The following is a 57,671-nucleotide window of genomic DNA, read 5'->3' as shown; positions in this document are numbered from 1 at the left end:
ATCTGCAACATAGTAAAAGTGCCATCGAAGCCCTGCTTGCCCAGAAAGAAAGCCGTTTTTACGAGGCTCTTTTACCACTCGGAGTGTATACGGCAGCCTATTTGAATGCAATAGAGGGGGCTAACTATGATGTAGCCAAACTTCTTGATTGGGTATTTGACGGATGTAAAAGCCCTGCAGGAAGAACCGGTTGGGGAATTATTGTAGGAAAATGGGGTGATTATGATGTAAGTGGTCTGCAAGGAAGTATCACAGACGGCGGAGGATATGCATTCCTTATGAACAGTATCAAACCCGCCTGGCCTTTCATTCCGATGGTGAAATATCAGCCTCAATATGCAAAGGCTATCGGCAAGTGGATGTTGAACAATGCAAGTGCATGTCGTTTGTTCTATCCGGGGGAAATAGATGAAGCACATCAATGGGCTCCGGAATTGAAGGACATTACTTATGATAATGTTTCTTATGAAGGTTTACGAAAAACGGATGACTATGGAAAAGCATCATTAAAAGGGGTTAGTCCGGTTGCAATCGGCGATGGTCCCAAATGGATAAAAGGTAATCCGACGGAGAGCATGTTCAGCGTTTACAGTTCTTCTCCTGTTGGTATTTTAGGGGCCATTGTTTGTCAAACGAATGTGGAGGGTATCCTCCGGCTGGATTGTAATGTCACAGACTTCTATACAGAGAAACCTTATCCGGTCTATCTCTATTATAACCCTCATAAAGAGACCAAAACCATTACTTATCAAGCTACCCAACCATGCGATTTGTTTGATATTGTTGCCAAAGAATATATAGCAAAAAATATAAAGACAAATGGCTCCGTTGAGATCCCGGCCAATGACGCAAGAGTAATTGTGGAACTTCCCGCCGGAACAGAATTAGAACTGAAAGATGGTAAGATTATTGCGAATAAACAAAATATCATTTCATATAATTAAATCTAAGTGTATAAACTATGAGTAAGCATTTATTATTCATTCTTATTCTTGCTGTTTGCACAAATGTCTTTGCACAGCAAACCAAGAGTATTTCGGGTGTGGTATACGACAGTAATACCGGAGAGGCTTTAATTGGAGTTTCTGTTCTTGAAGTGGGAACGACCAATGGTACTATCACTGATTTTGACGGTAAATATACATTAAAAGTATCGTCAAATAAAGTTTCATTCTCGTATGTCGGTTTTAAAACTGAAATTGTAAACGTAACAAATAGCGGAACGTACAATGTAAATCTAGTGTCCGATAATGAATTGGATGAGGTTGTGGTTATTGGTTACGGTACTCAAAGAAAGAGTGACCTTACCGGTGCTTTGGCTTCTATAAGTAGTAAGGATATTAAGAACTATGCAGTATCTAATGCATCCGAACTACTAACAGGTAAGGCAGCCGGCGTATTTGTTGCCGCCAGTTCCGGCCAGCCGGGATCGGATGCAGTGATCCGCGTGAGAGGTTTAGGGACCGTCAATGACAACAATCCATTGTATGTAGTTGATGGACAGTTCATGGATAACATCAGCAGCCTGAATCCATCTGATATTGAACGTATGGAAGTATTAAAAGATGCTTCAGCCTGCGCTATCTATGGTTCGAGAGGTTCTAATGGAGTAATCCTCATTACTACCAAGGGAGGGGTGAAAGGTGAAACGACTGTAACATTAGATGCTTATGTAGGTGTAAAAAACAGTTATAAAGCATTGAACATGATGAACAGCGACCAATACTACAACTTCATCATGAAAGCGTATGAAAATGATGCAAGCTTTCAAAACTCAATGAAGGATAAGTTTACCAATCAGTATCAGAAAGGTTATAATACCAACTGGTGGAATGAAGTAACCCGTACAGCTTTCAACCAGAACTATAATCTAAGCATCCGTAAGGGGACAGATAATTCGAGATCTTCTTTAAGTTTAGGATATGTAGACGATCAGGGTGCAATCATCACTACTGAATTCAAGAGACTTTCACTTAAAGCGAATCTTGAATATGATATTAACAAATTTATCACTGTTGGCGCCAATGTCAATCTGGCAAAGATAAGAAAACGTGACGCAGGAGCAATTCCTTCATTCGATTTCATTCAAAAAGCTGATCCTTTTACCCCTGTTATCAGCCCGTTGGTAGATCCGTCTTCTGAAAATTACGAATATAACAAATATGCGCCTACCGAGTGGTCTTACGACCCTAATCCGGTAGCCATGCTCGAACTTCCTAATAGATACAATGACATATTCAATGTATTTGGTAATGTGTTTGCCCAAATCAAATTGTATAAAGGATTGAGCTATCGGGTACAGTATAGTTTCGAAAGATACCATGATACTTTCAAAGACTTCCGTCCTGTCTATTCGTCTACTTTTTCGGAAGATAACTTAGCGAATCAGGAAAGTAAATATAATAAAGAAACTCAATTGAATAATAATAGCGCTGTTACTTCTAATTATCAAGTGGAACAACGCCTTAATTACAACACGACAATAGGCAGGCATAAACTGGATGCAATGGTTGCCATGACTTATGAGAAGAACAGTAGCGAAGGCATTAATGCATTTAAGAGAAAGGCTTTAGGTAACGATGAAATCTATCAGATACTTGATGCACAAACAGCTGGAGATAACACCTCGGGAGGTAAAGAAACATCTTCTATGTTGTCGTACCTGGGACGTATCAACTATGTATATGATGACAGATACCTTGCTACAGTCAATTTCCGTGCCGACGGTTCTTCAAGATTTGCCAAACGTAACCGTTGGGGCTATTTCCCATCAGTTTCATTAGGTTGGAGAGTGAGCAATGAAGAATTCTTCAAGAACCTGAACATTGAAAATACAATTTCCAATTTAAAACTGCGTGTAGGCTGGGGACAGAATGGTAACCAACGAATTGATAGAGACGCGCCTCTTACGTTGATTGGCACCAATAATGAGAATCAGTGGTACTTTGGAAACGGGTACTCACAAGGTTACGTCCCGACTTATGTGGGAAATGCAGATATTAAATGGGAAACCAGCCAGCAAACCAATGTCGGTTTAGATATGTCTTTCTTTAAAAACAGCCTTGATGTAAGTATGGACTTTTATGTAAAGAAAACAAGTGACATGTTGCTCAATATGCCTATTCCTTCTTTTGGCGCCTTCCCTAACAGCCCCTTCTTTAATGCGGGAGACTTGAAGAATACCGGTTTCGAAATAGTAGTCAACTACCGTAACCAGATAGGAAAAGACTTTAATTACAATGTAGGGCTGAACATGTCTACTTATAAGACAGAGGTAACCAAACTTACATCGGAATATTTGAGTGGAAACACTAGCCGTACGTATGTAGGAGGTCCTATCGGACGTTTCTGGGGGTACAAACAAATAGGAATATTCCAGAATCAGGAAGAGATAGACAATTATGTGGATAAGAATGGTACCAAGATTCAACCTAATGCACAACCGGGTGATTTCAAGTTTGCCAAATTAGGAGAATCAGGCGAATTGAACGATGATGATGACCGTACTTTTATCGGTGATCCTAATCCGGACCTCATTTATGGTTTCAACTTAGGATTTAGTTATAAGAACTTTGATGTAAGCATGGCATTCCAAGGAACTATTGGAAATGACATCTGGAACGTTGCTAAAGGAAGCCTTGCTTCAGCAGGACGCCAGAATGCATTGGCGGATGCTTACACAAAAGCATGGACAAAAGACGGGGATTTGGATGCTGTATATCCACGCATAACCAACTCTGACTCTAACAACAATATGAGAGGTTCTTCTTTCTATGTGGAGAATGGTTCTTACCTGCGTTTACAGAATATGCAAATAGGTTATACATTGCCGAGTCACATTTGCCAGAAGAGCAAACTGTTTTCAAGTTGTAGATTCTATGTGAGCGGTCAGAATATATTTACTTTAACCGGTTATTCCGGACTTGATCCGGAACTGGGTATCAATAACCCATTGGATATGGGAGTGGATACTACACGTTATCCGTCTTCACGTACATTCACTTTTGGAGTTAATTTGCAATTTTAAATCTAGCTAAAAAGACATTACATTATGAGAAAAATATTATTTATAATATGCTGGGCTCTTGCCGGAGTGGGGTTGTATAGCTGCTCTCTCGACGAACCAAGTTATGGTAAAACCACAAGCGATAATTATTATCAGAAGGAAAGCGATATTGAACAAGCCTTGACTGGAGCTTATCTTCAATTACGTACAACTTGGAATGAATATGCATTAAATCATTATTTTGTAGGTGATTGCAGTACGGATGATGCTCTAAAAGGAGGAGGAAATGACGGTGACCGTGCCGAAGTACGCGACTTGTCCGACTTTACGATCTACACAACCAATGGTGAAGTAGGACGTCGTTGGGAGATTCTGTACAGATTAATCAATCGTTGTAACGATGTGATTTATTATGCTCCTGATGCAATAGGAAACGAAGAACTATTGAAACGTTATGCAAACGAGGCAAAAGCATTGAGAGCATTCGGGTATTATTGCCTGGTCACTACATTCGGAGAAGTGCCTTTAATCACTACGCCGATGCAACCCGCTGAAATACTGCAGATACCCCGCTCCCCATTGGAGAAGGTATATGAATGTATTGTGAATGATTTAACCGATGCCTCCGCACTTCCTGCAAAAGGAGATTACTCTGAAGATGATGCTTATCGTGCAACACGTGGCTTTGCTAAAACAATGCTTGCTAAAACGTACATGTTCAAAGGTGATTTTACCTCTGCCGAAACGGTACTTCATGATATTATTGAAGTAGACAAAGACTATACATTGTTGAGTGATTACGGCATGAACTGGCGCACTGAATATGAAAACAGTTCGGAATCAGTATTTGAGATTGCCAACAAAGTATATGACAAAAACATAGCCACAGGTACCAATGTCCCTCACTTCTTCACAAGCAGACGCATCTCCGGTTATCAGGGATATGGATTTCACGTACCAACCCAAGACCTCTATGATGCCTTTGATGCAGATGACCCGCGTATTACTTATGTATTCACACAGACTGGTGATAGATATAAAGGTGATACTGAAGCGCAGGACAATGCTGAATCTCCAAGCGGTTATCATGATTACAAGATGACTGTGCCAGCAGTAGAAAAAACTGGTTTCGACGTCTGGATGATTAGTTACAACATTCGCTTGATCCGTTATTCCGATGTTCTCTTGATGTATGCTGAAGTATTAAACGAAAATGGAAAACCAGGGCTTGCACTTCCTTACCTGAATGATGTAAGAGAAAGAGCCCGCAAAACTAATCCGATAGATCCGAGAAGAGATCAACAGGCGTATATTCCTGCTACAACAACTAATACACTGCCCGACATAACAGAAACCGATCAGAAGCGTCTGAAAGAAATCATCTGGAAGGAACGTCGTTGTGAATTGGCAATGGAAGGATGGAGACGGGATGACCTGATGAGACAAAAACGTTTCGGAACCGTTATGCGTGCTTATGCAACCAAATATAATACATCGAAAGGTGCCAATTTTAGGGACGACAGAGATTATCTGTTTCCGATACCGCAAGGTGAAAGGGATAAGAGCAACAATATTCTTTCCCAAAATCCGGGTTTTTAATATGAATAAAATGAGGGGGCGGATTATAAAATCCGCCCTTTTTTAACAACCAACTGACCATGAAAAAGACATTATTATTTCTCATGAATGAATACTGAATCTAGCAAACGCCTATTGATTATTGATTGGTTGTTGACGGTGAAATCATACACCCTTGTTACCGATGAAAATATGCGCGGAATAAAATAAATTCCTTATATTTGCTATTATCCTAACCGTATAAATAACATTCATTTACATGAGAAACATCTTATACGCACAATTATTTTTTATTCTGATTATTGCATTTGTCACTTCCACAAAGTCTTATGCTTTTAATGTGGCAAAACACATATCAAATGTTAACGGGCTGACGAATAATTCAGTAAACTGTATTTTGGAAGATGCAGAACATACGATCTGGATTGGGACATGGGATGGACTGAATGCATATAATGGAAGAGAAATTACGACATTCAGATATAGCAAAAACAATCCGAATTCTATAAGTAATAACGTTATCCGCCAGATTATCGAATGTAAGGGCAGTTTATGGATAGCAACAGATAATGGAATCAATCGGTTAGATAAACGAACCCGTCAGATAACAAGGTATTATTTAAGAACAGATAATAAAGTACCCAATCAGGAAAAGTCTTTTATTTTAGGAAAGAGTGCGGCAGGAGATATTATCTGCCTCATAAAGGGGCTGGGGTTCTTTGTCTACAATGATTCTGAAGATGAGTTTAATCCGATTAACACAGACTTTGCAAGTCATATAAAGGATTATTCCGTGAGTGATTCCGACCGTATGCTTTTCCTTTTAAATAATGGAAATACTGTGTATCTGACCTACAATCTACTCATTAACGGAGGAAAACAGAGTGATTTACGCACAGTCGACATACAGACTCCTGTAGATAAGATATTTCTGTCGAAAGGCAGATTTATCTTAAACAAAGACAACAAACTTTTCCTTTTAAATCCCGACTTTACAGTTTCCCAATGCATTGAGCTGGATAGTAGCAAACCTGTATCGCAGGTTATTTTAGCAGAGAACAAGATGTACGTCAGCTTTATAGAAGGGGGATGTATTCATTATGATTTAAAAAAGAATACTTTTACCTACCTGAACGAACTATCCAGTCAGTTATCAGTCTTCACTCTTTATTCCGGTAGTCAGAACATATTGTGGATAGGAACGGACGGACAAGGATTAATTCAACTTTATCATTACGACTCTTTATTTGAAACCGTTCACACCAGTCACCCTGTGAGATGTTTCTGTGAAGATGAAGATGGTAATATTCTGATAGGCACAAAAGGAAGCGGAATAAAACTGTTGAATCCTGCAACGAAAGAATTGACAGATTATCTGAATGAGAGTAAAGGATTGATTTCCAATTCTGTCTATGCCTTGAGAAGAAATAAAGCGAATGACATTTTTATCGGAACGGAAGGAAACGGAATCAATATATTGAATGTTGCTACAGGGCGACTGGAAAAGCTTGAGATACCTGATAAATATCCGCCTTTCAAGGCTGTGTATAACATTTATTTTACGAACAATGATTCTCTTTTATGGGTGGGGACATCAGGATATGGTTTGATCAAAATAAATATTTCCAGAGAGCAAGGTCGTTATCACGTTAAAGGATTCAGGCAATATAATTCGTCGGATAAGAATATCTCATTGAATAACGATGTTGTTTATGCCATTACATCCGATCCGGAAGACAATATGTTATGGTTTGGCACACGTGGCGGAGGCTTGAACTGTATCAATATGAAAGATAACAGCATAAAATCATTGGAGGATATGGATAGTCGGATTTTGCTGACTAATAATGATGTATTGTGTTTACTGCGTGATGATGCCAATATATGGATAGGAACAAGTTATGGACTGAACGAATTGAAAAAGGAGGAGAATGATTTTCGCCTGATACAATATGCCGACGAAAAATTGAATAATAAAACGATTCATGGAATATTAAAAGACCACGAAGGAAAGATATGGATCAGTACCAACCAGGGATTGTCTAGCCTGAATGTAAAAAACAATAAAATAGATAATTATACCTTGAATGACGGATTGCAGAATGATGAATTCTCTGATGGAGCTTTCTTCAAGGATCATCGTGACTTCTTGTACTTTGGAGGAGTAAGCGGGTTTAGTTATTTCAATCCTCGAAATATACATTTGCGCGAGTTTAATCCTCCACTTATATTAAGTAGTTTGAAGATATATAATACGGTACAGGACATTAATGAACGTATCAGAAAAGGAGTGTTGAAACTTAGCTATGAAGAAAGATTCATGACTTTCAATTTCATAGCCAAAGACTTTATTAACAATGAAAACTGTGAATATGCTTATCGCTTGAAGAACCATTCGGATGATTGGGTGGAGATAGGTAATAATCCGAATATTATCTTTACCCAACTTCCTCCGGGTGAGTACCAGCTTGAAGTGAAGAGCACGAATGGCGACAAAGTATGGGGAGACAACGTTTATCGCTTAACTATAAAGGTAGGTTATCCGTGGTGGCTTAGTGTTCCTGCATTGATTATCTATGCCATATTGTGCATTATTATCTTCTACATCACAAAGTCTGTTATCAAAAATCGCATACGGTTAAGCCGCCAAGTTCTTATAGCCCAGGTAGAGAAACGGCATGAACAGAAGATTTATGAATCCCGGCTCAATTTCTTCACCAATGTGGCACATGAATTCTTTACCCCCCTAACTTTGATTTATACACCTGCACAGCACTTGTTGGAACAGGACGGGTTAGATGGTAGTACAAAGAAATATCTCCAAATAATAAAGAATAATGCCGAAAGGATGCAGAAGCTGATTAGTGAGTTGATGGAGTTTCGTAAAACTAAATCGAGCAATATGGATTTGCATCCTGAAAATGTGGACGTAAAATCATTGATGGAATATGCTTCCAACAATTATGTGGATATCCTGAAAGAGAATAAAATAGACTTCAAGGTAGAGACCCATGATACGTCAGAGATCTATTCCGACCGCAATGCTTTGGAAAAAATTATATTCAATTTACTGTCGAATGCGTTCAAATATACTCCTCGTTATGGATATATTCATGTTGAGATATCACAAAATGAACCTGATAAAACCTTATACTTGCTCGTAAGAAATTCCGGCAAGGGGTTAACCGAGCAACAGATGGCAGAGATATTTGATAAGTATAAGATATTTGATACTCCGAAATTGGGTAACTCTGTAAGCAATGGCATAGGTTTAAATCTAACAAAGAGTCTGGTTGAATTATTAGGCGGGCAGATAAGTGTAAATAGTGAACTGGGAAAAAGTGTTGAATTTTCAGTCGTGATTCCTTCTCTGCCATCCGATCATTCACTTGTTGTAACGGATGAAAAAGATTCGTTGCAGAAAGAAAAGAACGGGCAGGATCACTTATCCCCTCGCAAAGATACTGTCATACTGATAGTGGAAGATGAAAAGAATATCAGAGACCTGCTGAAAGATGTCCTCTTTGATTATGTGATACACGAAGCAAAAGACGGCGTGGAGGCTTTGAAAGAGATAGAACATAATCATCCTGATATTATTATAAGTGATATTGTCATGCCCAATATGGACGGCTTGAGCTTGATTAATAAATTGAAATCCGATTTGAAAACAAGTTATATTCCGATCATAGGAATATCGGCAAAGGCTTCTGTAGAAGACCAGATCAATGCCTTTAACCATGGTGCGGATGCTTATATCGTCAAACCATTTCACCCGAGGCAGGTGATATCCACCATAGAGAATCTGCTGTCGAGACAAATGCTTTTAAAGGACTATTTCAATTCCAGCATGTCTTCTGTGAAAGTAAAAGACGGGATTGTTCTTCATCCGGAAGACGAAGAGTTAATACAGAATGTAACAGACTTCATAAAGAATAATATAGATGATGAGTTATTAAGCCCTTCTTCTATTGCCGAATTTGTAGGAGTGAGCAAAGCTACCTTGTATCGGAAGTTCAAAGAAATAATAGACAAGACTCCGAGTGAATTTGTACGAGGTATTAGACTGGAATATGCAGCCAAGTTGTTAAGGACAACCAAGTTGACCGTATCCGAGATTATGTTCAAATGTGGATTCTCTAATAAATCTTATTTCTATCGGGAATTTTTAAAGCAATACGGTGTATCTCCCAAAGATTACCGGAATCAATAGATAATACAAAAAAGGCTATCCGAAAAATAGGTAGGGATATTCCTAAAATAAGAAAATTTAAGGCAACTAACTCATTGCAAGTCAGTTGCCTTTTTTGTATCTTTAAGCAGGGATATTCAGTAAATGTACCTTTTCCATATAAGAACTATCCATCCTATTTATTTTTCTAATATTGTAAATTCAAGTATTTTACTTCAATTTTATTTATCTTCTAAAGAGATAGCATGAACATTAATGCTGTAAATCCTAGAAAGAAAATCTGCACGAACCTTAGGAAAATCCAAGTCTTTTCTCCGTAGAATACTAAGTTCAAGGTACTTTTGTTCAATATCAATACCAAGAAATCGACGTTTCAAAAGATTAGCCGTGACACCAGTAGTACTACTACCGGCAAAAGGATCTAATATCCATGCCCCAGGCCTAGTACTAGCTGCAATAACCCTAGCTAATAAATTTATCGGTTTTTGAGTAGGATGTTTACCGTGTATCTTTTCCCATCCCTCAATAGCAGACAAATTCCAAACATCTGTCATCTGATGATTAGCATTACTCATTTTCATAAAATCATAATTATAATAATGAGAAACATTATTATTTTTACGAGCCCAAATAATGTATTCTGCCGAGTATGTAAAATAACGACACGAAATATTAGGAGGAGGGTTAGTTTTCACCCACGTAATGCAGTTAAGAATTTTAAACCCAAGTTCAGTTAACTGATTAGCTACAGAAAAAATATTATGATAAGTCCCTGATATCCAAATTGTACCATTATCTTTAAGTTTGTCACGACAATCAGCAATCCATTTATAATTAAAATTATCAATGGATTCTTTGCCAAAACTACGATCCCAATCTCCTTTATCTACACAAACAATTTTACCAGATTGTACAGAAATCCCTCCATTCGAAAGAAAATAAGGAGGATCAGCAAAAATCATATCAAATTGAAAATCAAACTGTGACAAAAGTTGTCGACAATCGCCAAGTAAAAGAGTAAATGCTCCATCCGATGATTTATAATATGATTTTAAGGGCATTATACGAATTTATTCAGTACGTAAATTAAGTACCCAATTTATCCAACTAATCACTGTACTGGAACGGCGATAATATAAATTTTCAGACATGCGGTAAAGTTCGCAATGCCTCATGATATCTATTACCTCCTCTTTAGATGGGATATTAGCATTATCAATATAACTCTTCAATGTCTGTCTAAAAGGACTATGGCTAAGAATCAATTCTGCCACCCGAAGATGTCGGCTTCGCAATGGCAATTTAAAAATTTGTTTCCCTAAATTCGATAGTTTATAATTGTAGATACTCCCTTTTTTATACCGCTGAATTAAACCCAAATAAACACCTGCATTCGCATAATAATCTGACTGGCGCTCATCAAAACTATATATTTTTGCTATACCATATTTATTAAACGCTTTATTATCCGAATTCATAATTTCACAAAGGTTGATAATGCGTTCCAACGAATCTGCTTGTGGGAATTGAATTTGCGGTTCCTTGACAACTGGAATACGCTTTGGTATCTCAAGTATATCCTGTAAGGTTATCACATCGTTCTCAATACGATATTTTTTATATTGCACTCTCTTTAAGGAATTATAATTACCTATTTCTTCAAAAGCATATTCAAATAAATAATATGTACCATTACTATACAATAAAAATACAGGTCTGATAGGCTTAGTTATCTTATTAGTCCATAATCTAAAAGGATAGTAAAGTTGGCGTACCAAAAAATCTGTAGAAAGAGAACTTTTAGCTTCAATCAAACACAAAGAATTTGTTCCTTCATAACCTCCATCAATCTCTATCTGTGAGTTACTTACATCCACTAAAAGAGAAGTATCTTCACCTGACAAACAATTGACACTAAATGAGAAACTTCCAGCTCCCATTCGCCCATTTACCGTAGGCAACAAGGTCGGTTCATTCAAGAAATCCCTGAGAATATCCGAAACATATATGCTATTAATAGCCGTAGCCTCACTTGTGATATTATTAAAATCAATAGACTCAATAAATGCAGGTGAAGAAACAGGCATACTATCTGTACTATCAAAGACTTTCTCTCTATCAGATAATGCAAAATCATGATACAAGTCCATTGCACCAATAATATAGCTTCCTCGTGTAATTGGCAAAATAGACAAAGAATTATCTATAAATATCTGGGGTCTATTGACACTATGATCGTGTTTAGTCATCAAACGAGGCTCCCAAAATTCTTTAATTTGTTGTGCTGTTATAATATACTTTCCTTCATCTTTTATAGTTTGCAGAATAGGATATTTATTAAAAATTTTCGTCCAATTAGTGTCTATCTTACTTGCATTATTCATAATTTCTTATTAATACTTCAGAGACCTGTCCCCTCTTTTCAGCATCTGAATTGATGGATCGAATGGCCTTTATTTCAGTTATGTTATAGTTCTTATATAAATCAAGAATCAAATCAGTACATGAGTTTGATAAGAGAAACTTTGCCTTCTTTGCATGCAGCCAATCACAAACATTTCTCAACCGTTCTTGTTCTGTACGATCAAATCCTCCCTGAGTATATCCCGTAAATGAAGAACTGTTTGATAACGGATCATAAGGAGGATCGAGATAAACGAAATCACCTTTAGAAACGTTATGTAAAGCCTCCTCGAAATCACCATTCATTATTAAGACATTGGAATTATTCAAATATAAGGAGACAGCTTTTATAGTTATCTCATTGACTATATTAGGATTCTTATATCTACCAAAAGGAGTATTAAATTCCCCAGAGCTATTCACTCGAAATAAACCATTATAACAAGTTTTATTTAGAAATATAATTCGCGAAGCTCTTTCTATGTTTGTTAATGCCGAAAATTTCTCTCTATCTCTATCCAGACTCCGAATCTCATAAAAATAGTCTGCTTCATTTTTATGTTTTTTCAAATCCGCTATCAGTTCTAATGGATTTTCTTTTATTACAGTATAAAGGTTTATTAATTCAGCATTAAAATCATTGATAATGGCATTTTTTGGCTGTATATGAAAAAGTAACGCTCCTCCACCAATAAAAGGCTCGTAGTAAGTTGCAAATTTTGAAGGCAAATACTTTTCAATTTCTGAAAGTATCTGCCTCTTTCCTCCAACCCACTTTACAAAGGGAACTACAAGTTTATTAGTTCTTCTTGATGACATACAACTGCAATTTGTAGCAAAGATAGATAATCCATTTGAAACTTGGAGAGTTTTAATCTTTTTATTTCTGAATCGTATAATATGATTTCCATAGTAACATATAAAGAGGATATACCTAATGGATATATCCCCTCTATCTAATTCATCCGTAGATTAATAGTTTTCCTTCTTCACCTCGAAATAAGCCTGTGGATGCAGACATGCCGGGCAAACTTCAGGAGCTTCCTTACCGATTTCAATGTAACCGCAGTTACGGCATTGCCATACCACTTCGCCTTCTTTAGCGAATACAGTCATATTTTCGATGTTATTTACGAAGGCAAGATATCTTTCTTCGTGACCTTTTTCTGCGATGGAGATATTGCGGTACATAGCAGCAATCATCGGGAAACCTTCCTGTTCTGCCACGTCGGCAAAGTGAGGATAATCCAGTGACCATTCTTCATGTTCACCCGCTGCGGCAGCGCGAAGATTTTCAAGTGTATTACCAATTACACCGGCCGGATAGCTGGCAGTGATTTCTACCATACCGCCTTCGAGGAACTTAAACATACGTTTTGCATGTTCTTTTTCCTGATCGGCAGTTTCAGTGAAAATAGCCGCAATTTGTTCGTAGCCTTCTTTTTTAGCTGCACTTGCGAAATAAGTGTAACGCATTCTAGCCTGTGATTCTCCTGCGAATGAAGTCAACAGATTTTTCTCTGTTTGAGTTCCTTTAATACTCTTAGCCATAATTCTATATATATTTTAAATTGGTTGATTACCAAACGTAACTTGTCGTACTATTTATAACGCAAATATAAGCGATTTGTTCACAATAAACCACCTTTTCTTAATGAATAAAAACTATCACCTCATTGATGAAATCTATCAACAGACAAATAGTATGTTCAAAAACATACTTATTTCGATTATTTTATCTAATTTTGCAACCTCTACTTTGCAAAAAAGAACAGAGTACACGTATAACAACATCTAAAAATGAAGCTATTTGAATTTAAACCCAAACTGGTTTCTTGTCTAAAGAATTATTCGAAAGAAACGTTTATGGCGGACCTGATGGCCGGCATCATCGTAGGTATCGTGGCGCTTCCACTGGCTATCGCTTTCGGGATCGCTTCGGGAGTTTCGCCCGAAAAAGGTATTATCACTGCTATCATTGCGGGATTCATCATTTCCCTGTTGGGAGGCAGCAAAGTCCAGATCGGCGGTCCTACAGGAGCATTTATCGTCATTATCTATGGCATCATACAACAATACGGCGAGGCCGGACTGATTGTAGCCACGCTGATGGCGGGCGTACTCCTTGTATTATTAGGAGTGTTCAAGCTGGGAGCTGTCATCAAATTCATTCCTTATCCTATCATCGTCGGATTTACCAGCGGTATCGCCGTCACTATTTTCACAACCCAGATTGCCGATATTTTCGGTTTATCTTTCGGAGACGAGAAAGTGCCGGGAGACTTCGTCGGGAAGTGGCTGATTTATTTCCGACACTTCGACACGATCAACTGGTGGAATACCATCGTTAGCATTGTCAGCATTATTATTATCGCCATCACTCCGAAGTTCTCAAAGAAAATTCCCGGCTCGCTGATTGCCATCATCGTAGTCACGGTAGCCGTTTACCTGATGAAAACTTTCGGAGGGATCGACTGCATCCAGACAATCGGCGACCGCTTCACCATTAAATCGGAGTTGCCCGATGCCGTTGTGCCTGCGTTGGATTGGGAAGCTATCAGGGAACTGTTTCCGGTGGCTATCACCATTGCCGTATTGGGAGCTATCGAGTCGCTGCTGTCTGCCACGGTAGCCGACGGTGTGATAGGCGACCGCCACGATTCCAATACAGAACTGATTGCACAGGGAGCTGCCAATATCATAGCTCCTCTGTTCGGAGGTATTCCTGCCACCGGAGCCATCGCCCGTACCATGACGAATATCAACAACGGGGGTAAGACACCGATAGCCGGAATCATCCATGCAGTAGTATTGCTGTTGATTCTGCTCTTCCTGATGCCACTCGCACAATATATCCCGATGGCATGCCTTGCCGGAGTACTGGTCATCGTATCTTACAACATGAGCGGATGGCGTGTATTCAGAGCTTTACTGAAGAATCCGAAATCGGACGTTACCGTACTGCTTATCACGTTCTTCCTGACCGTTATCTTCGACCTGACTGTCGCTATCGAGGTAGGATTGGTGATTGCTTGCGTCCTCTTTATGAAACGTGTCATGGAGACTACCGAAATCTCGGTAATTACCGATGAGATTGACCCGAATAAAGAATCGGATATTACCGTACACGAAGAAAACCTGATGATTCCCAAAGGTATAGAGGTATACGAAATCAACGGCCCTTATTTCTTCGGCATCGCTACCAAGTTTGAAGAAACAATGACACAACTGGGAGACCGCCCGAAAGTACGTATCATCCGTATGCGCAAGGTTCCGTTTATCGACTCCACAGGTATTCATAACCTGACTGCTCTCTGCGAAATGTCACAGAAGGAAAAGACTACCATTATCCTTTCGGGAGTCAACAAGAACGTGCATGATGTACTGGAAAAAGCCGGATTCTACGAGTTGCTGGGAAAAGAGAATATCTGCCCGAATATCAATGTAGCATTGGAAAGAGCGAAAAGTCTGGTAGAATAACACTAATTATCAGTCACTTACAGGAGCTATATACCGTGCGTGTTGGACATATAGATCCAATGTGTACGGCATATATGACCTGCGTGTTGGATCTATATATCCAACACGCAAGCTATATATAGCCTATTTAATCAATCGTCACCTTACTAGACTTTAAAAAATAATCCGCGCTTATGCGCCGCCCTCCACACCTGCTTGGCTTGTCTTACTCCAGCATCACTTCATCAAAAAAGATTCTCGATGTCTGTCCCGGTCTCACATGAGATGCAGGACAAACTCCCGGACCTTTGGCGGTCACACGTACATAACGTGCCTGTGTGCCTCCCAGTTTCAATGACAGGTTTTCTATAAAATTCCCTTCACGGAAAATCTCTTCAGACGTGAAGCTCTGCACGACGGCTTCGCGGAACTTGGAGTTATCATCCGAAACTTCCACCCTCACGGATGCCGGTTTATGGATAGCCATTCCATTGTTCGTGATGCATCCCAATATCAACGTGTTCAGCATTTCCAGCTTCAGCAAGTCAATCGTAAAAGAGACAGAGTCATTGTCCGCCCATGAGCACCACTCGAAATCCGAATATTTCAGGCTTCCGCGTATTCCATTCGTCAGGAGCTTTTCAGTCGGATTGGTTCCCAGTACAGGTTTGGCGGTAGCCAGATTCCATCGGACAGGAAGTATCAATGTCTTTCCTATCTGTCTGCCGTGCGCAAAAATTGCACCTTTTAGGGTAAGCGCCTCTTTTACAGGCACTATTTTTTCGTAGAGCGGTGAAGTTGCCGTAGGTTCGCTGCCGTCCGTCGTATAATGTATCTCCATATCAGGACGGATACATTCCAGTTTCACCTCAAGCATTCCGTTGTTTGGAGTTACCGTATGCTGGATATTGTACATTGAACGGGCGTAAACGATGCCTTTAGCTGTCAGATGCTCATTATAGGCATCCAGTCCTTTCAAAAACGCAGTCCATTCCTTGCGTGCAGGCTGTGTCCATGCCACTTCCGCTAGGGCGGCAAGACGGGGGAACACTAAATAATCGACATCTTCCGGCTTATTGCAGAACTCCGTCCACATAGATGCCTGTACGCCCTTTAACAAAGAAGCATATTCCGGTTTCCAGTCCGCTTGCACAGGTTCGTAATCGTAGATGTCTTTCAGCGTGTTATTTCCGAAATAGGTCTGGGGTTCGAACCATTGCGGGCCTTGATAACGAATCAGATACAAGATGCGGGCAGGGGTCATAATGAACTGATGTCCTTTTTCCGCGGCTTTCAAAGCAGCCGTACCGAGTCCGCGCCAGCCTTGGATGATAACACCTTCCGGCAGGAAACTGCTATTTGTCAGTTCATCCCAACCTATCACTTCGCGTCCTTTGCTGCGTACATAGTCGCTCATCCGTTTCATAAAGTAACCTTGCAGGTCTTCTTCGTTGGCAAGGTGCTCTTTCTTTATCCGCTGCTGGCAAAGCGGGCATTTTTTCCAGTACCCTTTCTGCGCCTCATCTCCTCCCAGATGAATATATCGCGAAGGGAAGATTGCCATCACTTCATCTAAAACATCTTGCAAGAATGTAAAAGCACTATCGTTTCCGGCACAATAAATCACTCCTGAATTACTTCCGCCCAAACCTGGAATTACTCCGATGTAACTGTCTACTACGGGGCAGGCCAGTTGCGGATAGGCAGCCAGTGCAGCGTTGCTGTGAGCCGGCATATCTATTTCGGGGATAATTTCTATCTGGCGGTCGGCAGCATAGGAGACCATTTCTTTAATATCTTCCTGTGTATAAAATCCACCGATAGGAGTGGGTTCACCCGGTTCGGCGTTACGGCGGAAATAGAAGGGAACGTCCATGCGGTTCACTCTCCATGCTCCCACTTCCGTCAGGCGGGGATATTTCTTGATTTCCAATCGCCAGCCGTTATCGTCCGTGAGATGGAAATGAAGCGTATTAATTTTGAGCATGCCCATACAGTCGATGATACGCAACACGTTTTCCTTGGGGATGAAGAAACGGGCGGCATCCAGCATCAATGCCCGATAGCCGAAGCGTGGCTCATCCTGAATGGTTACTGCGGGGATACTCCATCGGATATTCTTAGCCTGTTGATTGCCTTCAACAGCCGACGGCAACAATAGGCGGATGGTCTGTAATGCATAGAAAAAGCCTTTTATATCCGATGCCTTTACCTGAATCTGTTCCGGAGTAACTGCCAACTGATAGGCTTCGCTTTTTAAAGAAGAGTCGGTTGTAAAGCAGACATGGCTCTTCTCACTGCCACCTATTGCCAACTGTGAGGTGATCCCCGAGCTTCTCTTCAATAAGTTTATAAAGTTGCGGACGATGACAGCCTGCTCATGGTTCTCTACCGAAAACAGCGTTTGAGAAGAGAAGGTAAAGTTGCCCTCTCCCGGCACGACCTGCGCCGGACGGGGAACTATTGAAATAGGGGGAGATGTCAAGTTGGCGGCATGCATACTAATCAAAGACGTCAATAGCACGAGAATAATTAAGATTTCTTTCTTCATGGTAATAAAACTTTTAAGAGTGAAAATGTCGAAAGAGATGCATAAACACCTGACTTCCGACATTTTATCAATTAATCTATTGAAAGCAGAACACTATATTAGTAGAATAATTGACCTGCATTTGCCCAGTATGTCACACCTTCGTCCGAATACGTGCTATTCGTATAAAAACGAATCCAATCAATTTCCATCATAGGTGTATTCGGATCGGTCTTAGGTTCGGAAATAGCCTTCAATACACTATCCCATCCGTCCGGACGATTGTCTGCCGGAGCAAAAAGGAAATCCAAAGCCAAGCCATCTGCAGGAGCAAAACCCCAAGAACTTGTCGAAGGGACATCTACATTCGTACTTCCATTGATTCCTACTTTTATTCCATCTGTAGTCAATTCTACCCAATAAATATTATAATCACCAATTTTGGGGAGTGGGCTTGTTTTAGTACCATCTTCCATTGTCGAGAAAACACCTTGTGTCACCAAGTTTCCTTTCGTATTTCTAAGAATATCGATTCTCTGTATTTGTTTATCAAATACGCCCCCAGGTGCATCTCTAAGCTCAATGACCGGAACAATACCCGTACGATCTCCCGTCACACGCACTCTCATTTCTATACGCATTCCCGGATTGATGTGTATAAAACGGGTAGAAGCACCTGAACCGCCTCTTCCAATATATACAGCAGCCGAACCGTAATCTCTACTCGCACCAAGTCCGTCTCCCGGTGTGGAACCAGCTTGTACCCACAATTGATAAGTACCGTCTTCTGTTACATTAGAACATTTATCGCGATTAGCAGCAAACACATCTTGTATTGATTTAGTTGGAATATAATTAAAAGACCAATGCCTATAGTTACCAAACGACGTATTCGGCTTCGTCGGCATACTCCACCCGAAAGAGCTTTGTATAAAATGGAACTCTACGCCACTCCAGAATTTCCATCCTTCCTCTGCTAATTTCTGGTTGGGATGCGAAGTTAACGAAGCATAATCAGTTCCAGGTTTAGCACCCGTTTTTCCGGTTATTTCTACAGACGAGCTTCTGTCACTCCCCCACCAAGCATCGAATTTGCTTTTATTGCCTTTAGATACAAATGGATATTCCGGATGTTCATACACCAAGGTCGGATCATACATATCCGGATTGGCAAGAGATTCGAGGTCAGTCATCATAATTACTAATTTATCAGACTTCATCGGATTAGCTTCAGAGTTTGAAGTGAAATTCAATGTCAACTCCTTGTCTCCTGTCTTCGCTCCATCCATAACTAAAGATATAGGGTCAGTTTTTGCGTTCAGCGCTCCTGCAGGAATAGTCAGTTCACTGGGCAAATTTTCAAAAGAGCTCTCATCCTCCGCTTTTGCGCTGATACTTACCACAATAGGTATTGCCCTCGGTTTATCCAGACTGGCTACCAACACAAATTTATCACCTTCCGTTACTATATTGTCCGCATTGCCTTGTATTGCCATATTTACCCGATAGTAATCGGACACTTTCATAGGAAAACTAGGGTTACCAATCTCGTATCCGCGGGAAAAAGCTACAAAATTAAAGTTTTTACTTCCTTCCAATCCAGTTTCTTTCAGAGGGAACTCAACACGAATACTCTTCTCACCTTTCGGAAAAGTAACGATGTTATGAAAATCTTTGAATACGCCGGACACATCCTCCGTACCAGTTTTAGCGGTAAAATAAATATCAAAATCTTCGTTAGCCAAAACCTCGCTTCCATCCTTATCCGGATTAATATCCAAATCGACAACTAACTTTTCGCCCATTACAAAAGTCGTATTATTGACAGTCATCGTAAAAGGAACAGCTTGTGGTAAAGGCAAATACTTAGTTTCATCTTCACATCCCATCAAGCATACACCCAATAGAGATATTGAAAATAGTTTGTAGAATATATTCTTCATGTTTTTTTCTTTATAATTATCAATGAACTTAAGTTGATGCTTCTCAATTTTTGCGCCACCCCGGATTCTGTGTCAGTTCTTTATTCAATGATATCTCGCTCGGTGGAATCGGAAGTAGATAATCACGTCCCGCATCAAACTGGAACCCACGTGGAAGAACATTTTTCAGTGGATCCAAGTAATCGTTATTGTCTACCAGAATTTGAGCCAATTCTTCATTCTTCGGATCAATTGATTTATATAAAACGCTGCCGGCTCCAAAGTAAGCGCCTCCGCCACGTTTCCCCTGGAATAACTTATGTGCTCTCCAACGCATCAAATCATCCAAACGCATTCCCTGCAATGGCAGTTCAGAGCGTCTTTCCCGACGGATTTCTTGCAGATTGGCAGAAATTGTATAACCAAAATCAGGGAAATTGGGATCAATAGCTGATGGAGCGAGATAAGTGACTCCGGCCCGTTCGCGTAATGGCTTTATAGTCTTCTCCAAAACAGCAGCGTCACATTTTCCCAATTCTTCCGCAGCTTCTGCATAAGCCAGCAAGGCTTCTGCATAACGAATCATTGGAGTGGCAGTTTCTCCCTGCCCACTTACGAATGTAGTATCAATTCCCATACGGATATGATAGCCGGTAGTATTACTCTGATTTCCGGTACTTACAATTTGAGGAGGATTGATTAAATCTTTATCTTCCTCTGAATAAGCCTTCACCAGCATTTTCTTAGCTCCTTTCACTGTCATCGATTTGTATTTACAGTCCGAATGCATTACAGTGGCCAGCAACCGACCATCCCTATCCTTAAAAGATTCATTGAAATCTTTAAATTTTGCGGCTGTGGGATCAATAAAGTTGCCATCCACACTTAAATAATTATCTACTAATGATTGAGAAAGTCCGGCTGGTCCTTCAGCATCACACATTCCACTGGATAAATTCGTATTTAAACTGTGAACCAAGTTGTCGGCAATTGAATATTTCTTCCAAAACAACACTTCCTGAGTAGCCGACAAATCTTTTGAATTGAACAGGTTTCCATACGCATCATCAATATTCTTCACTGATTTATCATTCTCTTTTGTGTTTAATGTAATACCCATTTGAAACAATTCATCCCCCAAAGTAAGTACTTGCTGCAAAAAATCATCTGATTTATACTCGGCAGCGGCAAAGTCAGTACCTTTATGATATTTCTCCCACGTACCTTCAAAGAGTGCCACTCTCATCGCCATAACCATAGCAGCTTCTTTACAAATACGCAATCCCTGATATTTGCTGCGGGAATATAGCAACTCTTTAGCTGCCTTCAAATCATCAAGAATGAATTGTGCCACTGCCGAACGATCACGTGCCGGAATCTGTAACCCGCCAACGGTAGCGTTTCCATCCCAAAACTTGTCCATCACAGGAATACTGCCGAATTTAGTCAACAAGTAATAGTGCCAATATGCACGAAAGAAATAGGCTTCTCCTTTCAGAGATAATACTTCCGCTGTTTCTTCAGCTGCCGGTACTTTATAATATTCTAAGAAGTAATTGACACTACGTAGATTCTGGTATCCTTTCTGCCATTCTGTTACGCCTCCGATAGATTCTTGCAACTCCCCGTTCATACGCCTGTCATACACCATGGCTACCATATTATCACTATTCTTTTCTTCTCCCATTATTCCCATGCCATAGGCACCTGCAGAAGGAAGAGCAATATACAAACCATTGACATAATTAGTCACGGCACTTTGATTCGTCAAGAATGTCTCGCTACTGGGCACCACCAAAGGCACTTTATCCAGAAAGTCAGAACAGGAAGTCAATAAAGTACCGGCTAAAGCTACTGCTAATAAATATATTTTTTTCATCATTATCCTCTATTTAAAAAGTAAAATCAAGTCCGAATACAAAATTCCGGTTTAGCGGATACACCATACCATTACCATTAGATACGACCGGTGAGGTTAGACCCGGAGCCTCTGTAGTAGTACCTCCAGCCATTCCGTTCACCTGATTAAGCGTTTCCGGATCAAACTGTTTTGGCAATTTTGTTACAGTAAACAGGTTATCGCATGCTACATACAATTTCAGTCGACTAATACCGATATGTTTTAGCAACTTCTTATCGAAATTATATGATACAGTCAGGTTCTTCATACGCATATAAGCTGCATTCAATAAATAGCGAGTTGAATTATACCCTGTATTTACATAAAAGTCCTGATTATTTTTCCAGCTAGTCAGACGAGGCAAAAAGCCATTCGGAGTCTCCGGGCTGAAATAATCCAGATGCTCCTTGAAGTTATAGCTACCTGCACTAAACATATAGCTACTTCCCGAAATCGGGAAATCCCTTTTTGCCACTCCTTGCAATAAAGTAGATACTTCAAAACCCTTATATCCCACATTCAAATTGATACCGAACGAATATTTGGGAGTTGTATTACCAATAATCTTCAAGTCACCATGATTGTATATCGTACCGTCACCACCATCTATTTTCCCATCATTATTGGAATCTATATATTTCAAATCTCCACGACGCCACATGTCATCCGGCTTGAGCGCACTCATATCCACCTTTCGCAAGTAATCATCAATCTCACGGTTTGTCATGAAAAGGTCGTCAGCCTGATACCCCCAAATCTCACCAAGATCCATCCCTTCATAATATCCTTTATTAGGACCATACCCGGTGTGATTATTGTAAATGGTTCCATCTGGATTATTATATTTGGTAACGACAGCCTTATAGCTAAACACATTGAATCCTACGCCATAACTAAATCCACATTTCAGCTGATCATGCCAGTTCACCGAAAGCTCCCATCCGCGGTTACGCAATGTAGCATTATTTATTTTAGAGCGGTTTTCGGAAGCTATACCACTAATATCGGGAATAGCTTCGGCCGGACCAATCATATCCCTTGTCATGCGCTGGTATATATTTGCTTCTAAAGAAAGCCGATTGTCGAACAGCATCAAATCAAGTCCCAAGTTTGCATTATCCACTTTTTCCCATGTAATAAACGGACTTACCATTTTAGGGGTCTTTGCTATCGTTCCCTTGATAGCACTGGCAGAAGAGGCAGTAGGCAATAACCAACCATTAGATCCCAAAGCATCCAATGACATAGTAGCCAGATAATCGTATAATCCGGCTCCATTCTGATTACCCAGACGACCATAAGACACACGGACTTTCAATTGAGACACCGGAAGTTTCAGCCTCTGGAAGTAATCTGTTCTGGCAATATCATAACCAGCAGAGAATGAAGGGAAAAATCCCCAACGGTTTCCTTTTGCAAAACGTGAAGAGCCATCATAACGCCCGCTGAACTCAAAGAAATATATATTGTCATAATTCCAGTTCAACTTAAGGTAAGCCCCCATTGTAGCCCAATGTGTACGATCTTCTCCGGCTATGACGTTCCCGCTGGCATTTGCAAAAGAAAAGATATCATTACTCATCATTCCATCTTTATACATATACTCATTGGAATCTTCTTTCATTTCCATTTGGAATCCCGCCATTGCCTTGAAAGAATGTTTTCCCCATTGCTGAATATACATACTGGACACATTAGGCGACAAATAATAATTGAACAGACTTCCACGGGCATAAGAACCGAACTTCATTAACTTCCAATCGATATTCGGATAAGAGAATCCTTGCCTGCGTCCAGTAGCATCACCCGGTTTTAGCGTCCCTAAAGGAGTTTCATATTGCGGATTCTCATATAGAATCATATTGTTATTTTCTACATCAAAACGTATCTTCATTTCAGCCGTAACATCCCATCCTTTCATTAGAGTAGCCGTAGCGGATACTGACAAGGCATCTGAAAGCCGATTATTTTCATAATTCGAATTTTGCATGAAAAGCGTTTCGTTCCAGCTGGGAATATTATATTTTGAATCAATCGGCAAATGTGTAACTTGTGACGGACGATGCGAACCTATCTTATTATAAATAATAGACTGGTTGGGCATCGGACGTTTTATCATTTGCAAAGTTATATTATTATTTAGGTTGAATCTCAACCAGTCAGTAGGCTTCGCCTGTAGCTTTGTATTCAGATTATACTTGCTCAAATCATCCTTAACATGATCCAGAAAGCCCTCCTGATAGACATATCCCATACCGATATAGTAGTTTATCTTCTGCGATCCACCCTGTACACTCAAATTATGTGAATGACGAATGGACTTATCCTTGTAATAGTATTTAAACCAATCCGTATTGCCATACTGGGCATAATATGCACTAGCCCAGTCTTCTCCGTTACTAGATACATCTATTCCCGGAAATTCCTCTGAATATGGATTCTGCATGAATCCCTTAATCTTTTCTATAACCGAGTCTGAGATTCTATTAATCCCCGAAGCAGATGCACCGGCATCATACAAAGCATTATTATAATAAGCAAACTCCAAAGAATTCATCATCTGTGGAGTACGGATAGGAGAACTAAAACCAACTGTTCCCGAATAACTTACTTTAGCTTTTTCCGAATTTCCACTTTTAGTTGTAACCAATACCACACCATAGGCGGCACGGGCACCATAAATCGCGGCTGCCGAGGCGTCTTTCAACACACTGATACTAGCAACATCGGCGGGATTCACATTCTGCATACTTTGTTCGATTCCGTCTACCAATACATACGGTTCGCCACCATTGATAGAGCCAACACCACGGATATTGAATTTTATATCCGTACCCAACTCACCTCCTTTAGCTCCTCCCATTGCATCCGATGCGAAATTTAATCCTGCTACATTACCTTGCAAAGCGCTGGTGAGGTCCGTTATGGGACGATTGACGATATCATCTCCTTTCACTACAGATACCGCCGCCGTAATTGTATTTCTCTTTTGCGTATCCATACCGACAACAACAACCTCGTCAAGCACTTCCGTGTTTTCCTTCAATACGAATCGATTGTTTTGTAATTTTGTAATTTTCACATCCAATGGAGTATAGCCAACATAACTTATAGAAAGCGTTTGCCCCGCTTTTCCCTGAACAGAAAAATTTCCGTCCAAATCCGTAATTGTTCCGGTTTTTGCACCTTTCACCATCACACTGGCGCCAATAACAGCTTCTCCCTGTTCGTCCACTACTTGCCCCGTAATCATCTTTTGTTGGGCAATGACCCCTATCGGCAATAAGAATAGGAAAATCAGAAGAAAAACAAGTCGTTCTTGTATCTTCATTAATTTTTCTTTTTTCATAATATTACATTTAATAATTAAGATTACATTTACTTGGGATTATTAATCTCATAAGCAACAAACTCCTCTTGTATCGCTTTCAACAATGATTTTTCATTATTTACCGACACATCGGACCCCCAACTCATTATTCCTCTATAGCCTTCCTCACAAGCATACTTCGCTTTTTTACGAATCGTATTCTGACCATTAAGAGTATACGTTTTGCCATTATACGTAAATTCATCCAAAGCAACATCCGAAAGTCCACCATTTATAAAATCAGAGTAAGAGACTTGTTCTCCATTTACACCGGTAGTCCCGATAAAAGGCACACCGAGAACCAGTTTATCTGCCGGAATCCCGTACTCAACAGCCATTTCTGCATCTTTTACAAATTGCTCGTAAGAATATCGCATCACTGCCGGTCCGTAGCATTGGTAAGACATAAAATCCAAAGCTTCAATCGCATTTTTCGAAATTTTATAAGCAACCGGATGAAGGGATACGGAGAAACATACGTCTTTGCCAAGTATCTGTCTGATTTTCACAATCGTCGCACTGTAGTTAGCATATTCTGTCTCCGTAGTAGGCCATTCAATATCAAGGTCTACTCCATCAAATTCATATTCCTTCAAAACACTCTTCAAATTATTAGCAAATGCGGTACGCGTATTATCAGCACTCATCATTTGCCTCCATTGCCCGCTGCCGAATCCTAATCGTAATTTTCGGCTGTCATTACCTACCTGAGCTGCCAAGGTTTCGCGTATTTTTTTCCAACGGTCCAACCAAGTGTGAGAGTCCTTCCCCGGATTGGTAGAATCATCATATTGCCAATAAGCCAACACTTTTGCTACCATATTCCAATTATCGAATTTTATACCATTCTTCCCACCAGTACCTGCTGCCATACTCCAAAAAGAAGTTTCATCCAAACGGCCTTTGAAGTTTTCACCTATATAAAAATCGGCACGGGCAGTAGGCAATACGATTTCTTTGTCAAGCGTAGAAGACCACGCATCTACAAAAATCCTGAATTGCTTTTTATTGCCATCATAATCTACCGCCAGATAATGCCAAGCTCCCGGAGCCAAACCCTTGGCATCCACATAGGTACCTGCTGTCACTGATGCATTTCCCAACGCCCAGCTCACAGTCTGCTCGTTAGTACCTAATTGTAAGGCAGCCAACACTTTATCTCCACTTGTTTTTTTAAAGATATATGCTCCGGGCACCCACTCATCTATAAATATATAGGTAGCAAAAGTGAAACTTTTATTAAATGTCTCTTCTGTAGAATGCAATAATCCATCTTTTCCATTCATTTTTCCGGTTCCGTCAAATTTTATCACACCGCTACGTCCCTCATAAGTAGCTTCATGCGAAACCCCGCCTGTAAAAGTTGCATCATTTATAGGCAAGTCAAAAGCTATATCTCCATTAGCATAAGGACGCGCAGCCAAATAAATAAGATCATTGCTGACAATCAGATTTTCTACCGGAATACGGTTTAATTCGAAAGGGTCACCACCAATGTATTGACAATTGATTAATGTTTTCTCAGCCGGATCATCCACTCCCGGCTGTCCGGTGATTGCTCCTTCAGGGGGCATTCCACCCGGAACTTCTACCCATTTAGTGTCTTTACAAGCTGTTAGCGATACTAACACGAAAAGACATAAAAAGAATTTGTTTCTCATAAATTTAAGTTATTAAGATTTTCTATTCGCTGACAATAAGAGTCTCCATTAATCAAACAATTGGTTTTTCTCCTAAAATCAACGTCACAAAAATAGGTACAACAACAAAAATCAATATTTAAAAAATAGCCATTAAATATTCACTTTTCACCAAATCAACCCGTTCCATCGGAGAAATGGTTCTTATCTCAAAAAGACAATGATTAAAACACCCAACTATCCGGTTCTGACCTTGCCAAAACCCTCTTATTGAATATTCATGTTATAATCCGGTTTCAGCCGTTTCAGTGTTGTCTGCAAACGCCTTGATAGGAGGAAATAGCGGCTGAAAGCGGAAAAAGACATCCCTCGCAGAAAGATACTGCAAACAAGGTAGAGTGCTTTCAGCGCATTCAGTTTTCTCAAATTAGCTGATGGATCTATATATTCAGCGTAGTAGGTATATATACTCACCACGCTGAATATATATGCCCAACAAGCGGGGTATATAGATTCATCACGTGGGCAAAAGTCGGTGGAATGTGGGCTTGGGTTCCTTTGAGTGGGGGATGGAGTACTACATACAATGAAATGATGTAAGAGACTTGAGCAAGTCAAGTACATGGCTCTGCTTACTTCAGTACTGGTTTGAACAAGTTCATCCACACATAGTTTTATTCCTTACCGCATCACCATCGAGCAAAATTAGTAAAGCTATTTCGTAATTAGTTTCAACCCTATTTGAAACTAAAAGTTTCACGCCGGGAAACAAAGTGTTTCACCGTATGAAACGAAGTGTTTCTCGGTGTGAAACGGATTGTTTCAAGCCTTGAAACAATTTTTGAAACTAATCGCCACAGGTGAAGAGATGGTGAAGTTATTGCACTTCACCCGCAAACTCCTTATTCATCGGAGAGACAGAGAAAAGGTGAAAGGGGAGATGGAAAGATGGAAAATAAATATCCAGTGGGGAAATTTATTCGATACTGTAATGATTCAGTACTATACCGAAATGAATATTACTTTATAAGCTCTCTACTTCTTTTCCTGATAATTAACAGCTATCGAATGCTGTATCTCAAGAATTTACCTCCTCGCAAACTCTCATTTCCATACCTTTATACACTACCACAATCTTGTGTAGTTGCGTAGTGCCAATAGCGTTCTTCACCCTGTCGGTGTCAGCATAGCGGTTGGTCTGGGCAATAGCTTCCGCCCGCAATTCCTCCACCCGGCTTTCGGGGTCTTTGTATCTGGCATACTTCAGCTCGATGATGTAGCTATGGCTCATGTCAGGGTAAATCTCCAGCATGGGAGACAGGAAAATGTCAACATATCCGGATTGCGTGTCTGCTTCGGAAATGGGACGGTAGAAACGGTTTTGCGCTGTCATGGCAAGCGTGAAGCCATGTACGAAGGACTCTCCTTTCTGCTTGTCGCGCTGAGAGGCGTAGCGTTTCAGGCAATCGGCGATGTAGTCGAAGTAAGATTGCCATGCGCCATCGTAAGCCAAAGCAGAGGATAACTCATCTTTTTCATGGTTGTTGAAACTGAGGTCGGCTTCATTGTATGTATTCAGCAGATAAGTATAGAGTTGTTCACGCACCACTTGGTTGGGAATGATAAGTTTAGTCTTACCTTTGTACGTTCCGCTCACGGTGAGCATGCCGAAGTAATAGAGCAGGCTCACGAAATTATCGGAATCTACAATGTTGGCAGCTGGGAAACCGTCTTTCAACTCGCCGGTGATGTATCCCTGGCTCACTAAAGTCTGGATAATGGAGGCATCGTGCGCAAACTCTTTATCCTTGCGGATAAGCATACGCAGTTTCTCGTAATCGATACGAATGTTACTTTCTATCATATTTCGCGGTGCCTTTCCGTTATTATCAATATAGTTCTTAACGAAATAGAGCACCATATTGGAGTTGTACAAGGTTGGCTGATCATAACACTCCTGCGCAAAGCAATAGTTGTCATACCACGGTTTCATAAGTTCTATCAACTCATCTACAGTGTGATGGAATGGAGCTTTAGTAGAATAATAAGTCAGCATTTCGCGGACTTCGTCCTCGGTGAAACCCATCATTGCGTTGAATTTCGGTGTGAGGGAATAGTTGGTGCCAATATTAAATCCACTGGTGAGGTCATCCATCGTGACGGGACTCACTCCGGTGATGAAGCAACGCTTGATGCTGGAATAGGTTCCGGCTTTCACCCTATTGAAGAAGGCGCGCAGGTAGCCTTCCTTGTGGGTCTCTTCCGTATATCGGTGAATGCTTTCGGCATCCGAGAGGATGGCATTGGTGAAGTGGTCATATTCGTCAATGAAAAGATATATTTGCTGCCCGGCAAGTTCACACTGATGATATAGATAATCCAACTGCTCAACAGCTCCTGCTTTTTCATTCAAGACTTCCTTAATGCCTTTCGGCAGGTATTCTGCATAAATATCACAGAAATAATCGAAGCTGGTATTGCAATGTGCATCCAACCCTTGACGGTAGTTGTGCAACTCTCCACTAATTCCTGAGAAATTGAGATACAGCACCAGATAACTGTTACGGTCTCGTGTGGGATGCTTTCCGATATAGAGGTCGCCAAACAGGGCATCGAACTTGTCACGTGTACGCACATCATAATAGTGTTGCAACATGTTCAGCGTAAGGCTCTTGCCGAACCGGCGCGGGCGGATGAAAAAGAAGAATCTGTCCGATTGTTCTATTACAGGGATGAACGAGGTTTTATCCACGTAATAATAATTATCAAGACGAATATCCGCAAAGTTCATCATGCCGTATGGCAGCAACTTTCTTTCTGATGATACATATTCCATAATCCGGTGTATTTATGAGTTCACTTTTTATCAGTGCAAACAAAGATACGCTCTTTCCGCTACTTTCACAAACAAATGATTTTAAAAATGTTCTCTGCCCTGATACTCTTCCATGAGTACTGCAAGAAACAATAGATCAAAATGGACTCATCATCGTTGCTTTCTTACACACCTTATCTATAAACATGTTCATTGGGGTCGATATTGCAATGAGGTCCTTATATGCTTCGGCATATAATTCTTCCCGGCTCATACCTGTCAGATACATACTTGTTTTTATATAGGAAACAAAGGTAGTATTTATCTCCAGACCGGACATCATCCGTCGGAGTGTTTTTCTTTGAAAATTGGATATACTGAATGTAAACCAGACCCGGTTCTTCATTAGAAACATCTTACCAAACCTACAAAGAAGCACTTTTAGCGATTTTTAAAAGCCTATTGGTAAAAATTGAAACCAACCCGCTAGACAGAATCTTAAAAAACAAGTACCTTTGTATCTCACATTCCTTTAAACAACACATATTATGAAAAAACTCTGCCCTCTTATTCTTTGCACACTTTTTTCTCTTTCCGCAGCGTCCATAGAGACGGTGGATTATACTCAAGGGCTTTCCGTATGGTTCGACACTCCCAACAATCTCGATGGACAAGCTATCTGGCTACGTGCCAACGGCACAGGGGCGAATCCGGACAAAGCATGGGAAAGCCGTTCGCTACCTATCGGGAATGGCAGCCTGGGAGCGAATATCATGGGCTCCATATCCGCAGAACGAATCACACTGAATGAAAAAAACTCTCTGGAAAGGGGGGCCGAATACCGCCAAAGGCGCCGAGTATTATTGGAACGTAAACAAACAGTCGTCAGGTGTACTGAAAGAAATCCGGCAGGCTTTCCTGGACGGGGATTCTAAAAAGGCGGGGTATCTCACGCAGGAAAACTTCAACGGGCTGGGAGCTTATGAAGAAAAAGACGAGACTCCGTTCCGCTTCGGTGCTTTTACCACGATGGGAGAGCTTTATGTGGAAACCGGACTCAGCGAAATCAATATGAGCAATTACCGCCGCATCCTGTCGTTGGATTCGGCGATGGCTGTGGTGCAATTTTACAAAGACGGGATACGGTATCAACGTAAATACTTCATATCCTATCCAGACAGCGTTATGGTCATGAAGTTTACTGCCGACAAAGGCGGAAAACAGAATCTTGTACTTAGCTATTGTCCCAACAACGAAGCAAAAAGCCATCTGGAAGCAGATGGAAACGACGGATTAGTATATACCGGCGTTCTCAATAACAACGGAATGAAATTCGCTTTCCGAATCAAAGCTATCCACAAAGGGGGAACACTGAAAGCAGAAAACGACCGGATTATTGTGAAGGATGCTGACGAAGTGGTATTCCTGCTTACGGCAGATACCGATTATAAGATGAACTTTGCCCCAGACTTCAAAGACCCGAAAGCCTACGTCGGCAACGACCCGTCACAAACGACTCTGGCTATGATGGACAATGCCCTGAAAAAAGGTTATGACGAGCTTTATCGTAATCACGAAGCCGATTATACCGCGCTGTTCAATCGGGTACGTTTTGAAATCAATCCGGAAATCGGCACTCCCAACCTGCCGACCTACAAACGACTGGCTAGCTATAAGAAAGGCGTGCCGGACTATCAGCTCGAACAATTGTACTATCAGTTCGGACGCTATCTGCTCATAGCCAGTTCGCGCCCCGGCAACATGCCAGCCAACCTGCAAGGATTGTGGCACAACAATACCGACGGCCCGTGGCGGGTAGATTACCACAATAACATCAACATTCAAATGAATTACTGGCCTGCGTGCCCCACCAATCTCTCTGAATGTACATGGCCTTTGATTGACTTTATACGCAGCTTGGTAAAACCCGGCGAGAAGACAGCACAAGCCTATTTCAACGCCCGCGGATGGACAGCATCCATCTCTGCCAATATCTTCGGATTCACAGCTCCCTTATCCAGCAAATCTATGGCATGGAACCTGAATCCTACCGTCGGTCCGTGGCTGGCAACGCATATATGGGAGTATTATGATTATACCCGTGACACGAAATTCTTAAAGGAAATCGGCTACGACCTTATCAAAAGCAGCGCACAGTTTGCGGTAGACCACTTGTGGCACAAGCCCGACGGGACTTACACCGCCGCTCCTTCCACTTCTCCCGAACACGGCCCGGTGGACGAGGGAGTCACTTTCGCGCATGCCGTAGTACGTGAAATATTACTGGACGCCATCCAGGCAAGCAAGGTGCTCGGAACGGACGCCAAAGAACGCAAACAATGGGAAAACGTACTGACCAAACTGGTTCCGTACCGTATAGGACGCTACGGTCAGTTGTTGGAATGGTCTACCGACATAGACGACCCGAAAGATGAACACCGCCACGTCAACCACCTGTTCGGATTGCATCCGGGGCATACCATCTCTCCCGTGACTACCCCCGAACTTGCACAGGCAGCCAGAGTGGTACTGGAACATCGCGGAGACGGCGCTACCGGTTGGAGCATGGGTTGGAAGCTCAACCAATGGGCACGACTGCAAGACGGAAACCATGCGTATAAACTATACGGCAACTTATTGAAAAACGGTACACTGGACAACCTCTGGGATACCCATGCGCCTTTCCAGATAGACGGAAACTTCGGCGGTACGGCAGGAATAACCGAGATGTTATTGCAAAGCCACATGGGATTCATCCAACTTCTTCCCGCTTTGCCGGATGCATGGGCAAACGGCTCAATAAGCGGAATCTGCGCCAAAGGAAATTTTGAGGTTTCCATCTCCTGGAAAGAGGGACAACTGGAGAAAGCTATCATCCATTCCAAATCCGGAATCCCCTGTAACGTAAGATACGGAGACAAGACGCTCAAGTTCAAGACCGTAAAAGGGAAAAAATACGAAATCACCTTAAAAGGGGACAAGTTAGCCGTATTATAAAGAAGGCATCTGTCCTCATAAACAAACCTGCTTTACATGAAAACCAAATACGCTGTTCTGTCAAGCCTTTTCTTTATCATACAGTTAGTCGGTGTTCTCCCTCTCCGGGCAGAACACTATTACTTTAAACAAATCTCTCTGAAAGAAGGGCTGCCTTCCAACGTGCGCTGTATTCTCCGGGATGAGCAGGGTTTCGTATGGATAGGTACCAAATCGGGACTGGGAAAGTTCGACGGGCACGAACTGAAAAGATACAAACACCAGGCAAACGACCCGAACTCGCTTCTCCACAACCTGATTTATCAGATTGCCGAAGACAAGCAACACAACATCTGGGTACTGACTGAAAAAGGTATTGCCCGTTACCAACAGCAGAGCAACGACTTCACGTTCCCCACGGACGAGGACGGGAAGAATATCACCGCCTATTCCTTCTGCCTTGTCCCGGACGGAATCCTCTTTGGCGGCAAGGACAGGATTTACAAATATAGTTATAACGATTCTTCTCTCCGGCTTCTGCAATATTTCAACGCCAACTCTTTTAAAATCAACGCTCTCAGTATGTGGGATTCAAAGACGTTGCTTTGTTGCAGCCGTTGGACAGGCATATACCTCGTAGACCTGCATACCGGAGAGCACAGACGGCCCCCTTTCGACTGCGGGCCGGAAATTACCACCATGATGACCGACAGCCGGAAAAGAATATGGATTGCCCCTTACAGCGGCGGACTTCGTTGCTACTCATACGACGGCAAACTACTGGCTTCGTACTCCACCCGCAACTCCGCCCTTAGCAACGACATCGTCCTAAGCCTCGCCGAAAGGGAAGGGCAACTGTGGATAGGAACAGATGGCGGCGGAATCAATATCCTCACCTCCGAAACCGGGGAAATCTCCCAACTGGAATATATCCCGGGACGTGAAAACTACTCTCTCCCCGCCAACTCCATTCTCTGCCTGCACAACGACCACAATAACAATATATGGGCAGGAAGCACCTGCAACGGATTAATCAGCATCCGGGAAGTGTTCATGAAAACCTACACCGACGTAGTCCCCGGCAACGACCGCGGACTAAGCAACAGCACCGTGCGAAGCCTTTACCGCCAATCGACCGACAGTATCTGGATTGGTACGGACGGCGGCGGTATCAACCTCTTTAACCCGCGTACCGAGAAATTCACCCATTATCTTTCTACCTGGAACGATAAAATAGCGTTTATCAGCGGATTCACTCCCGGAAAACTACTGATTTCCCTTTTCTCCAAAGGAGTATTCATATTCAACCCCGCAACCGGGGAGAAACAGCCTTTTACCATTGTCGACAAAGAAACTACGACACAACTTTGCAACCGGGGAAAATCGGTCAACTTATATCAGAACACCCCCAACACCGTGTTATTACTGGGCGACCATGTCTACCAGTATCACCTGAAAGAAAAGAAATTCGACAAGGTCACCGGAGAAGAAGGGAAAAGTATTGTCGGCACGCTCGTCCCCTTCAAGCACGAGAACAACCGGACTTACATCAACGATTTCAAACATATCTACGAACTGCACGATGGGGATTCCTTGCTGCAAACAACCTTCGAATGTTATCAGGATACCGTAATCAGTTCGGCGTCACACGACGAGCACGGCGATTTCTGGATAGGAAGCAATTTCGGCCTTATCCACTACAACCCCGTTTCCCAAAAGCAGACGCACATCCTTACCAACCTGTTTACCGAAGTCAACATGGTGCAATGCGACCAGAGGGGCAAAGTATGGATAGGTGCGGATAATCTGCTTTTCGCCTGGCTTATACAGGAACAGAAGTTCGTTCTCTTCGGAGAGTCGAACGGAGCTATCCAAAACGAATATCTGCCCAACGCCCGGTTGGTAAACAATGAGGGGGATGTCTATATCGGCGGTGTAAAGGGTATGCTGCGCATTGACGGCCAGCTGCTGCTGAATACATCGGAAATGCCGGAACTGCAACTGTTGGATATTATCATCAATGGTGAGCCTGCACAGAACAAACTATATAGTCATCCGGCAGCAATCTCTGTCCCATGGGACAGCAATATCACTATCCGAATCATGTCGAAAGAAGAGGATATCTTCCGCAAGAAAGTCTACCGCTACCGGATAGAGGGGCTGAACGACCAGTATATCGAATCGTACCAGCCGGAATTGGTAATCCGGTCATTACCGCCGGGCAATTACAAAATTATGGCTTCATGCACAGCGAAAGACGGTAGCTGGATTCCCAACCAGAAAATACTGGAACTAACCGTACTCCCACCATGGTATCGCACGTGGTGGTTCATTCTCGGTTGTGCCATTCTCATTGCCACCATAATCATCGAAACTTTCCGCAGAACATTGAAACGTAATCAGGAAAAACTAAAATGGGCGATGAAAGAGCATGAGAAACAGATGTACGAGGAAAAGGTACGTTTTCTTATCAATATCAGCCACGAACTACGGACTCCGCTGACGCTTATTCATGCGCCACTCAATCAGATTTTGAAGTCGCTCTCTTCCGGAGACAGCCAATATCTGCCGTTAAAAGCCATCTACCGGCAGGCACAACGGATGAAGAACTTGATTAATATGGTGCTCGACGTGCGGAAAATGGAAGTAGGGGAGAGTAAACTGCAAATTCAGCCTCATCCGCTCAATCAATGGATTGAACACGTTTCGCAGGATTTTATCAGTGAGGGGGAAGCAAAGAATGTGCATATCCGCTATCAGCTCGACCCACGGATAGAGAAAGTTAGTTTCGATAAGGACAAATGCGAGATTATCCTAAGTAACCTGCTTATCAATGCTTTGAAACACAGTCCGCAGGACACGGAAATAACGATTGCTTCGGAACTGCTGCCCGAAGAAAACCGGGTGCGTATCTCCGTCATCGACCAGGGATGTGGACTAAAGCAAGTGGATACGCACAAGCTCTTTACCCGCTTCTACCAGGGAACGGGAGAACAGAGCGGAACAGGAATCGGCTTGTCTTACTCCAAGATTCTGGTGGAACTGCACGGCGGCTCTATCGGCGCACAGGATAATGAAGAAACCGGAGCCAGCTTTTTCTTTGAGTTGCCGTTGAGGCAGGAACCGGAAGAAATCATCTGCGAGCCAAAAGCTTATCTGAACGAGTTGATGATGGATGATAACAGCGGGCAGCCGTCCGCGAAAGAGGTATTCGACACCACTCCATACACTATTCTCGTAGTGGATGACAATCCGGATATGACAGACTTTCTGAAAAGAACGTTCGAAGGATACTTCAAACGGATAATTATCGCCGGAGACGGGGTGGAAGCCCTTCAACTGGTCAGAAGCCATGTCCCTGATATTATAGTCAGTGACGTGATGATGCCTCGGATGAACGGGTATAAACTTTGTAAAACGATTAAAGAGGATATCAATATCAGTCACATCCCAGTCATTCTGCTAACTGCCAGAGATGACAGGCAAAGCCAAATAAGCGGTTACAAGAATGGAGCGGACGGCTATTTAAGCAAACCTTTCGAAGTGGAAATGCTAATGGAACTTATCCGCAACCGGTTGAAAAACCGGGAATATACCAAGAAAAGGTATCTGAATGCAGGATTAATCCCCACACCGGAAGAAAGCACCATCAGCCTGACAGACGAAACATTCCTAATTAAACTGAATAGTATCATCCAGGAAAATATAGAAAATTCCAATCTGGGCATTCAGTTTATCTGCCAGGAAGTAGGATTGGGCCGTTCTTCGCTTTATAACAAACTGAAAGCACTTACAGGCATGGGAGCGAACGAGTATATCAGTAAGCTCCGTATAGAAAAAGCTATTACATTGATATCCGGCACGGATATGCCCTTCTCTGAAATTGCAGAGAAAACCGGGTTTACCACTCCGAGTTATTTCAGTACGGCTTTCAAGCAATATACCGGGGAAACACCCAGTCAATATAAAGAAAGAAAAAAGAAAGGTCTGGCTGATAAATAATACCATCATTATTCTTTATGCTGGCTGAAGTTTCCGGCTGCAAGCCAATTCGCCGCATATTGACCGATATTGACCGATTAACAAACGGGCTGCCACAGAATCACTTCTCCGGCAGCCCTTCTTTCATTAAATTAAAAAACAGAGAGTATGATACAGTTTATTCCTGACCTCCTCCTAAAGCACGGTATAGGTTAATTAAACTTTGTATTTCAGTAAAATGATTGGCCGTCTGCGAGAGTTGTGCACTAAGCAACGACTGCCGGGAGGTAAGCACTTCCAGATAGGTTGTATTACCATGCTCCATCAACAGAGTAGTGCTTCGCAAAGCCGTTTGCAGGGAAGTGATCTGTTTATCCAACAAGATTCTTTTTCCCTGACTGGTTTGATAGGCAATCAACGCATCATTCACCTCACTACCGGCATTGAGCAACGTTTGCTGAAAACCGAGCGCCGCTTCTTCCTGTTGCGCACGGGCAATGCGGTATTGTGCCACCACCTGTCCTCTGTTAAAGAGCGGCTACGTAAGCGAACCTACCGCCGACGCGAGAAACTTACCCGGATTGATAATCATCGCCCCGGCGGAGTTTGTCCATCCGGCACTCCCGCTCAAAGTGATGGAAGGATAGAAAGCCGAACGTGCCGCATTGGTGCCATAGAACGCCGCTTCCAACGTCCGCTCTGCCGAACGGACATCCGGACGGGAAGAAAGCATCCGTACAGGAATTCCTATCGAGAAGTCGGCAGGAAACTGTTGCTTTGCCAATACACCACGCTCATAGTTGCGTGGCGTCTCCGCCAATAATAAGGCAAGACTGTTCTCCACCTGATTGATCTGCTGCTGCAAATCGAGGACCGAACCCTGCACCTGATAATAGGCCGCCTCCATCTGCGACACAGCCGATTCGTTTGCCAATCCGGCATTCATTAATGCACGGGTGGACGCAACGGTTTCTTTCCATGCCTCTTCCGTCTGACGGGAGAGGTCGAGTTGTTCGTCCAGCATCAACAGGGTGTAATAGGTATTGGCGATACCTGCTATCAACTGCGTACGGACTGCCTGACGGTAATCCTCGCTTTGAGCATAAAGCGCTTTCGCCTGTTTCTTGGAGTTGCGCATACGCCCGAAAACGTCCAACTCCCAACTGGCAGTAACGGGCAACGAATAAGTCTGCGTAGCCTTCTGCGTATCGAAACTGCTCACTGTTCCCTGCGGAGCAAGCGCAAAAGCGGGCAGAAAAGCAAGTTTGGCGGACATCAGTACGGCCTGTGCTTCTTCCACACGGAGCTGGGCAGACTGATAGTCGGTATTGGTCTGCAATCCCACTTCAATGAGGGATTGCAGATAAGGGTCGGTGAAGAGTTCCCGCCAGTCCATATTACCCAGACCGGCAGTGTCTTCGGTCACCACTTCCCCGCCGTAAAGATCGTCGGGAACGACAGTGGCGGGTTCGTATTTGGTATAGATGCCACAACCGCTCAACGACAGACTGATGGCAACTAATGTGATGATATTCTTCTTCATTCTTTCTTTCATTTATTTACGTTCGCGTTCAACTTCACTCTTTTCTTTCTCTAAAAGCACCTGCACATCTGGTTCCTCTTCCATCGGTTTACGGATTTTCTCCTGCAAAAACTCAAAGATGATGTAGAAAACCGGAACGACAAAGAGCAATGCCAGTGTCCCGACAGCCATACCGCCCACAACACCCGTACCCAACGAACTGTTGCCATTGGCACCTGCACCGGAGGAAAACATCAGCGGAAGCATACCGAAGATCATTGTCAACACCGTCATCAGGATAGGACGCAAGCGGACTTGTGCGGCAGAGTAGGCAGACTCCACGATACCCATTCCCTTGCGGCGACGTTCTATGGCGTACTCCGTAATCAGAATGGCTGTCTTAGCCAGCAAACCGATCAACATAATCACACCCGTCTGCAGATAGATATTATTCTCCAACCCGAGTATTTTGGCGAAAAGGAACGATCCCATCAGCCCGAACGGCACGGAGAAGATAACGGCAAACGGTATGAGGAAACTCTCATAAAGACAGGCCAGAATCAGATAGATAAGGAAGATACAGATGGCGTAAATGAAAACCGTCTGCGCACCACCGCTACTTGCTTCTTCGCGTGCCATACCACCATATTCATATCCGTAGCCGGCCGGCAAAGACTGTGCAGCCACTTCTTCAATCACTTTCTGCACCTCGCCGGAGGAGTAACCGTCGGCAGGATTCACATTGGCGGTGATGGTGCTGTAAAGATTGAAACGGTTGGCCGTTTCCGGTCCCAGCACTTGCTTCAGCGTCACGAACTGGCTCACCGGAGCCATCTGCGTACCATTGCGTACAAACATATTATTCAGCGCCTGCTCGTCGAGGCGGTATTCAGGCGAAGCCTGCATCATCACACGATATACTTTACCATACTGGTTATAGTTGGAGATATACGCGCCACCACAATAACTGCCCACCGCATCGAGCACCGCACTCGGCGAAATTCCTGCACGCTTACATTTGGCAGCATCCACTTCCACCGATATCTGCGGGAAGTTGATAGCATACGATGTATAAGCCATCGCTACCTCCGGACGCTCGTTCAGAGCACCAAGGAACTGTATAGCCGCTTCATAGAACGTAGCCAATTCTCCACCCGTCATGTCCTGAAGGTTCAGTTCGAGGGAGTTACCCATACCGTAACCCGGAATCATGGCAGGCTGGAAGCTGAATACCTGCGCTTCCTTTATCGCCTGGAATTGTCCGTTGAGGCGGGACACCACAGCATCCGAGCTATGCTCCTTGCCCTTTCGTTCGCTCCAGTCTTTCAGGCGGATAATGATCGTACCGTACGAAGTTCCCTGACCGGATATCAGTCCATATCCTGCTACGCGGGCGTAGTGTTCTATTTCGGGCGTATCTTTCAGGATATTTTCCAGGCGGTCCATCACTTTCGTGGTTTCTTCGAGCGTGCTTCCCGGTGAAATGCTGACATTCACCATAATGACACCTTGGTCTTCCTGCGGCACAAGTCCCGTTTTAGTGGTACTCATCAGGTAAACCAGCAAAGCAACGGCAACAGCCAGTGAAGTCCACACCATCCAGCGATGGCGGATGAAGAACATCACACCTCTCTTATATTTACCCAATACGGCATTGAACGAAGCATTATACGCAGCGCGTACCCGTCCGTTAATACTCTTAGCGCTCTTGGTTCCGTCCGACGGACGCATCATGATGGCGCACAAAGCAGGACAAAGCGTCAAGGCCGAAATCATGGAGATACCTACGGCAGTTGCCATTGTGATACCGAACTGTGTATAGAACACGCCCGAAGTTCCTCCCATAAATGTAACGGGAATAAACACAGCCATAAATACACAGGTACAAGAAACAATAGCCATCGTCACGTCGCCCATTGCATCTTTCGTGGCAAGGTAAGGAGACTTATATCCGGCATCGAACTTAGATTGCACGGCCTCCACCACCACAATGGCATCATCCACCACCGTACCGATGGCAAGCACCAGCGCAAACAGTGTCAGGATGTTCAGACTGAAACCCGCAGCCACCAGACAGGCAAACGTACCCACCAACGACACAATGATAGAGATGGAGGGAATCAGCGTACTCTTCAGATCCTGCAAGAAGAAATAGACCACGAGGATGACCAGAATGATGGCAATAATCAGCGTCTCCACCACATTGTGTATGGAAGCGAAAAGGAAGTCGTTCGAACTCATCATCGTGACGAATTCCGTTCCTTCCGGCAGATTCTTCTCCATTCGCTCTATCTGCGTAGTGATTTCTTTGTTGACAGCGGTGGCATTGGAACCGGCTGTCTGGAATATCATATAAAGAACGGCAGGCTGACTGTCCATCTCACTGCGGAAACTATACGTCATCGTACCCAGTTCCACCTCTGCCACATCTTGCAGGCGAAGTATCGAACCGTCTTCGCGCGAACGGACAACCGTGTTCTGGAATTCTTCCACGCTTTTGAGGCGTCCGCGATATTTCATCGTAAACTGGAAAACATTCTTCGAGCTCTCGCCCAATGCACCAGTGGGAGCTTCAATGTTCTGCTCACCCAATATGGCGGTAATGTCCGACGGAACCAGTCCGTATTGCGCCATTCGTTCCGGTTTCAGCCAGATACGCATACTGTATGTATCACCCAGCTCCATCACGTCTCCCACTCCTTCGATACGTTTAATCTGCGGAATAACGTTGATGTCCAGATAATTGGCGAGGAACGTCTGATCGTATCGACCGTCCGTGCAGACCAAAGCACCAATCTGCAAGAAGCTGGTCTGCCGCTTCATCGTGCTGACGCCGACTTTCGTTACTTCAGCCGGAAGCAATCCCTGTGCTTTCGCCACACGGTTCTGCACGTTGACTGCCGCCATATCGGGGTCCGTGCCCTGCTTGAAATAAACCTGTATAATGGCCAAACCTGCATTGGAAGCACTGGAACTGATGTACATCATGTCTTCCACACCGTTAATACTCTCCTCCAGTGGCATGATGACACTGTTCATCACTGCCTCGGCATCGGCGCCTGTATAACTGGCAGTTACGTATACCGTTGGAGGCGCAATGTCAGGATATTGCTCCACCGGCAGCGTGAAGAGCGAAATAAGCCCTATAGCCAGAATCAGTACGGAGATGGAGATAGCCATCACCGGCCGTTTTATAAATATATTTCCTTTCATAATCAGTCTCCTTCTTATTTAACTTGCATGCCTTCGCGCACCAGTCCGGCGCCTTCCGATACGATTTCATCACCTGCTTTCAGTCCGTCCAGCACCACATATTCGCGTCCGTCATTGTTTTCGGCCACTGTTATCAGGGTAGAGACAGCCTTCCCGTCCACTACCTTATATACAATCGTCTTATCCTGCATCTTCACGGTGGCCGTCTGCGGGATGGCGATACAGTCTTTATAAATGCTCGGCACTACCACCGTGCCCGAGGCTCCGCTATGAAGCAACCGCGATTCGTTGGGAAACACCACGCGCGCCACCACAGTACCCGTTTGCCGGTCGATGACGCCGCTGATGGATTCGATGACACCTTTCTTATCATAAACCGAATTATCATTGAGGCGCAATTCCACTTCCGGCATGTTCTTCAAGGCTTCGTCCATGTCGCCATACTGGCGGGTGAGGGCAAGCAACTGATTCTCGGTCATGGAGAAATAGACATACATATCCGAGTTGTCGCTGACCGTAGTAAGCGGATAGGGCATATTGGCACTTACCAATGCGCCTGCACGATAAGGCAACGCACCTACGACTCCGTCACTGGGACTTTTCACCTCGGTATAAGAGAGATTGTTGCGGGCACTGATCTCTTGTGCTTCGGCCTGCGACAGTTGAGCTTTGGCGGTGAGATAAGAATTCTCGGCCGTTTTCAGGCTAAATTCCGAAACTACTTTCTGCGCATACAGTTCTTTGTTGCTCTTGTAGGTCAGTTCGGCAGTACCCAGTGCGGCACGTGTTGCTTCCACATTGGCAATGGCAGTTTTGAGTGCGGCCTTGTAAGGTACTTGGTCGATAATGAAAAGCGATTGCCCGCGGCGTACTTTTTGCCCTTCGGTCACACAGAGTTTCTCAATCGTTCCCGACACCTGCGGATAAATATCAATATCCTGCCGCCCACGTATGCTCGCCGAATAGGAAGAAGAAAATTCCTTATCCACCGCTTCTATCTGCATTACTGCATAAGAAGAAGATTTCACTCCCGCATCCGATGCTTGCTTGCAAGATGCCATCCACACTGTACAACCGACAATCCCTATCAGCCGTATCCATTTTTTGCTTACTGTAATCATACTTTCTCTTTTGGTCTTTTGTTAAATCCTGGACAAAAGTAGGAGAAAAGAACAAGGCAAGAGTGACCAATTTCCCTCCATAAATGTCCTATTTTCGCCATTTACGTTTATTATAGCTAACTATTTGGCAATAAACGACATATCAAACAAATCTGAAGAAGTATGGGACATTCTGTTTTCCCGATTATTCACCAACTTTGCAAAAAGTAAAAAAGGAAAGAACATGGAAAAAGAGAACATTATTACGGTGGATATAGAGGATTTTAAGGACAGTCAGCACGTCCTTGATTATATCGATGATGACTTTGCGATAGTCAACAGTCTGGAGGGGACTCCTTATAGTAATGATACAATCAAACTGAATTGTTTTCTCATCGCGGTTTGTATAGAAGGGTGCATCCAGCTGGACGTCAACTACCGGACCTATAAGTTGCAGGCGGGCGAGCTGCTGCTCGGTCTGCCCAACACGATTATCAGCCATACGATGCTTAGTCCTAAATATAAAGTCAGGCTTGCCGGATTCTCTACCCGTTTCCTGCAACGTATTATTAAAATGGAAAAGGAAAACGTGGAATACTGCCATTCATATCCACAACAATCCGGTGAAGTCGGTTGGCAACGGGGAGGATAAAACTTTCTTCGGATTCTACCGGGATTTAATTATAGCCAAGATAAACGATGAGCCTCATTGCTACCACAAAGAAGTGATGCAATATCTCTTTTCCGCTATCTTTTGCGAAATGCTGGGACAGCTTCACAAGGAAATGGAAGCCGCCGGCAATACGGAAGGTTCGAAAGAAGGCATCAAACAGGTGAATTACATTTTGCGGAAGTTCATGGAACTGTTATCGAAGGACAAGGGTATGCACCGTTCGGTGAGTTATTTTGCCAACGAGCTTTGTTATACTCCGAAGCATTTCTCGAAAGTCATCAAGCAGGCATGTGGCAGGACTCCGTTGGATTTGATTAACGAAACTACCGTGGAGCATATCAAATACCGATTAAAACGTTCGGAAAAGTCTATCAAGGAAATTGCGGAAGAGTTCAACTTCCCCAATCAGTCCTTTTTCGGGAAATACGTAAAAGCGCATTTGGGAACATCACCGGCCAATTATCGGAACAGAAAAGAAGAATGACAAAAAGAACAGATTCTTATGTTAGACAAATCTTTTTGGGGATCTTGTTCATCTTAATATAAAAAAAGAGTAATAATGTGCACATTATTACTCAATAACACTAAGATAGCTCCCGACTCTTGACTTATACATAAGTCTATATTGCTTTTTCAATTCTTTAGAGAGAAAAGAATGTTCAATCAGTTGATCAGTCAATTCATATATCTTACTATATTTTTCGAGACAAGAGTTTACCAAACGCTCGGGTAGACCTATTTTTAAGCCAAAGTGATAAAAAGTCTTCCCAGTAACCGCTGATGCACCACCGAAATAATCCGGTTCAGGATTAACAAACAAACCTTTGCTCATGGCAAAGATACCATCGTTTATATGGAGATGAGTATTCAATAAATCGTAAGCAGGAGATAGGCGGAATCTTCCTTTCTTCTCTTCCAATAAAGAAAAGTTCTTTAAATGGGCATCGCCGTTAGAATAGACAAAGTTGAACAAGATAAGTTCAAAAAAACGCAATTTATCCACTTGGGGGACAGAGCTGTATTTATCTATAATTCTTGCAAACTCTTCATAGGCCAGATTGTCATATTTATAATCGGAACCTCCATTTTTCCTGGTAAGCCCGGCTAAAGAAGCAAAATCCTCCTTTTGTAACTTTCCTTTCTCCGACAAATCAAAACGTCGTACAAAATAAGCAGGGGTTCCGTCCTGAAAAAAGCATAATCCATTAGGAGCTGTCGGAATCCCATATACTTGCGCAGCTATCTGCATTGTCAAATGTTCGTTAGCAGGACAAAACTCCTTGTTACGGAGATTATTGGGAACAGGCTTTAATATGAATTCGCCCTGTTCTCCCTCTTTGGTCAATCGCAATATCCCGTCATCGGCAACTAAAGAATACTTAATCTGGACTCCTGAAACAGATATGCGTTTGCTATTGTTATTGAAGATATCAATACCGACATTATCGTCAAAATGCTTATAAGGTAATTCACAAGATATATTTTTCCCGTCAAAAAGCTGCTTCAAGGCTTTGGATGAATATCCGCTTTCTCCGCCAGTCTCCCGTAAAAGTGAGGGACAAATATGAATATCTGTTTCCATTATCACATTCTTTTAACTGTTATTGCTCCGATTGTATCTGTATGGGCAGTAGCCAGAAGAATACCAAAATCATCCTCTTCATCAATATGCAGGTTTCTAGCTTGAATAATCCGATTATCCCCTTCAGATGTCATATTAAAAAAGACAGGGAAAAGATAGGAAGAGGTATATTCCTGCTGTGTCTTGGGCATGGTCAGTGAGACAGCTGGGAGTTGTGGATTATTATAATAGTCCGTATCATAACAGAATGAATAGTGTTCACGATCTATTTCTGTTAACAGACCGGCATAAACACCTTTTATATAGACTTTGGCAGATCGACTCATATGTGTGTCTATTATTGAATATGAATACTAAGTCCTAAAGTTTTCAGGACATTAAAAAGAACATCGAAGCGGGGATTACCACTTCCACGTTCCAAGCGGACCAAAGCGTTAATCCCTATTCCTGCAAGAGTGGCCAACGTAGACTGATCCAACCCCAACTCCTTACGCCTTTCGCGAATATGTTTTCCTATCTCTATTAAATCCATAATTCACCATATATAGAAACTTTCTCACAAAGATAGAATCTTTTTAGTATAAAAACAAGTAAATTCACCATATACAGTGAATTTGCACATAAATAGCATAGTATTAAAGCATACTATCATGCTTTTCACCATATATGGTGATTTAAAAGAGATACATGCTTATAAAGGAAAGACATTGATTGCTGAAAGAAGTGCCAACATGAAGAATTGTATATTTTACCTATCCTGCTCTTTATATTTCGAGCCCTTCCTTGCACTTCATGAAAAACGCCCTCCATTTAGAGTTACAGATTTCGCAAATAACACAAAATAGGCATTATTAGCAAACAAGTTACAATAAAAGCAGTTAATCAAAAGCATAAATAGCTATCATATCACAAAGGATATATCAGATTGCTATTTATAAATAGGCAGTAGAAAAAGACAAACCAGCTCAATATATCCTCTTCAAAAACCAAGTTTAGCTTCCTTTAAAAGAAACCGATGGTTTGATTATAGCAAACGGACGGTTTGTTTAAACCAAACGGAGGGTTTGATTACGGCAAACGGATGGTTTAGTTACACCATATCGTGCATATTTCAAGGAAATAAATACAAGATAAAGAGAGATAATGCATATTCTTGCAATTGTTCATGCAGTTTATTTTCTGTTTGGCCCTTTTCTTTCTTTCCTTTTTTCGTGAATATCTTAAAAACAGAACAGATTCCCCGTTATATGAAAGTACCTTGTATCCGGAGACAGGCAGAAACTTTCATATAACGGGGAATTCTATTTCATATTCTCAATGAAGAGAATCCATGAAGAGAATCAACGATTCTCGGTATCTTTCATACAACGCACGGAGAATGCATGAGAACGACCGGAGGAATGTGTCCAGGTCTTATCGGAGACTTTATAATACAGAGAAGTAGCTCCCTGATCCTTGTCATTTCCATAACTGCTAGCCGATGAGTTAGACCAATAGCAAGCGGCACCCTTAGCGGTATCCAATCCTGTATTGTTGCCATTATTACCGCCGTTGGAACCCCACTTACAACCTGCCAACGGCCAATATGCGTAATTCGTACCGTCATAGCAATATTTAAATACCGCAGTTGCGCTCTGTTTCACAAATTCTCCTTTCTGCTCTATCTCATCCAATACACGAGGAGATACAACCCGGTAACCTTTCGGACAAGGATCATAAATAGATTTATGACCGTCAGAAGGATTGAGATAAGTGCTCGATTCGTTCGGGTTGCCCCAGAAGTCATCTTTACGATCGGTACGTGCACCAGTCCATGCACCCAGATACCAGTCGGATTTTGTATTCTCCACATTATTAGTATAAAGCAACGCACGGGGATTTTCTATAGAGAAGCGGACGTTGGTGGCTTCGGTAGGTATATTAGTACCCACGGTTCCCGACCAGCCGACCGGCGTAGGACGTCCCCATTGGAAGTAAACACCGTTTTGCTTCCAGTTGTCTCCTTCACACGTCATATAAGTACCCAGATTACGATCCAACACTACATATCCCGTATTACCATAAGGATGTTCTGCCGGAGTAGGGGTCATCCAGATAATAAAACTCCAGATGACGGTAGTCTGATCCGCTCCATAGATAGCCACCTGACCGCAACCGCCGTCATAGCCTCCACTTACTTTATAGGTGTTGATCGTAATATTGTAATCACTGCCAATCGGGGAGACGTCCGTAGTAGAGCCATTCACGGCAATCATCTTATGATTAACGTTCAAATCGCAACCCAGAATAGTCTTGGCATACTTGGGTTCTTCCACTTCCATAAAGTTACCACGTGCTTTCACACTCATCGTATTGCTCACGCCACTGGTAGAAATATTCGTCAACAGACAGTTGGACTCGCCATAAGCCCATCCTCCTGCCAATAAACGTGTCTCTACCGGCTCATACCATTCGCAGGAGTTATCCGAAAGTTTCAGGTTGTTGACAGCAATCGTATTGACAGCATTGGCTTTCAGTTGCTTTCCTTCTTTGAGAATAGGAATGGTAACAGTCTGCTGGTCATTTTCCAAAGTGATGACAATGTACACTTCTTTGCCACTTAAATCGGCAGGATATGTAGTCAGGTATATATCCTGTGCGGAAGCGAGCAGTTCGGGAGTAGTCAGTGAAACAGTGGCATACGGTTTCACATCTGTACCGTAGGTCAGTTCGTCCGTATCCAAATCTGCTGTGAATACACCGGAAAGAGGAGTTTTTGTCTCCTTGTCATATAAAGAAACACTCTTTAGCTTGTACGTAGAAAGCTCCTGGGATGAGATGCTGAACTTCACATACGCCATCGCATGGTTCAACGTAAATTTAGCAAGCATATCCGGACTGCTGACCGTAGCCTTGGCAAACGCAAAACCATACTTTCCAATATGATGGCTATCGCCGGGACGGCTTTGTTCCTGCTCAACGGACAGGGTAGAAGTAATCTTGTTATCATTTTCGGCCAATTCCGTACTTGCCCGGTAAGGATAGTAAATAAGAAGTTCCGTAGCTCCTTCTTCCGCCATTTTCACGTCGTCCGAAGTAAAGACACCGGAGTTTTGTCCGATCGACTCATCACTCAATAAAGACTGCACATTATTGATGTCGGTCCCTGCCGTACGGGAGAACACACCCAAGGCATCCCCTTCGCTCCAGAGCACCGGATAAACGTCCCCAGTTTTGTCACCGATAGAAACACGCGTCTGCGGAGACGAGAGTCCAACCAATGTCAGACATGAACCTGCCGTTGCCGGTTCTTTGCCCTTATCGGACGAAATAAGTTCGTCCTGCGTGCAACTTGTCATCATGAGAATCATTGCACCTATTGCAAATAATCTATTTTTCATACCATTCATTCTTTTGAGTTACACCATTTTTACCATTCATTCTCTTCCAGATCACCGGCAGAACCGCCGTCACTCCATGCTCCTTCCGTTCCTGAAGCTTTCCAGGTCTGGAAAGCGGAACACACGGCACGCCCTTCGGCATTATAGGCGATAATCGCACTGATGTAATTCACCCCCGGACGTAATCCTTCAGTGATTTTGCGCGTATAGGGCAGAGATACGGGTTCTCCGTTCTCTTCTACGAATTTCACCAGTTTCACTTCAATGTTATAATCAAAGCCAATGTCGGCCACCGGATAGAATTCAATGACTTTCGCACCGAACGTAGTACCTGTTTGCTGCTCGGAAGTAATCAGAGCCGTATTGTCCGCAATCTCCGAAACTGTCAGGTTCATGGTGGGAATGACACGCGGAGCCGAATCATCCTTGTCCGAGCAGGAGACAGTTATCAGCAGTAGTACGAAGATAAATGCCATATTTATATATAAGTTCTTCATAATCATATTGTATTAGTTTTATTATTGTAGATTCTTATACCGCAGCAATGCTTCTAAAAAGTAATAATCGGCATACGTCAGGGGGACATCCACTTCGCTTTTATCAGGAAGTGCACCCACGCTGTGCTTCAGGATGAAACATTCGTTCGTACCCGGTTCTGCCAGATACTCTTTCGAGGCAAGCGTACGGAGTTGCTTTTCTGCCATGGCAAGATAAGATTCCTTGGCGTCCGTGCCGGGGATATAACGGCTTAGCTCAATAAAGGCGGAGGCCATGATAGCCGCAGCGGAAGCATCCCGATAGGTCTGCTCTTCTACCGGAGCGTCGAAATCCCAGTAAGGAATACCGTCGGCAGGCAAACGACGGAGCAGCATATCGGCAATATGCCCGGCTTGCAGCAAATAGTTCTGATACCCCGTCAGACGGAACATCATCGTATAGCTATACAAGGCCCATGCCTGTCCGCGGCTCCAGGAGGAATCGTCCGAGAAGCCCTGCACCGTTTGCTTGCCGCGCACTGCACCTGTTTCAGGGTCATAATCCACCAGATGATACGTGGAATAATCATCCCGGAAGTGATGCTGGATAGTGGTATTGGCATGCGTACAGGCAATGTTCTGCAAAGAGTCGTCGGCGTAGGCTTTCGACATGGACAACAGCAATTCAAGGTTCATCATATTGTCAATAATCACCGGAAACTTCCAGTCGCAGCCTTTGCGTACAAAGTCCCAGCTACGAATCACACCGGCAGCAGGATTGAAGCGGGTTGACAAAGATTTGGCGCCCTGATAGAGCACTTGTTTATAAGCCTCATTACCTGTCAGCCGGAAAGCATTGCCGTAACTGCAATTCAACTGGAAACCGACATCGTGGTCCCTGGTCACGTATTGTATAGAGTCGAGTTTCAGCGTGTTCTTCTCGGCCAGTGTTTTCACTGCGTCCTTCCGGGTATATTCGTAGATATACCAAAGGGAACCGGGATAGAAGCCGCTGCACCACCAATAGATATTTGAGGAAACAAACTCACCGTCGGCAGAGAGCGTGCGGGGAAGTGTCTTTTCTGTCAAGCGGGTGTCCATAGCCGTGTATTGTTGCTCCGCAACGGTAAATACACGGTCAATCAATGCCTCCATCGGCTCCTGCTTCGTGCAGGAGGCCAATGTCAAAAGTCCGAGTATAGATATTAATAGGATTCTCATACGTTCCATTCTTTTTATTTAGGGGACAGGGTTGTGGTAAATGTAGCGGTCTGATTGGCGGTGACCGTTGCTTCAAAGCCGACCATATAGGTACCCGGATTAGCCTGGTCATAAGAGTTCTCACTGGTGGTACTCCATTGCTTGTAGGTAGGCTTCACGCTTCCGCTGGCTGTGAGATACATCACTTTGCTTCCGTTCGTTAGTACGATGCGGTTACTTTCCACCGTCGGAACGGCAGGCGTCACCATACACCAGCGCACTTTGGCGGATTTATCTGTTCTCGCCTTGATCTCATCCATAACCACTAAATCTTTATCGTTCACGATTTTCACGGTACGGGTAGCGGACGCCGCCTGATCGGACACTACTTCAGTCAGATCGAAAGTGGCTCCCAATTCCGTAGCGGTATTGATAGTAGTAGTCAGTGTAGCCACCCCATTTACCCGGTGACGGGCGTCATTGATTGAAATCGTGCTATGATTCAAGTTATTCAGGCGGAATACATCCCAACGCATCGAGTTCTGTCCCATATCCCAAAGATTACCACCCAAAGCTGCCAATTTCGACTCGAGCGTTGTATAACTTTGCAGACCGAAATCCATTGACCAGCGCACTCCATACGCGTCGTACACAAACGAACCGGCATCCATGTGTCCGTGGCTCGAACCTGCCTTGCCACCTTTGATTCCGAGGTATTTATCCGTATCGGTGTACGTCCAGTCGGTATGTACCATCACTACGGGCGTTTCCCCTTTTCCACTCCATAGTTTATTGGAAGGAGCGGAGATTGCGTCCAGATTCAGATTATTGGCAAACGCCATAATCATCGGCAACAGGCGGTTTTCGGCACAGGAAGCGTATTCACCGTTCTTCAGCATTTTCAGTTCATTATATAATAAGGATGGATTACTGTATTTATCGGCAAACCACCACGAAGCCAATGCCGCGGTAGAGGAGGGAGCACAGTCGGAATAATTAAAGAACTTGCTGTTCAAGCCTGTCATATACAGCATATACTCTGCCGTCTTGGAGAATCCCGGTGTATCGGAAAGCCCGTTATCCGTGCCGAGCGTACTGTTGAGGGCAGCAAGCATCAATACCTGATAAAGCGTGCCGTAACACCAGTAACCGCTGCCCTCCGGATAGTTGCCGTCGGGAGAGTACATCACTTCCAATGCAGGTTTATTGGATTCCAACGCCTTCTCAATCATGTCCTTTGCTTCGGAAGGATTGTTTTCATAAGAAGCGAGTGCCGCACAGACCAGTCCGCCATTACAAACCTGGTTCCAGTTGTTGGTGGCTTCGTAGAAGTTGAGGTTCCAGTTCTTATCCTGCGCCTGTTGGAAGGCAAACTTCAACAGTGCGTTGGCCGCTTTTGTACGGGTGGCTGCGCTTAGTTCGTTGTAGAGCCAATCGTAGCCGAACGCAACAGCCGTAGCCATTTCGCCCACATCGAGAAAGTGGCGTTTCGAGTTCCAGTCGGGAAAGTTGCAGACAGCGTTCATATCCGTTTCCGCTTTAGTCAGGTATTTGGCATCGCCGGTCATCCGGTAGGCATAAGCACAGGTGAAAATACGCAGTAACGCATCGCGGGATACATCGAGAATACGTTTGTTGCTGGCATCCAATTTATAAGTCAGTGCCGTGGCGTTCATCCCTTTGCTGTTGCACACTCCCATAATGGTATTATGGAGCAAGGTCAGATTGGCACTCGAATTGGCATCCACTTTGGCTTTCAACGCAGTGAAGGCCTCGGCGTTCATCAACAGACGGGGATGATTGTCCGCAGTCAGTTTGGAATAATCCAGTCCGCCCTCCGGCTCCGTGGGAGTCGGTTTCTCATGGGTAGATCCCGGACGGAATCTGTTCTCATCTTCATCGGAACAACTAACGGCTGTTCCCACAAAGAAAGCTATGATGATTGTTTTAAAAAGAATCGTTTTCATGGTTCAATGAATTTATTTGTATTACTACTTCAAAGGAATAAGTCGTACTTTCAGTTGCGAGGCACGATTGGCAGGAATCACCGTCTCAAAGCCCACGCGGATGGTTCCCGGATTGCGGAAATCATATTCATGCGGGGGCACGTTCGACCAGGTTTTCATTTCTACTTCCGTATCGGCATCTACCGTCAATAGCATCCGTTGTCCGTCTTTGGTTAATTCCATCCGGTTCTTGCCCGTTATTTTGGCTTCCGCCGGAGTGACCATGATCCAGGATACGGCAGCTTCCTTGTCCCCCGTCTCCAACCGGTCGGTTACTTCCAGATGGTCTTTCTGATCCAATATCACGGTGCGGACGACTTTCTTCACGCTGTTGGCAAACACACTCGACAGGTCTACTTCCGCCCCCTTCTGTTTCTTCGACTCGAAAGTACGGGTGATCGGAGCATTACTCTTTACCAAATGGCGTTCGCCGTTAATCGTCAGGGTGTTGTGAGCGATATTGCTTAGCCGGAATACTTCCCAGCGTTGTCCGTTCTGCGACATATTCCACAGGTCTACTCCCTTACTTTCGAGCGTGATGTAACTCTGCATACCCAAGTCCATCGCCCAACGCACCCCGTCTCTCTCGAAGATAAACGAACCGGCATCCATGTGCGCATGAGAGGTAGAAGGCGAACCGCCTTTCACTCCCAGATAGGTATCTTCCTTGCTGTCCCATCCGCCACGGTAGATAAACACAGGCGTATCTCCTCGACTGAACCAAAAGTTTCTCTTCGGCTTGCCGATATGCTTCAAATCGAGCTGCGAACAGAACACCATCAGGCTGGGCAGTAAACGGTCTTCGGCAAACGGCATATCCGGCCGGTCGAGATACTGACGTTCGATCCACAACAGGGAAAGGTCTTTCGCTTTGCCTGCAAACCAAAACATCATCATGTTGCACTCCGCCTCTACCGGAGAGTCCGAGAAACAGAAACAATCTCCGCCCGGAGCCGTCATATACTGCATGAAACGGGCAGACTCCATGAAACCGGGGGCTTGGGAGAGCCCATTGTCTGTGCCGAAAGCACTTTCGAGCGCAGCAATGAGCATTACCTGAAAACTTGTCCCGTACCCCCAATATCCGAACCCTTCGGGATAACCTCCGTCGGGGCCATAACCTACCATCGCTTTCGGATTTGTCTCCATGCATTTCTCAATGATGCCTTTCGATACTTCCGGAACCTCTTCAAAAAGAGCCAGCGCGCCATACGCCAATCCACTATTACATACGGAATTCCAGTTGTTCTTAGCTGTATAGAACCAGGCATGACGGGTGTTCTTTGCCGCGTCGAAGCCTTTCGCGATGATTGCTTCGCGCACTACCCGGCGGGTGTCGGGCTGCAAAGAATCGTACAGCCAGTCATAACCGATAGCCAATGCCATTACCATCTCACCCACATCCAGGAAATGAGTGGGGTTCCAGTCGGTGAAACGACTGACGGCCAGCATCTCCTGTTCCGCACGGTGAGCATATTTCTTATCTCCCGTCATACGGTAAGCGTATGAGAGGTAATAGATACGCTTCAATGCGATGCGCGAAATCGCCAGCAGGCGTTTGCCCTCCTTGATACGTTCCACAGGTGGTTCCGTAAGTGTCCGGTCGCAAAGTTCCATGATCCGCTGGTGAACAGTGGCCAACGGGGGATACTCCGCAATGGCTTTCCTGATGGCTTCTTCTCCTCCCGCCGGCAATAACAACCGGGGATGAGGCGCTATCTTGCCATAATCAAACTGTTGCGCAACTACACCCGTGCAACCGGATACAAAAATGAGTAATAGTAAAAGTATTTTCTTCATCCTTATTCAAATCTTTATGATTAATACGCCCAACCGCTTCGTTTAGTCAGGTTCGGGTTCTTTTGCGTTTCAGAGATAGGAGCAGTCCACGGCCACATGTAATCGGTGTAATACCAGTTATACTCTACCATATCACCCCACCAGGACTTGCCGCCATTCACGTCTTTCCCCTGGAATTTGGTTTCTTTGTAGGTTCCCCAACGTACTTCGTCGAAGAAGTTAATTCCCTCCAGGCAGAATTCCACGCGACGTTCGTAACGTATCCTTTCGAGCATGTCTTCCTTTCCGTTCACTGCGCACGGACCGCTTCCGCCCTCTGTCAGTGCGGGCATGTGGGCACGGGTACGTACTTTATTCACCAAACGGATGGCTTCTCCCAACTGATCGGTCTGCGCCAATGCTTCGGCATACTGCAACAGTACATCGGTATAGCGAATCAACGGCCAGTCGGTATGGCAACGGCTCCGGCTAATCAAACGGCCTTTCTCAAACTCATTGTACTTGCGATAGCAGTAGAAAGCAGAAGTACGTTTATCGAGCCAGAAGTCTCCGCCATTCGTTCCCTGTTCCTTCAACGGCCAACGGAGTTGTTTACCGATCTGGTTGGCATCTCCTGCATAATTAGGCTTGTAGCAGTCCACCGGCACATAAGGAGTGACGACGGTCTGTTGCAGACGCGGGTCACGGTTGTCATACGCCTTTTTGATACGGGCTTCATTACCACTGTTGAGGTAATATTTCTGATAGATATCTTCGCCTACCCGTTTGATAAGGGCATTTTTTTGTGAGGACATGGATTCCAATCCGTCACGGCAGAAAAAGATTTCACGTTGTTGCGGAGTCAGTAAGTCCCAATCTTCCAAGCCGTCTACTTCCGACCATTTGAAGTCCGATCCGTCCGCGTTCTTATAGTAGTCCACAAAGTCTGCGGAAGGTTTTATTTCCGTCCAGCCATCATACGTATCGCGGGCACCGGTCATTTGCTGAATGTTATCACAATAACCGGTTTCTTCGCTGAACTGGAGCGAGAAGATCATTTCTTTATCCTTTTCGTTTTCATATTTGAAGAAGTCGGCATATTCGCCTGTCCACAAGCCATAACCGCACGCTTCCACTTCTTTGAAATCGTTGCCTGCTTCCTTGTATTGCTTCTTCCACATATATACCATACCACGCAGGGCATAAGCGGCTCCTTTAGAGGGACGACCGTAGTCTTCATTCAGCGTGTTATTGGGGAAGTCGGGATTGTTGATGCAATACGTCAAATCATCCAGAATGACTTGCCATACCTCATCTACCGAAGATTGACCACGGGTACAGTCTTCGTTATTGATGGGTTCCAGATAAACGGGGACGCCCTGATAAAGCATATTCAGACGATTGTACGCCCAGGCACGGAGGAAACGGGCTTCGCATTGGTAACGCGCCAGTTTATTAGCGCTCATATCTGCTTTATGCAGATTGGCAATCGCATCGTTACACGCATGGATGATGGTGTAACAGAACTTCCATTCATACCACACCTGAAAGTCATTGGCAGGCTTGGTAGCCAGCGAAAGCAGTTCCACCGGATAGTTATTGGAATAATAATCGGTTGCAAAGCTCATAGCTTCGATTCCCTGACGGTTCAGTCCGTCGGCACGGCGAAGCTGGGTAGAGGAGAGTTGGGTGGCATAGAACGGGAAGTAGAGTCCTGCCATTCCCTTGTCGGCAAGCTCCTCCGTGGTCCACATGTTTTCACTTGCAATCTGGTCTTCCGGAGCCACATCGAGAATATCCATGCAGGAGGTAGCCGCCAGCGCCATCGTTAAAATCATTAATATCTTTTTCATATCAGATTCTGTTTTTTTAGTTCTACATCATTAAAAGGTAATCTGTCCGCCAAAAGAGATCTGACGCATCAACGGATAACCGATGGCAGTTCCTATTTCCGGATCGAGTCCCGGATAACTGGTAATCGTCAGGATATTGTCCATCGACACGAAAGCACGGAGCTTATTAACAAAGAACTTGCTGGAAATCCGTTGCGGCAACGTATAGCCGATTTGGATATTCTTCAACTTGAAGTAGTCGCCCTTATATTCGTTCCAGTCGCTCTGGATTCTGTTATTATAGGTAGTACCGTATGTCAGGCGGGGATATTTGCCCCACTGGTTGGTGCGCGGATCGTCCGGGTTGGAAGGATCGAAGAAGTAATGGTTATCGGCGATATGCTCGATAATGCCATATCCGTGGCTGACCAGTGTCGAGTTGTAGTAATCCGTATTCCAGTTGAGGTAATGCCCGAAAGCTCCCGACCATAACATGGAGAAATCAATGTTCTTGTAAGAGAAGGCACAGTTGAAGCCCAGGTTGAATTTGGGGACACTGGTGTGTCCGGAGAAATCCCGGTCGTTGGTATCGCCGTAGTTCATATCACCGTTGCTGTCGGCATAGAGTATGTCACCATACCAAAGCTGGTCTTTGGCAACCGTCTTCATTCCTCCGAACGAATAACCGGAGTCAATCATGGCCTGCACCCATACCATATCTTCTTTCGTACGTATCATTCCGTCCTTCGGTCCCGCATGGATATCCACCGCACCTCCGGTATAGCCTTCACCGGAACCTCTGTACACCTTATACATATAGGTTTCTCCCAGTTGGCGGCCTTCGCAGATGTAGCCTCCGAAACCAGATTCAGACACATCACTGAAGTTGTTGACATAGCTCACTTTGTTTCCCTGTGCATCATACGTCCAGTATTTCTGGAGTTCGCCTTTGAACTTCATCACTTTGTTGGCGTTGAAAGAGAAGTTCATACCCACTCGGTATTCGAAATCTTTTCCGATACGGTCGTTCCAGTTGAGGGTAAATTCAACACCACGGTTGCGCACTTCACCCAAATTCTCGGGAGCAGAGCCTACAACACCCATCGAAAGATAGAGTTCGGGATGGTAGAGAATGTCCGAAGTATACTTATTATAATAGTCTATCTCACCCGTCAGGCGGTGGTTGAAGAAGCCGAAATCAAGTCCGATGTCGGTGGTGGCGGTACTTTCCCAATGCAGCTTGTCGTTGCTTAGTTTCTTGCGTACCAATCCTTTGGTTCCTTCACCGTCGATTACAACATTGCCTGTGGCGTAGTTTGCCTGCCAGTCGTAGTTGCCCGTTGAGTTGTTACCTGTCTTTCCCCAGGAAACACGGAGTTTCAGGTTAGAGAGATAGTCCGATGCTCCCTGCATGAACGATTCTTCCGAAATACGCCATCCACCGGAGAACGAGGGGAAATATCCCCAACGCTGGTTCACACCGAAACGGGAGGAGGCATCGGCACGAAGGTTGGCTTCGAAGAGATAACGCCCTTTATATCCGTAGTTGACACGGCCGAAATAAGAGAGCAATCCCCATTTGGCAGGTGCCGAGCTGGAAGAGCTGACGAGCGTCTCGTAAGTGCTTAGTTCGTTCAGCGTCCAGTCCGTAGCGCCTTTACGGGAAACGGCAAAGCTCTTGCTGTAATATTCCTGTGCAGAATATCCGAGCAGTGCGCCCAGATCGTGGTCTTTCTTGATGGTTGTATTGTAGCGTACCAGTATTTCGGCACTCTGACGCCAGGTGCGTGCGCTCGTATTGGTGATGGAAGCGTTCTCCAACGCGCTTTCGCTGACACGCTGGTCGGTGACGTAGTCCCAATAACCATTTTGGCGGCTATAAGAAGACTTGTCGGTGAATGTCGGCGAATAGTTGAAAGTACCTTCAATGTTGAGCCCTTTATAGGGAGTGATAATTCCGTAGACTGATGCGTTGAGACGCCATACGGTATTGAAACCGGTGGCTCCTGCCATCTGACCGAAGATATTATTGGCATTGGAAGATTCTTCGCTGGCTAGCGCGGCACGTCCCCAGTAGTTCGGTTCGCCGGGATATACACCCGGAGTGGTCTGATAGAGATACTTGAATCCGTTGCT

At 43.7% G+C, this 57,671-nt stretch carries 30 protein-coding genes and 3 pseudogenes (2 of these 33 cut by a window edge); 9 read left to right on the top strand and 24 right to left on the bottom strand.

Features of this window, described 5'->3' with window-relative positions:
* The 4 genes from BXY_RS11200 to BXY_RS11185 form a co-directional block, all read left to right on the top strand.
* A protein-coding gene (locus BXY_RS11200) for a glycoside hydrolase family protein (RefSeq protein WP_015531941.1) crosses the window boundary here: on the top strand, nt 1-944 show its 3' portion. The gene continues 790 nt to the left of window position 1, outside the view; only the last 944 of its 1,734 coding nucleotides appear in the window; the start codon falls outside the window, past its left edge; it ends in the stop codon at nt 942-944.
* A 17-nt stretch (nt 945-961) separates the two neighbouring features.
* Nucleotides 962-4,027, top strand: a complete 3,066-nt coding sequence (locus BXY_RS11195) for a SusC/RagA family TonB-linked outer membrane protein (RefSeq protein WP_004298825.1) — start codon at nt 962-964, stop codon at nt 4,025-4,027.
* 24 nt (nt 4,028-4,051) lie between these two features.
* Nucleotides 4,052-5,605 carry a RagB/SusD family nutrient uptake outer membrane protein gene (locus BXY_RS11190; RefSeq protein ID WP_008641513.1) on the top strand — a complete coding sequence of 518 codons (1,554 nt, stop codon included), beginning with the start codon at nt 4,052-4,054 and terminating at the stop codon, nt 5,603-5,605.
* Between the two features lie 238 nt (nt 5,606-5,843).
* Entirely contained in the window at nt 5,844-9,797 is a 3,954-nt protein-coding gene (locus tag BXY_RS11185) for a hybrid sensor histidine kinase/response regulator transcription factor (RefSeq protein ID WP_008641511.1), read from the top strand.
* A gap of 200 nt (nt 9,798-9,997) precedes the next feature.
* Here the strand turns inward: BXY_RS11185 and BXY_RS11180 are convergent, their stop codons facing one another.
* The 4 genes from BXY_RS11180 to rbr all read right to left on the bottom strand — a co-directional run bounded on the left by BXY_RS11180 (nt 9,998) and on the right by rbr (nt 13,730).
* Nucleotides 9,998-10,837, bottom strand: coding sequence for a DNA-methyltransferase (locus BXY_RS11180; protein ID WP_004298816.1), 840 nt, complete (start codon nt 10,835-10,837; stop codon nt 9,998-10,000).
* A gap of 9 nt (nt 10,838-10,846) precedes the next feature.
* Nucleotides 10,847-12,160, bottom strand: coding sequence for a type II restriction enzyme (locus tag BXY_RS11175; RefSeq protein ID WP_004298814.1), 1,314 nt, complete (start codon nt 12,158-12,160; stop codon nt 10,847-10,849).
* Nucleotides 12,153-12,998 (bottom strand): DNA adenine methylase, encoded by an 846-nt coding sequence (locus tag BXY_RS11170; protein ID WP_004298811.1) that lies wholly within the window; start codon nt 12,996-12,998, stop codon nt 12,153-12,155. The genes BXY_RS11175 and BXY_RS11170 overlap by 8 nt, the downstream gene beginning before the upstream one ends.
* Before the next feature lie 153 nt (nt 12,999-13,151).
* Nucleotides 13,152-13,730 carry a rubrerythrin gene (gene rbr / locus BXY_RS11165; RefSeq protein WP_004298806.1) on the bottom strand — a complete coding sequence of 193 codons (579 nt, stop codon included), beginning with the start codon at nt 13,728-13,730 and terminating at the stop codon, nt 13,152-13,154.
* Between the two features lie 249 nt (nt 13,731-13,979).
* Between rbr and BXY_RS11160 the strand changes: the two genes are divergently transcribed.
* Complete coding sequence (locus tag BXY_RS11160; RefSeq protein ID WP_009040690.1) at nt 13,980-15,659, top strand: SulP family inorganic anion transporter; 1,680 nt, start codon at nt 13,980-13,982, stop codon at nt 15,657-15,659.
* Between the two features lie 205 nt (nt 15,660-15,864).
* Here BXY_RS11160 and BXY_RS11155 read toward each other — a convergent pair whose 3' ends face one another.
* From BXY_RS11155 to BXY_RS11130, 6 genes are all read right to left on the bottom strand, one after another.
* Nucleotides 15,865-18,189, bottom strand: coding sequence for a glycoside hydrolase family 20 protein (locus BXY_RS11155; RefSeq protein ID WP_015531940.1), 2,325 nt, complete (start codon nt 18,187-18,189; stop codon nt 15,865-15,867).
* Nucleotides 18,190-18,287: 98 nt separating this feature from the next.
* Entirely contained in the window at nt 18,288-20,111 is a 1,824-nt protein-coding gene (locus BXY_RS11150; RefSeq protein ID WP_008023682.1) for a DUF5006 domain-containing protein, read from the bottom strand.
* A 43-nt stretch (nt 20,112-20,154) separates the two neighbouring features.
* Nucleotides 20,155-21,969, bottom strand: coding sequence for a RagB/SusD family nutrient uptake outer membrane protein (locus tag BXY_RS11145; protein ID WP_008023680.1), 1,815 nt, complete (start codon nt 21,967-21,969; stop codon nt 20,155-20,157).
* A gap of 13 nt (nt 21,970-21,982) precedes the next feature.
* Nucleotides 21,983-25,339 (bottom strand): SusC/RagA family TonB-linked outer membrane protein, encoded by a 3,357-nt coding sequence (locus BXY_RS11140; RefSeq protein WP_004312870.1) that lies wholly within the window; start codon nt 25,337-25,339, stop codon nt 21,983-21,985.
* A 29-nt stretch (nt 25,340-25,368) separates the two neighbouring features.
* Entirely contained in the window at nt 25,369-27,021 is a 1,653-nt protein-coding gene (locus BXY_RS11135) for a glycosyl hydrolase family 18 protein (RefSeq protein ID WP_015531938.1), read from the bottom strand.
* Nucleotides 27,022-27,267: 246 nt separating this feature from the next.
* Nucleotides 27,268-27,474: a hypothetical protein gene (locus BXY_RS11130; RefSeq protein WP_074707041.1), complete on the bottom strand. Its 207-nt coding sequence runs from the start codon at nt 27,472-27,474 to the stop codon at nt 27,268-27,270.
* A 355-nt stretch (nt 27,475-27,829) separates the two neighbouring features.
* Between BXY_RS11130 and BXY_RS11125 the strand changes: the two genes are divergently transcribed.
* Nucleotides 27,830-28,030 (top strand): hypothetical protein, encoded by a 201-nt coding sequence (locus BXY_RS11125; RefSeq protein WP_225450101.1) that lies wholly within the window; start codon nt 27,830-27,832, stop codon nt 28,028-28,030.
* A gap of 48 nt (nt 28,031-28,078) precedes the next feature.
* On the opposite strand, the gene BXY_RS11120 is transcribed toward BXY_RS11125, so the two are convergent.
* Nucleotides 28,079-29,836 (bottom strand): AAA family ATPase, encoded by a 1,758-nt coding sequence (locus tag BXY_RS11120; RefSeq protein ID WP_009040686.1) that lies wholly within the window; start codon nt 29,834-29,836, stop codon nt 28,079-28,081.
* A 527-nt stretch (nt 29,837-30,363) separates the two neighbouring features.
* Between BXY_RS11120 and BXY_RS11115 the strand changes: the two are divergent.
* Nucleotides 30,364-32,812 (top strand): annotated as a pseudogene (locus tag BXY_RS11115) (glycoside hydrolase family 95 protein).
* Nucleotides 32,813-32,848: 36 nt separating this feature from the next.
* Entirely contained in the window at nt 32,849-36,793 is a 3,945-nt protein-coding gene (locus BXY_RS11110) for a hybrid sensor histidine kinase/response regulator transcription factor (RefSeq protein WP_015531935.1), read from the top strand.
* Between the two features lie 157 nt (nt 36,794-36,950).
* Here BXY_RS11110 and BXY_RS11105 read toward each other — a convergent pair.
* The 3 genes and pseudogenes from BXY_RS11105 to BXY_RS11095 form a co-directional block, all read right to left on the bottom strand.
* Nucleotides 36,951-38,315: pseudogene (locus BXY_RS11105) on the bottom strand (efflux transporter outer membrane subunit).
* A 12-nt stretch (nt 38,316-38,327) separates the two neighbouring features.
* Complete coding sequence (locus BXY_RS11100) at nt 38,328-41,507, bottom strand: efflux RND transporter permease subunit (RefSeq protein ID WP_015531933.1); 3,180 nt, start codon at nt 41,505-41,507, stop codon at nt 38,328-38,330.
* Nucleotides 41,508-41,521: 14 nt separating this feature from the next.
* Nucleotides 41,522-42,628: an efflux RND transporter periplasmic adaptor subunit gene (locus BXY_RS11095; RefSeq protein WP_015531932.1), complete on the bottom strand. Its 1,107-nt coding sequence runs from the start codon at nt 42,626-42,628 to the stop codon at nt 41,522-41,524.
* Between the two features lie 223 nt (nt 42,629-42,851).
* On the opposite strand from BXY_RS11095, the pseudogene BXY_RS11090 reads away from it, so the two are divergent.
* Nucleotides 42,852-43,764: pseudogene (locus BXY_RS11090) on the top strand (helix-turn-helix domain-containing protein).
* Nucleotides 43,765-43,851: 87 nt separating this feature from the next.
* Here BXY_RS11090 and BXY_RS11085 read toward each other — a convergent pair.
* The 10 genes from BXY_RS11085 to BXY_RS11040 all read right to left on the bottom strand — a co-directional run.
* Complete coding sequence (locus BXY_RS11085) at nt 43,852-44,862, bottom strand: type II toxin-antitoxin system HipA family toxin (protein ID WP_015531930.1); 1,011 nt, start codon at nt 44,860-44,862, stop codon at nt 43,852-43,854.
* A 2-nt stretch (nt 44,863-44,864) separates the two neighbouring features.
* Complete coding sequence (locus tag BXY_RS11080) at nt 44,865-45,188, bottom strand: HipA N-terminal domain-containing protein (protein ID WP_015531929.1); 324 nt, start codon at nt 45,186-45,188, stop codon at nt 44,865-44,867.
* 11 nt (nt 45,189-45,199) lie between these two features.
* Nucleotides 45,200-45,394 (bottom strand): helix-turn-helix domain-containing protein, encoded by a 195-nt coding sequence (locus BXY_RS11075; protein ID WP_004316118.1) that lies wholly within the window; start codon nt 45,392-45,394, stop codon nt 45,200-45,202.
* Between the two features lie 808 nt (nt 45,395-46,202).
* Complete coding sequence (locus BXY_RS11070; protein ID WP_134993074.1) at nt 46,203-48,242, bottom strand: fimbrillin family protein; 2,040 nt, start codon at nt 48,240-48,242, stop codon at nt 46,203-46,205.
* A 29-nt stretch (nt 48,243-48,271) separates the two neighbouring features.
* Entirely contained in the window at nt 48,272-48,745 is a 474-nt protein-coding gene (locus BXY_RS11065; protein ID WP_015531927.1) for a hypothetical protein, read from the bottom strand.
* Nucleotides 48,746-48,760: 15 nt separating this feature from the next.
* Entirely contained in the window at nt 48,761-49,939 is a 1,179-nt protein-coding gene (locus BXY_RS11060; RefSeq protein ID WP_149951387.1) for a glycoside hydrolase family 88 protein, read from the bottom strand.
* 14 nt (nt 49,940-49,953) lie between these two features.
* Nucleotides 49,954-51,885, bottom strand: a complete 1,932-nt coding sequence (locus tag BXY_RS11055) for a heparinase II/III domain-containing protein (RefSeq protein WP_015531925.1) — start codon at nt 51,883-51,885, stop codon at nt 49,954-49,956.
* A 24-nt stretch (nt 51,886-51,909) separates the two neighbouring features.
* Nucleotides 51,910-53,724, bottom strand: a complete 1,815-nt coding sequence (locus BXY_RS11050) for a heparinase II/III domain-containing protein (protein WP_015531924.1) — start codon at nt 53,722-53,724, stop codon at nt 51,910-51,912.
* A gap of 20 nt (nt 53,725-53,744) precedes the next feature.
* Nucleotides 53,745-55,556, bottom strand: coding sequence for a RagB/SusD family nutrient uptake outer membrane protein (locus BXY_RS11045; protein WP_195351816.1), 1,812 nt, complete (start codon nt 55,554-55,556; stop codon nt 53,745-53,747).
* A 30-nt stretch (nt 55,557-55,586) separates the two neighbouring features.
* Nucleotides 55,587-57,671 carry the 3' portion of a SusC/RagA family TonB-linked outer membrane protein gene (locus BXY_RS11040; protein ID WP_015531922.1) on the bottom strand. 1,188 nt of this gene lie beyond the right edge of the window, so only the last 2,085 of its 3,273 coding nucleotides appear in the window; its start codon lies off the right edge, out of view — the gene reads right to left on this strand; it ends in the stop codon at nt 55,587-55,589.

It is taken from the genome of Bacteroides xylanisolvens XB1A, assembly GCF_000210075.1.
Classification (GTDB): Bacteria; Bacteroidota; Bacteroidia; order Bacteroidales; family Bacteroidaceae; genus Bacteroides; species Bacteroides xylanisolvens.
This window is presented reverse-complemented; position numbering and strand designations above follow the sequence as displayed.

Bases quoted from the DNA above. Each gene is read 5' to 3' on its own strand.
- BXY_RS11195 (WP_004298825.1), top strand. From the start codon at position 962: ATGAGTAAGCATTTATTATTCATTCTTATTCTTGCTGTTTGCACAAAT.
- BXY_RS11190 (WP_008641513.1), top strand. From the start codon at position 4,052: ATGAGAAAAATATTATTTATAATATGCTGGGCTCTTGCCGGAGTGGGG.
- BXY_RS11185 (WP_008641511.1), top strand. From the start codon at position 5,844: ATGAGAAACATCTTATACGCACAATTATTTTTTATTCTGATTATTGCA.
- BXY_RS11180 (WP_004298816.1), bottom strand. From the start codon at position 10,837: ATGCCCTTAAAATCATATTATAAATCATCGGATGGAGCATTTACTCTT.
- BXY_RS11175 (WP_004298814.1), bottom strand. From the start codon at position 12,160: ATGAATAATGCAAGTAAGATAGACACTAATTGGACGAAAATTTTTAAT.
- BXY_RS11170 (WP_004298811.1), bottom strand. From the start codon at position 12,998: ATGTCATCAAGAAGAACTAATAAACTTGTAGTTCCCTTTGTAAAGTGG.
- rbr (WP_004298806.1), bottom strand. From the start codon at position 13,730: ATGGCTAAGAGTATTAAAGGAACTCAAACAGAGAAAAATCTGTTGACT.
- BXY_RS11160 (WP_009040690.1), top strand. From the start codon at position 13,980: ATGAAGCTATTTGAATTTAAACCCAAACTGGTTTCTTGTCTAAAGAAT.
- BXY_RS11155 (WP_015531940.1), bottom strand. From the start codon at position 18,189: ATGAAGAAAGAAATCTTAATTATTCTCGTGCTATTGACGTCTTTGATT.
- BXY_RS11150 (WP_008023682.1), bottom strand. From the start codon at position 20,111: ATGAAGAATATATTCTACAAACTATTTTCAATATCTCTATTGGGTGTA.
- BXY_RS11145 (WP_008023680.1), bottom strand. From the start codon at position 21,969: ATGAAAAAAATATATTTATTAGCAGTAGCTTTAGCCGGTACTTTATTG.
- BXY_RS11140 (WP_004312870.1), bottom strand. From the start codon at position 25,339: ATGAAAAAAGAAAAATTAATGAAGATACAAGAACGACTTGTTTTTCTT.
- BXY_RS11135 (WP_015531938.1), bottom strand. From the start codon at position 27,021: ATGAGAAACAAATTCTTTTTATGTCTTTTCGTGTTAGTATCGCTAACA.
- BXY_RS11120 (WP_009040686.1), bottom strand. From the start codon at position 29,836: ATGGAATATGTATCATCAGAAAGAAAGTTGCTGCCATACGGCATGATG.
- BXY_RS11110 (WP_015531935.1), top strand. From the start codon at position 32,849: ATGAAAACCAAATACGCTGTTCTGTCAAGCCTTTTCTTTATCATACAG.
- BXY_RS11100 (WP_015531933.1), bottom strand. From the start codon at position 41,507: ATGAAAGGAAATATATTTATAAAACGGCCGGTGATGGCTATCTCCATC.
- BXY_RS11095 (WP_015531932.1), bottom strand. From the start codon at position 42,628: ATGATTACAGTAAGCAAAAAATGGATACGGCTGATAGGGATTGTCGGT.
- BXY_RS11085 (WP_015531930.1), bottom strand. From the start codon at position 44,862: ATGGAAACAGATATTCATATTTGTCCCTCACTTTTACGGGAGACTGGC.
- BXY_RS11080 (WP_015531929.1), bottom strand. From the start codon at position 45,188: ATGAGTCGATCTGCCAAAGTCTATATAAAAGGTGTTTATGCCGGTCTG.
- BXY_RS11075 (WP_004316118.1), bottom strand. From the start codon at position 45,394: ATGGATTTAATAGAGATAGGAAAACATATTCGCGAAAGGCGTAAGGAG.
- BXY_RS11070 (WP_134993074.1), bottom strand. From the start codon at position 48,242: ATGAAAAATAGATTATTTGCAATAGGTGCAATGATTCTCATGATGACA.
- BXY_RS11065 (WP_015531927.1), bottom strand. From the start codon at position 48,745: ATGATTATGAAGAACTTATATATAAATATGGCATTTATCTTCGTACTA.
- BXY_RS11060 (WP_149951387.1), bottom strand. From the start codon at position 49,939: ATGAGAATCCTATTAATATCTATACTCGGACTTTTGACATTGGCCTCC.
- BXY_RS11055 (WP_015531925.1), bottom strand. From the start codon at position 51,885: ATGAAAACGATTCTTTTTAAAACAATCATCATAGCTTTCTTTGTGGGA.
- BXY_RS11050 (WP_015531924.1), bottom strand. From the start codon at position 53,724: ATGAAGAAAATACTTTTACTATTACTCATTTTTGTATCCGGTTGCACG.
- BXY_RS11045 (WP_195351816.1), bottom strand. From the start codon at position 55,556: ATGAAAAAGATATTAATGATTTTAACGATGGCGCTGGCGGCTACCTCC.